This is a genomic window from Variovorax sp. GW821-FHT09A10 (assembly GCF_059418385.1).
This window is the reverse complement of the sequence record NZ_JBWKPT010000009.1, coordinates 114,807-170,295: the sequence shown is the minus strand read 5'-3', so window position 1 is coordinate 170,295 and position 55,489 is coordinate 114,807. Positions and strand designations below refer to the sequence as shown.

Here is a 55,489-nt window from a genome sequence, read left to right as displayed (position 1 = left end):
CTGCCCGTGGCCGACGGCAGCGACATGATGGGATCGCTGCGCAACCCCGCCGCCTTCAACAACGTGATCGGCCTGCGCCCCTCGCGCGGCCGCGTGCCCGGCGACCCGGAGCAGGAACTCTTCTTCCAGCAGCTGGGCTGCGAAGGCCCGATGGGCCGCACCGTGGAAGACACGGCCCGGCTGCTGGCCGTGCAGGCGGGTTTCGACACGCGCGTGCCGCTGTCGTCGCCGCACGCCCTGCCCTCGCCCGACGACCTGCAGCTGGACGGCGACGGCCGCGGCCTGCGCATCGGCTGGCTCGGCAGCCTCTGGCCCGAGCTGCCGCTGGCGCCGGGCGTGCGCGAACTCGGCGAGCAGGCGCTCGACACCTTCCGCACCATCGGCTGCGAGGTCGAGCCCTGCACGCTCGACGTGCCGCGCGAGCACAACTGGAGCGCCTGGCTGCGCCTGCGCCAGTTGCTGGTGGGCGGCAAGCTTGGCGCCTACCTGAGCGACCCGAAGCTGTTCGCGCAGCTCAAGCCCGAGGCGCAATGGGAGATCGAGCAGAGCCGGCACCTGGACGCCGCCTCGCTGTACCAGGCCTCGCACTACCGCTCGAACGTGTACCGCGCGTTCCTGAAGCTCTTCGAGCGCTTCGACTTCGTGGTCGCGCCGACGGCGCAGGTGTTCCCGTTCGACGCCGAGCTGCACTGGCCGGCCGAGGTGAACGGCGTGAAGAGCGACACCTACCACCGCTGGATGGAGATCGTCACGCCCTTCACGCTGGCGGGCCTGCCCACGCTCAACGTGCGCGCGGGCTTCGGCGACGGCGGGCTGCCGATGGGCCTGCAGCTGGCCGGGCCGATCCATGCGGACCTCGACGTGCTGCGGCTGGGGCATGCCTACGATCAGGCTTGCGGCTGGGCGGCGCACCGCCCCTCTGCATTGGCTTGACTCCCTCCCCTTCCGGGGGAGGGCGGGGGTGGGGGCACGCGGCGCATCCATCGGGCGCCCTGCCCGCCCCCATCCCAACCTTCCCCCAGAGGGGGAAGGAGCAAGACACTCAGATCGGCGTCACGACGCCGCGCCCCGCGAAGTGCCCTTGGGCGTTCGCGAGGAAGTGGTCCACCGACTTCTGCGTGGCCTCGGGCGACCAGCCCGCCATGTGCGGCGTGAGCAGCACGTTGTCCAGGCCGATGAGCGGCTCGGGGCGCTTGGGCTCGCTCTCGTACACGTCCAGGCCCGCGCCCGCGATGCGGTGTTCGCGCAGCGCCTTCGCCAGCGCCTCGGTGTCGACCACGCTGCCGCGGCCGATGCTCACGAGATAACCCTGCGGCCCCAGCGCGTCGAGCACCTCGGCGTTGACCAGGTGCTTCGTGGCCGGCCCGCCCGGCGCGGCCAGCACCAGGAAGTCGGCCCAGGTGGCGAGCGACTTCAGGTCGTCGAAATAGCGGTGCGTGGCACCTTCGCGCGGCTTGCGGTTGTGATAGCCGATGGCCATGTCGAAGGCGGCGGCGCGCTTGGCGATCTTCTGGCCGATGGTGCCCAGCCCCAGGATGCCGAGCTTCTTGCCCGACACGTTCGGCGGCTGCGGAATGGCTTCGCGCCACACGCCTTCGCGGCACAGCCGGTCGAGCGTGCGGAACTCGCGCACGATGCTGATGAGCAGGCCGAAAGCGTGGTCGGCCACGCAGTCGTCGTTGGTGCCCGCGCCGTTGGCGGTGGCGATGCCGCGTGCGCGCGTGACCTCGAGCGGCACGCCTTCATAGCCCGCGCCCATGCAGCAGACCAGCTCGAGCGCCGGCATGGCGTCGATCTCGGCGGGCGTGAGGCCGATGACGCCGATGGTCAGCACCGCGCGGAACTTGGCGCCGTGCTCGGCGATGGCGGCGGCGCGCTGCGCGTCGCCGAAGGCGTAGGTCATGTCGTAGACCTCGGCAATCTGGGCCTGGTGGGCGCTCGAGAGGCTGTTGAGCACCAGCAGGGGAATCTTGGTCGACACGTCTGAACTCCTGGGGTCGGTGAAAAGAAAGAAGGGGTGAATGATCGGGCTAGAGCATCGGCACTGCTTCGCTCTTCTGCAAAGCCCACATCTGCGCGTAGCGGCCCTGCTGCGCGAGCAGATCGGCATGCGTGCCGCGCTCGACGATCACGCCCGATTCGAGCACCAGGATCTCGTGCGCTTCGACCACGGTCGAGAGGCGGTGCGCAATGACCAGCGTGGTCTTGCCCTGCGCGGCGCTGCGCAGCTCGGACTGGATCGCGCGTTCGTTGGCCGAGTCGAGCGCCGAGGTGGCCTCGTCGAAGATCACGATCGGCGGGTTCTTCAACAGCGTGCGCGCGATGGCCACGCGCTGCTTCTCGCCGCCCGAGAGCTTCAGGCCGCGCTCGCCCACCGTCGTCTCGTAGCCCTTGGGCGTGGCCGAGATGAAGTCGTGGATGCGCGCAGCGCGTGCGGCGCCCTCGACCTCGTCGCGCGTGGCGCCGGGGCGCCCGTAGGCGATGTTGTATTCGACCGTGTCGTTGAACAGCACCGTGTCCTGCGGCACGATGCCGATGGCGCGGCGCACGCTGGACTGCTGCACGGCGCGGATGTCTTCGCCGCCGATGGTGATGCGGCCTTGCTGCACGTCGTAGAAGCGGTACAAGAGGCGCGCCAGCGTCGACTTGCCCGAGCCCGAGGGACCGACCACGGCCACCGTCTTGCCGGAAGGAATCTCGAAGCTCACGTGCTTGAGGATCGGGCGATCGGGCTCGTAGGCGAAGCTCACGTCCTCGAAGCGGATGGTCGAGTCGACGCCCGCCAGCGGCTGCGCACCGGGCGCGTCGCGCACCTCGCGCTCCTTCTCCATCAGCACGAACATCTTGTCCAGGTCGGTCAGGCTCTGCTTGATCTCGCGGTAGATCACGCCCAAAAAGTTGAGCGGAATATAGAGCTGGATCATGAAGGCGTTGACCATCACCAGGTCGCCCAGCGTCATGCGCCCTTCGACCACGCCCGAGGTGGCGCGCCACAGCATCAGCACCAGGCTCACGGCGATCAGCAGCTGCTGGCCGGTGTTGAGCATGCTCAGCGTGCGCTGGCTCTTGATGGCGGCCTTGCGGTAGCGGTCGAGGCTGGCGTCGTAGCGCTTCGCCTCGAAGTCTTCGTTGTTGAAGTACTTGACCGTTTCGTAGTTCAGCAGCGAATCGACCGCGCGGCTTTGCGCCATCGAGTCGAGCTCGTTCATGGTCTTGCGGAACTGTGTGCGCCACTCGGTCACCGTCACGGTGAAGGTGATGTACAGCACCAGCGCCACGCCCGTGATCCACACGAACAGCGCGTCGAACTTCACGCCCAATATGGTGAGCACCAGCGCCAGCTCGATGATGGTCGGCACGATGCTGTACAGCGACATCGAGATGAGCGAATGCACGCCGCGCGTGCCGCGCTCGATGTCGCGCGTCATGCCGCCGGTCTGGCGCTCCAGGTGAAAGCGCAGGCTCAGCGAGTGCAGGTGGCCGAACACCTCCAGCGCGATCTGCCGCGCCGTGCCTTCAGTGGCCTTGGCGAAGATCAGCTCGCGCAGCTCGCCGAAGAGCGCCGTGGAAAAGCGCAGCAGTCCGTAGGCCAGCAGCAGCCCGATCGGCACGATGAGCAGCGCCTGCGCCATGTCGGGCTTGGGCGTCATCGTGTCGATGAGGTTCTTCAGAAGCACCGGCACGCCCACGTTGGCCACCTTGGCGCCCACCATGAAAGCCAGCGCGGCCATCACGCGCCATTTGTACTGCCAGAGATAGGGAAAGAGGCGGCGCAGGGTCGCCCAGTCGGAACGGTCGGAGCGCGCGGGCGGGTGGCCGCCAGGCGCATGGGGAGAGGAGGAAAGGGCTTCGCCGCTTCGGCGCATGGGGGACAATCGTGGGTGTTGTTGTTGCTTCAGATTGTGCCCATGTCCACCCCTTCCAGTGCCGCTTCCGCCGCAGCGGCCGCCGCCGCCACCCTCAAGAGCCTGCCCACCGACATGGAGCTGGTGCTCAAGGTCATCCCGATGCCGGCCGACTGCAACGCCAACGGCGACATCTTCGGCGGCTGGGTCATGGCGCAGTGCGACCTGGCCGGCTCGGTGATCCCGGCGCGCTACGCCAAGGGCCGCCAGGCCACGGTGGCGGTCAACGAGTTCATCTTCAAGCAGCCGGTGCGGCTGGGCGACATCCTCTCGTTCTATTCGAAGCTGGTGCGCGTGGGCCGCACCTCCATCACGGTGACGGTCGAGGTGTTCGCCGAGCGCTTCCGCGCCCAGGGTGAGTACATCAAGGTGACGCAGGCCACCTTCACCTACGTGGCGATAGACGACAACGGCCGCCCCCGTCCCATCGAACAGCCGGCGGCCTGAGCCGCCTTCAGGCGACGCCCATGCCGGCGTCGCGCACGCGCTCGAAGCATTCGAACTCGCGGTTGATCCAGCGCGCGTCGCGCCGCTCCACACGGCGGATGTAGACCGACTGCACCACGTCGCGCGTGTGGGCGTCGATCTCGACCGGCCCGCGCGGGCTGTCCAGTTGCAGGCCGCGGAACGCATCCACCAGCCGCTCGGCGCCCGCCTTGCCGCCGCGCGCGCCCGGTGCGCTCAGCGCCGCATCGATGGCCGCGAGCCCGTCGTGTGCCGCCACGGCGAAGTAGCCCGGGCGCAGGTGGCTGCCGTACTCGGCCTCGAAGGCGCCCGCGAAGCGCCGGTTGGCCGGCGACTCGTGGGCGAAGGAATAGTGGTGGCTGGTGATGAGCCCCTCGGCCAGTTCGCCGATGCCGTCCAGGTAGTGGTCGTCGGTGGCGTCGCCCGTCGCGAGCAGGCGGATGCCGGTGTCGGCCATGCCGCGGTCGCGCCAGAACTTCAGGAAGATGGCCGGCATCTGGCCCGAGGGCAGGAAGAAGAACACGGCCTGCGGCTTGAGCTCGCGCAGGCGCAGCATGTAGGCCGAATAGTCGAGCGTGTTCAGCGGCACGCGCAGCATCGCGCCCACGCGCCCTCCGCCCGCGGTGATGCCGGAGACGAAGGCGCTCTCGGCGTCCACGCCCGAGGCGTAGTCGGCCACCACGGTGCACACGTCGCGCAGCCCCTGCTGCAACGCCCAGCGCGCCAGCGGCGCCGTGACCTGCGCGATGGTGAACGACACCCGCACCATGAACGGCGAGCGCCCGGGGATGCCCGAGGAGGCGGCGTTCATGATCACGGTCGGCACGCGGGCCTGCGTGGCGACGGTGCCGACGGCGTAGGCGTTGGAGCTGAAGTCCAGCCCCGTGAGCAGGTCGACGCGCTCGCTCTCGATGAGGTCCTGCGCCTGGCGCCGCGCCTGTTCGGGCGCGCTGCCGGGCACGTCGCGGCGCAGCAGTTCGACCGGCCGGCCCGCGATCTGCTGCTTGTGATCGGCCAGCCAGACCGCCATGCCGGCGTCGAACTGGCGCCCACCGCCCGCATAGGGCCCTGACCACGAGCCGATGACCCCGATGCGCAACGGCCGCACGCGCGCCAACACCAGCGAGGGCGCCGCGAGCGTGCCCGCGAGTAAGCCCAAAGCATGCCGGCGCGTCGGCCCGAATGCTACTTTTTCAGTAGCACGCATCGCCCGCGTGGCGGGCGTTGTGGGCAGGTTGATGTCTGGAGCAGGCACGAGGAACAGTGTACGCAGACACCGTCCGCAGGCAAGTCCACGGAAGGCTTAGACCTTCGAGAAATCGGGCTTGCGCTTCTCCATGAACGCACCGAACGCTTCCTTGGCCGCCGGCTCGCGCAGCATGCGGCCGAAGCTCGCACCTTCCTCGCCCATGCGCTCGAGCACGGCGGGCATCTGCGCCTTCTTCAGCAGGCGCTTGGTTTCGATCAGCGCGCTCAGCGGCTTGGCCGCGAGCTTGCGCGCCTGCGTCTGGGCGATGCCGTTGGCTTCGGTCGGCGGCACCACGCGGTTGACCAGGCCCACTTCGAGCGCGGCCTCGGCCATGAAGGGCTCGCCCAGCAGCAGGGCTTCGGCGGCGCGGTGGTAGCCCAGCATCTGCGGCACCAGCAGGCTCGACGCGGCCTCGGGGCACAGGCCCAGGTTGACGAAGGGCATCGAGAAGGCCGCGTTGTCGCCTGCATAGACGAGGTCGCAGTGGAACAGCATCGTGGTGCCGATGCCCACGGCCGGGCCGCACACGGCGGCGACGATGGGCTTGGGGAAGGTGGCGATGCCGCGCAGGAAGCGGAACACCGGCGATTCGGTGTTGGCGGGCGGCGCGTTGAGGAAGTCGCCGATGTCGTTGCCGGCGCTGAAGATCGTCGGGTCGCCCTGGATCAGCACGCAGCGCACGGCCGCTTCGCTCTCGGCCGTGGCGAGCGCATCGGCCAGCGCGGCGTACATGCTGCTGGTGATCGAGTTCTTCTTGTCGACGCGGTTGAAGGTGATGGTCATCACGCCGGCTTCGGTGTGGACGAGGATGTCGCTCATGGAAAGATCCTTGGGTAGGTAAAACGGGGGGCGACGCGCTCAGAAGGTGTGAATGAATCCGGCGTGGCCGAGCAGCCCGCCCAGGCGCGCCCCATCAAGGCGCAAAGCGCAGCCATAGCTCGGGCTATGGCGAGCATTTGCAACGCCGAGGGGGCGTGTCTGGGCGGGATGAGCGGACATGGCGGGTTCGTTCACACCTTCTCAAGCGTCGATGGCTTCGCGGACGAAATCGAGGCGGTCCTGGCCCCAGAACATCTGGTCGCCGACGAACATGGTGGGGGCGCCGAACACGCCGCGCTCCACCGCCTCCTGCGTGACCGCCTTGAGGCGGTCTTTCACTTCCTGCGCGCCGGCCAGCGCAAGCAGGCCCGCCGCGTCGAAGCCCGCATTTTGCAAGACGGCGCCGACGGTCGCGGGGTCGTTGAGGTTCTTCGGCTCGACCCACATCGCATGGAACACCGCGTCGATGTAGGCGCCGAAGCGCTCGGGCATCTGCATCTGCACGCCGGTGGCGCCGCGCATCAGCAGCAGCGTGTTGATCGGGAAGTGCGGGTTGTGCACGAAGGGCACGCCGTAGCGCCTGGCAAAGCGCTGCAGGTCGGTCGTGAGGTACGGGCCCTTGGCCTTGATCTCGGCGGGCGAATGGTTGCCCGTGGCCTGGAACACGCCGCCCAGCAGCATGGGCTTCCAGACCAGCTCGGCGCCGGTGTCGGCGCACACGTGCGGCAGCTGCGTGGCGGCCAGGTAGGCGGCGGGGCTGCCGACGTCGAAATAGAACGCGACGGATTTCGTCATGGGTGTCGTCTCCTTGGGGCTGTGCGTCGCGCCGCGATGCGTAGCGCGGCGCCGGTCAGAACTTCTCGGACCAGGGGCGCAGGTCCAGCTCGTGCGTCCACGCATCGCGCGGCTGCGCATGCAGCATCCAGTAGCTGTCGGCGATGTGGTCCGGGTTCAGGATGCCGTCGCTGTCCTTCAGCGCATAGCGCTCGGGGAAGTTGCTGCGGATGAACTCGGTGTCGATGGCGCCGTCGACCACGACGTGCGCGACGTGGATGCCCTGCGGCCCCAGCTCGCGTGCCATCGATTGGGCCAACGCGCGCAGCGCCATCTTGGCGCCCGAGAAGGCGCCGAAGTTGGCGGCGCCGCGCAGCGAGGCCGTCGCGCCGGTGAAGATGATCGTGCCGCGATGGCCACCGGCCGGCATCTCGCGCGCCACCATGCGCTTCGCTACTTCGCGGCCGTTGAGGAAGCCCGAGAAGCAGGCCATCTCCCATACCTTGAAGTACTTGCGCGCGGACTCGGTGAGGATGCTCTCCGGCACGTTCGCGCCGATGTTGAACACCATCACCTCGATCGGCCCGACGGTCGATTCGATCTGCTCGATGAGCACCACCACTTCTTCTTCCTTGCGTGCGTCGCAGGCGAAGGCGTAGGCCCGGCCGCCGTCGGCCTCGATCTGCGCCACCAGCGGCTGCAGCTTGTCGAGGCTGCGCCGCGTGACGCAGGTGGCGTAGCCCTCGCGCGCGAAGCGGCGGGCGATGGCGCCGCCGGTGGCGTCGCCCGCACCGACGATCAATGCAGCCTTGGTGAGCGTCATCGCGTCATTCCTTGTAGTAGACGATCTGGTTCGAGGTGGCCAGCAACGCGCCCTTCTCGCTCCACAGCTGCGCCTTCTGGTCGAAGAAGCCGTTGAAGAACTGCTGCCCCGCCGCGCAGCCCAGCAGGTAGCCCGTGCCGACCTCGGCCAGCTCGGCGGCGCCGACGTGGAAGTAGGTGGTGATCGACACCGTGCCCGCAGGCACGTGCGTGGCGCGACGCAGCCACACGCGCGGGTAGAACACGTCGCTCAACGCGGCGAGCGAGGCGAAGTCGAGCGGGCGGGCCTGCGCGTCGCGCACCCACAGGCGCGTTTCGCTGTGCTGCAGGCTGCCGTCCCATTTGGCGGGAATGCCGCCGCTGAAGGGACGCATCTCGTACTGCTCGAGCCAGGCCACGCCCGACGGGCCGATGCGGATGCGATCGACCGCCTCGGGCTTCGGCGCCTCGGGCATGGTGAGGTCGGCCTGGCTCCAGGTGTCGCGGCGCGCGGCCGTGACCACGGTGGCGGTGGTCGTCATGTTCGCGGTGCCGTCGGCGCCGGGCTGCGTGATCGTCACCGTCCAGTGCTGCGTCGAGCGGTTGGTGCGCACGGCGGTGGCCTGGATGTCGAACGCGCCTTCGCCGAGCGCGGCCGCGTAGTTGACGGTCAGCGCGATGGGCGTGCCGAGCAGGTCGGGGTGCTGGAGCACCGCCTGCAGCGCGAGCGCCGCGGTGGTGCCGCCGAACGGGCCGACCATGTTCCAGTAGTCGGGACTCGTGGTGCCCGTGAAGTGCCCCACGCGGATGTCGCTGTGGTGCAGGGCCAGGGCTTTGTCGAGGGGGTGTGGGGTCGTGCTGCTCATGGTGATCGCCAGTGTGCCTGCGGAGGATGACGTCACGCAGTCGTGTGCGGGACGTTGGCGTGCTGCACTGCGGCAGGCGCGGTCAGCGCGGCGAGCCGGTGCAGCTTGTCGAGCGTGCTCGGCCACAGGCTCTGGCTGAACTGCTCGCGGAAGAAGCCGAAGTGGCCGATGCGCCGCGCCTGCACGTCGGCCGGCGCGATGCGCTCGACCGCACTCGGCGCGCCTGCATAAAAACTCACGAGGCTGCGCGTGCCGGCGTGCGTCATGAGCTCGTCGTCGGCCATCGAGAGTGCGAGCACCGGGAAACGCACGCGCGCATAGCTTTGCAGCGCGGGCTCGCCCTCGGCGCCCACGCTGTAGCGCGGGTTCAGGCACCAGCGGCGCCATTGCAGGATCACGCCGCGCGGCAGGTCGCCGACCTTCTTCAGCTTGCGGCCCGGAAAGTAGCCCCACAGGCGTGTCGCCAGCGGCACCAGCACGAACCAGAAATACAGGATGCTGCGCCGCAGCTTCGGCGCGTTCTCGCGCCAGTAGCCGCTGCCGGCCGCGATGCTCACGAGGCCGTCGACCTGCCCGGGCCGTTGCAGGAAGCCCGGCAGCTGCGCGCCGAGGCTGTGGCCCAGCAGGTACAGCGGTGAGTCGGGCAGCGCGGCCTTGGCGGCGTCGATCACCGCCTCGTAGTCGCGCGCCCAGTCGAACAGGTCGGCCTGGAAACCACGCAGCGGCGCATCGCCGAGCGAGTCGCCGCTGCCGCGGTAGTCGAAGGTCCAGACCCGCAGGCCCTGCCCCGCGAGCCAGTGCGCGAAGGGCTCGTAGAACGACTGGCGCACGCCCATCGCACCGCCGATGACGATGCTGGCGCGCGGGGCGCCGGCGGGGTCGTAGCGGCGCACCGCCACGTGGGCGCCGGCGTCGACCGGCAGTTGCAGGGCTTGCATTCCGTGGTCTCCTTCGTTCTGCGGCCCCTTGCTAGGGCGTCCCGGGGTCGGACGGATCAGACGCGTTCAAAAATGCCCGCTGCGCCCTGCCCCATCCCGACGCACATCGTGACCATGCCGTACTTCAGCTTCTCGCGGCGCAGCGCGTGCACCACGGTGGCCGCACGGATCGCGCCTGTTGCGCCCAGCGGGTGGCCGAGTGCAATGGCGCCGCCCATCGGGTTGACCTTCGACGGATCGAGCCCCAGCGTGTTCATCACCGCGAGCGATTGCGCGGCGAAGGCTTCGTTGAGTTCGAACCAGTCGATGTCTTCGTGCTTCAGGCCCGCATAGCGCAGCGCGGCCGGAATCGCCTCGATCGGGCCAATGCCCATGATGTGCGGCGGCACGCCCTTGCTGGCGAAGCTCACGAAGCGCGCGAGCGGCGTGAGGCCGTACTGCTTCACGGCCTTTTCGCTCGCCAGGATCAGCGCGCCCGCGCCGTCCGAGGTCTGCGAGCTGTTGCCGGCCGTCACGGTGCCGCGCGCGGCGAACACGGTGCGCAGCTTGGCCAGGCCCTCGATGCTGGTGTCGGGGCGTGCGCCTTCGTCCAGGCTCACCGTGCGGGTCTTGGCGATGGCCTCGCCGGTTTCCAGGTTCGGCGTGCGGTCGGTCACTTGGATCGGCGTGATCTCGTCGGCGAACTTGCCGGCGGCCTGCGCGGCCAGTGCCTTCTGGTGCGAGGCGAGCGCGAACGCGTCCTGCGCCTCGCGGCTCACCTTCCACTGCTGCGCGACCTTCTCGGCCGTGAGGCCCATGCCGTAGGCAATGCCCACGTCGCCTTCGCGTTCGAAGATCGAGGGCGACAGCGAGGGCGAGTTGCCCATCATCGGCACCATGCTCATGCTCTCGACGCCGGCCGCGATCATCACGTCGGCCTCGCCGACGCGGATGCGGTCCGCCGCCATCTGCACGGCCGACAGGCCCGAGGCGCAGAAGCGGTTCACGGTGATGCCGCCGATGCTGGTCGGCAGACCGGCCAGCACCGCGCCGATGCGCGCGACGTTCAGGCCCTGCTGCGATTCGGGGATCGCGCAGCCGCAGATGATGTCTTCGATGGCCTTGGGGTCGAGGCCGGGAACTGCCGCGAGTGCCGCCTTCAGCGTGGTCGCGAGCAGGTCATCGGGACGGTAGTTGCGGAAGTAGCCGCGGTGCGACTTGCCGATGGGCGTGCGGGTGGCGGAGACGATGTAGGCGTCTTGGACTTGTTTGCTGCTCATGAAGAAGCTCCTGGATTTTCTTGCTCCTTCCCCCTCCGGGGGAAGGCTGGGATGGGGGCTAGCGGCGTCAACTCGACCAGCCGGTTGGCGATGGCCTGACGGACCCCATCAAGATTGGTGAACGGATCGTTCGATGCGAAGCGCAGCACGTCGAACCCCTGTGCGCGGAAGAACTCGTCACGTCGCGCGTCGTAACCTTGCTGAGCTTGATGCTGCGATCCGTCGAGTTCGACGATCAGTTTCGGCGCCAAGCATGCGAAGTCCCCGATGTAGTTGCCCAGCGGGTGCTGGCGACGGAACTTCACACCCAACTGCTCCGCGCGCAGTCCGCTCCAGAGCTTGCGCTCCGAGTCGGTCATCTCGCGGCGAAGCACTTGTGCATTCGCGCGGGCGTTGGGCGTGGACTGGTTTCGCATCGTGCTTGAGTGGAGAGCCCCCATCCCAACCTTCCCCCGGAAGGGGAAGGAGGAAGAGGGAGTCAGGTCAGTTACGCACCGGCTTCCCCGTGCTCAACATCCCCATGATCCGCTCCTGCGTCTTCGAATGCACGATGAGCGAGCAGAACGCCTTGCGTTCCAGCGTCATCAGGTATTCCTCGGTCACGAGCGAGCCCGCGTCCACGTCGCCGCCGGTGACCACGTTGGCGATCAGGCTGGCAATGTGGAAGTCGTGCGCGCTGATGAAGCCGCCGTCGCGCATGTTCACGAGCTGGCCCTTGATCGTCGCGGCGCCGCTGCGGCCCGCGACGCGGAAGGAGCGGCGCAGCGGCGGGCGGTAGCCGGCGTCGGCCATGGCCTTGGCCTGCTGCAGTGCCACGTAGAGCAGCTCGTCCTTGTTCGGCACGATCACGTCGCTGTCGAGCAGGTAGCCCAGCTTCTTCGAGTCGAGCGCGCCCGTGCCCACCTTCGCCATCGCCGCGGCGGTGAAGCCTTCGGTGAGGAACGGCAGCAGGTCGGTGCCCGTGGAAGCCGAGGCGTTCTCCGCCGCACGGCGTGCGATGTAGGTCAGGCCGCCCGCGCCGGGGATGAGGCCCACGCCGACTTCGACCAGGCCGATGTAGCTTTCCATCGCGACGACGCGCTTGGCCGAGTGGATGGCCAGCTCGCAGCCGCCGCCCAGTGCCATGCCGCGCACGGCGGAGATCACCGGCACGTTGGCATAGCGGATCTTGAGCATGACGTTCTGCAGCTCTTCTTCCGCGCCTTCGACCGCACCGATGCCCGCGACCACGAAGGCCGGCAGCATCGCCTGCAGGTCGGCGCCGACCGAGAACACCTCGTCGGGCGACCAGATCACCAGGCCCTTGTATTCGGCTTCGGCCAGGTCGACCGCGGCGCCGAGCGCCTCGGCCACGTCGGGGCTGATGGCGTGCATCTTCGACTGGATGCTCGCGATGAGCACTTCGCCGTCGAGCGTCCACACGCGCACATCGCCTTCGTCGCTGATCGTCGTGCCGGCCGTGTTGGCATCGGCCGCGTTCGCGCCGAGCACGCTCTCGGGGAACAGCTGGCGGTCATGCACCGGCAGCTTGCGCTGCGGCACGAATTTGTTCTGCGAGGCGCTCCACGAGCCTTCAGGCGTGTGCACGCCGCCGGCCTGCGCGACCGGGCCTTCGAAGACCCACTTGGGCAGCGGTGCAGTGCTCAGTGCCTTGCCGGCGTCGATGTCTTCCTGCACCCACTTGGCGACCTGCGCCCAGCCGGCTTCCTGCCACAGCTCGAACGGGCCCTGCTTCATGCCGAAGCCCCAGCGCATCGCGAAGTCGATGTCGCGCGCGCTCTCGGCGATGTCGGCCAGGTGCACGGCGGCGTAGTGGAAACCGTCGCGCAGGATGGCCCAGAGGAACTGGCCCTGCGGTCCTTCGCTCTCGCGCAGCAGCTTCAGGCGCTCGCCCGCGGGCTTCTTGAGCATGCGGCCGTACACCTCGTCGGCCTTGGCGCCGGCGGGCACGTACTCGCCGCTCTTCAGGTCGAAGCGCAGGATGTCGCGGCCGGCCTTCTTGAAGAAACCGGCCTTGGCCTTCTGGCCCAGGTTGCCCAGCTCCAGCAGCTTGGCGAGCACGGGCGGCGTCGCGAAGTTGGCGTAGAACGGATCGGTCTGCGCATTCAGGTTGTCCTGCAGCGTCTTCACGACGTGGGCCATGGTGTCCAGGCCCACCACGTCGGCGGTGCGGAAAGTGCCCGAGCTCGCGCGGCCCAGCTTCTTGCCGGTGAGGTCGTCCACCACGTCGGGCGTGAGGCCGAACTTCTCGACTTCCTTCAGCGTGGCCAGCATGCCGGCGATGCCGACGCGGTTGGCGATGAAGTTGGGCGTGTCGTGCGCGCGCACCACGCCCTTGCCGAGCGTGCTGGTGACGAAGGCCTCGAGGTCGTCGAGCACCTGGGGTTGCGTGGTGGGCGTGTTGATCAGCTCCACCAGGAACATGTAGCGCGGCGGGTTGAAGAAGTGAATGCCGCAGAAACGCGGCTTCAGGGCTTCAGGCAGCGCTTCGCTGAGCTTGGTGATCGACAGGCCCGAGGTGTTCGAAGCGAGGATCGAATGCTTGGCGACGTGCGGCGCGATCTTCTTGTACAGATCGAGCTTCCAGTCCATGCGCTCGGCAATGGCTTCGATGATGAGGTCGCACTCGCCGAGCTTGGCCAGGTCGTCGTCGTAGTTGGCCTGCTCGATCAGGCCCGCGTCGGCCACGTCGCCCAGGGGCGCGGGCTTGAGCTTCTTGAGGTTGTCGATGGCGCGCGTGACGATGCCGTTCTTCGCTGCACCTTGAGCGACCGCACCGGTCGCGTCCTTGGCGGCCAGGTCGAACAGCACGACAGGCACGCGCACATTGACGAGGTGGGCGGCAATCTGCGCGCCCATCACGCCGGCGCCGAGCACGGCGACCTTCTTCACTTGAAATCGGGACATGTTGCTTGGTATTTCTTGGATGGGTTGCGTGCAGCAGGCTTACTGCACGCGGTTCCAGGTTTGGGTACGCCAGAAGGGGCCGAGGTAGCCGCGGACTTCGAGCTTCTTGCCGCCGTCGATGGGCGTGAAGCTCGCGCGGTATTCCTTGCCGTTCTCGGGGTCGAGGATCTTCCCGCCTTCCCAGACGTCCTTGCCCTCGGCCTTCTTGCCGCCACGGATGATCTCCAGGCCCGCGATGGGCTTGCCCTTGCGGTCGTCGGCGCATTCGTCGCAGGTGGCGTCGGGCTTGGTGTCTTTCTTCAACGACTTCTCGATGCGCCCGAGCAGCGCGCCGTTGGCGTCGGCGATGCGGATCTCGGCCTTGGCCTCGCCGGTCTTGTCGTCGACGTTGCGCCACAGGCCCACCGGCGTGCTCTGGGCCATGGCCGAGACGGCGGTGACGGTGAACAAGACGGCTGCAAGCGTTGCTTTCATGAGCGGGCTCCCGGTGGGTCGATGAAGAAAGGCTGTGTGTCGCTTAAGCGAGTGCGGCGTCGGTGTCCATCAACACCTTGCTGCCGGCGCGCGCGGTGCGCATCAGCATCACGGTCTCGGGGAACAGCTTGGCGAAGTAGAAGCGTGCGGTCTGCAGCTTGGCGACGTAGAACGGATCGTTGTTGCCGGCGGCGATTTCGCGCAGCGCCACTTGCGCCATGCGGGCGAACAGGTAGCCGAACACGAAGTGACCGGCCACGCGCAGGTAGTCGACGGCGGCGGCGCCCACTTCGTCGGGGTTCTGGAAGCCCTTGAAGCCGATCTCGGTGGTGAACTTGGTGAGCTGGTCGCCCAGCATCGCGATCGGGTTGATGAACTCGGCCATCTTCTCGTTCACGCCTTCTTCTTCCACCAGCTTGGCCACGAGCTTGCCGAACTTCTTCAGCGACGCGCCGTTGTTGCCCAGGATCTTGCGGCCCAAGAGGTCCAGCGACTGGATGGTGTTGGTGCCTTCATAGATCATGTTGATGCGGTTGTCGCGCACGAACTGCTCCATGCCCCATTCCTTGATGAAGCCGTGGCCGCCGAAGACCTGCATGCACGAATTGGTTGCGATGTGGCCGTTGTCGGTGATGAAGGCCTTGACGATGGGCGTGAGCAGCGCGACCAGCTCGCCGCTGTCCTTGCGCACCTTCTCTTCGGGGTGGTTGTGTTCCTTGTCGAGCAGCAGCGTGCAGAAGATCTGCAGCGCGCGGCCGCCTTCGGCGTACGCCTTGGCCGTGAGCAGCATCTTGCGCACGTCGGGGTGCACGATGATGGGGTCGGCTTCCTTGTCCTTGGCCTTCACGCCCGACAGCGAACGCATCTGGATGCGGTCCTTGGCGTAGGCCAGTGCATTTTGATAAGCCACTTCGGTCAGGCCCAGCGACTGGTTGCCCACGCCCAGGCGAGCGGCGTTCATCATCACGAACATCGCGGCCAGGCCCTTGTTGGGCTCGCCCACCAGCGTGCCGGTGGCGCCTTCGATCACGATCTGCGCGGTGGCGTTGCCGTGGATGCCCATCTTGTGCTCCAGGCCGGCGCAGAAGATCGGGTTGCGGCCGCCGAGCGAACCGTCGGCCTTCACGTGGAACTTCGGCACCACGAACAGGCTGATGCCCTTGCTGCCCTTGGGCGCGTCCGGCAGGCGGGCCAGCACCAGGTGAATGATGTTGTCCGTCATGTCGTGCTCGCCGGCCGAGATGAAGATCTTGCTGCCGGTGATGCGGTAGGTGCCGTCCGCCTGCGGCTCGGCCTTGGTGCGCAAGAGGCCCAGGTCGGTGCCGCAATGGGGTTCGGTCAGGCACATGGTGCCGGTCCACTCGCCGCTCGTGAGCTTGGGCAGGTAGGTCTTCTTCTGGTCGTCGGTGCCGTGCGCGGCCAGTGCCTCGTAGGCGCCGTGCGACAGGCCCGGGTACATGGTCCAGGCCTGGTTGGCGCTGTTGAGCATTTCGAACAGGCACTGGTTCACCACGAACGGCAGGCCCTGGCCGCCGAAGGCCGGGTCGCACGACAGCGCGGGCCAGCCGCCTTCGACGTACTTGGCGTAGGCGTCCTTGAAGCCGGTGGGCGTCTTGACTTCGTGCGTGGCCTTGTCGAGCACGCAGCCTTCTTCATCGCCGCTGATGTTCAGCGGGAAGGTGACCTCGGCCGCGAACTTGCCGGCCTCTTCGATCACGGCGTTGATGGTGTCGGCGTCGGTCTCGGCGTGGGCCGGCAGTGCCTTGAGTTCCTCGGCGACGTTGAGCACTTCGTGCAGCACGAACTGCATGTCACGCACGGGGGGGTTGTAGGTAGGCATCCGGGACTCTCCTGGTCGAAGCTAGATAGATTGGAAAAAACGAAAACGGAAAAACGAAACGGGCGGCCGTGGCGCTCAGCGCACGGTCTTGAGCCGGCGCGTGCCGCGCGCGGCGGGCGCGGACTCGGCGGCATTGGAAGCAGGCGGCGCGTCCGGCGTGGCGGCGCGCGCGAGGATGTTGTCGAAGCCGACGTTGGCGCGACCGATGGAGCCGGGCACCTGCAGGAAGCGAGCTTCGTAGTGCAGCGCGAGGATCAGGCCGTGGATCTCGAACCCGACCTGGCGCTCGTCGGCGTCGGCGCGCAGGTGGCCTTCGGTCTTCGATTGCACGATGGCGCGCAGCACGGCGGCCTGCCAGATGCTGACCGACTCGACCAGCGCGTCGCGCACCGGGCCCGGGCGGTCGTCGAATTCGGAGGCGCCGCTGATGTAGATGCAGCCCGAGTCGATCTCGGTGGAGGTGCGCTTCATCCAGTTGGCGAACATGGCGCGCAGGCGCGGCAGGCCGCGCGGGGCCTGGAGCGCGGGGAAGAACACCTCTTGCTCGAAGCGCGCGTGGTATTCGCGCACCACGGAAATCTGCAGCTCTTCACGCGAGCCGAAGTGGGCGAAGACGCCCGACTTGCTCATCTTGGTGATCTCGGCCACGGCGCCGATCGACAGGCCCTCGAGCCCGATCTGCGCGGCCAGCGCCAATGCGGCGTCGACGATGATGGCCTTGGTCTGCTGGCCTTTGGGGGCGGCGCGGGCCGGCTTGGCGGGAACGGCGGTGGCAGACATCGTGAAAGCTCCGAATAAAACGAACGGTCGTTCTATTTTGCAGGGGCTTTGCACTTTTGACCGCAAATGACCTTGGTCCGCGGTAGGTTAATAAAGGTTAGCCAAAGCAAGGGGCGACCGCCAGGGGGCCGCACCCTTGCCCCGCGGGATCAGAACTCCTGCGACACGGGCCGCAGCACGACCTCGTTGATGTCCACGTTGGCCGGCTGCTCCACCGCGTAGACGATGGCGCGCGCCACCGAGTCAGCGGGGATCTGGTTGGCGTCGTAGAAGGCCTTCACGCCGGCGGCGCTCTCGGCGTCGCTGCTGCCGAACTTCAGCTCCGAGTCCACCGCGCCGGGCGACACGATGGTCACGCGCACACCACTGTTGCCCACCTCCACGCGCAGGCCTTCGGAGATGGCGCGCACCGCGTGCTTGGTCGCGCTGTAGACCGTGCCGATGGGCGTGAACACCTTCAGCCCGGCGATCGACGCGACGTTGACGATGTGGCCGCTGCCCTGCGCCTGCATGCGCGGCAGCACGGCGGCGATGCCGTAGAGCACGCCCTTGATGTTGACGTCGATGGTGCGGTCCCATTCGTCGACCTTGAGTTTGTCGAGCGGCGACAGCGGCATCACGCCCGCGTTGTTGACCAGCACGTCGATGCGGCCGAAGGCCTCGACCGTCGCGGCGGCGAGCTTTTCCAGGTCGGCGCGCTTGGCCACGTCGGTGGCGACGGCGATGGCGTCGCCGCCGGCCTCGCGGATCTCGGCGACGACCTGGTCGAGCCGGTCGGTGCGTCGGGCCGCGAGCACCACCTTGGCGCCGCGCGCGGCCAGGTGGCGCGCCGTCGATTCGCCCAAGCCGCTGCTGGCGCCGGTGACGATGGCGACCTTGCCCTGGATGTTGTCTTGAATGGAGGTCATGGGAATTTCCTTGGGGTGTGTTGAAGAAGTGCATGCAGTGTGGAAAATCCACGCGTTCCAGTAAATGAAACTCTGGCGACTTCAGAATTCCCAAAAAAGGAACACCCCATGTCCAACCGCCTCGAAGCCCTGCGCGTGTTCTTCACCGCCGCCGATGCCGCCAACTTCCGCGAGGCGGCCGTGCGGCTGTCGGTGTCGCCGCAGGTGGTGACGCGCGCGGTGCGCGAACTTGAAGAGGAGCTGGGCGAGCCGCTCTTTCACCGCAGCACGCGCGGCGTGCAGCTCACCGATTTCGGGCGCCAGCTCGCCGAGCGCGCCCGCGTGGCCGTGGGCGGCGTGGACGAACTTTTCCACCGCATCGACCGGCGCGCGCTGTCGCAGCACACGGGCACGGTGCGGGTCACGGCGCCGCATGTGTACGCCCGGCTGATTCCGCAGGCGCTGGCGCCGCTGCTGGCGCGGCACCCCGGGCTGGTGCTCGACCTGCGGCTGTCGGAGCAGCATGCCGACGTGGTCGACCAGCAGATCGACCTCGGCGTGCGCGTCGGCCCGATGCGCGACGCGCGCTTCGTGGCCCGGGGCGTGGGAAAGATGTCGCTGTGCGTGGTGGCATCACCCGCGCTCATCGAGCGGGTCGGTGCGCCGCGCACCGTCGATGCGCTGTCCGCGCTGCCGGTGACGGCGCTGATCGACCACAGCTCGGGCCGGCCCTGGCCGTGGGCCTTCAGCAAGAAACGGGTGTTCACCGTGTCGTCGCCCGCGTTCGTGGCGGACAACATCGACGCCGAATGCGCCGCGGTGCTCGCGGGCATCGGCTTCGGCCAACTCATCGGGCCGCTGGCGCAGCCGTGGCTGCAGTCGGGTGCGCTGGTGGAGGTGCTGGCGGCCGAGGCGCCCGAGCCCTGGCCGATCCACGTCTACCGCCCGCAGCGCGCGCCGGTGCCGGCGCGCGTGCGGCTGGTGTACGACGAGCTGGTGCGCGTGCTCAGAGCTTGAAGGGCACGACTTCCTGGCGCTGCTCGCCCAGGCCTTCGATGCCCAGCGTCATCACGTCGCCCTTCTTCAGGAACAGCGGCGGCTTCATGCCCATGCCGACGCCGGGCGGCGTGCCGGTGGTGATCACGTCGCCGGGCATCAGCGTCATGAACTGGCTCACGTAGCTCACGAGCTTGGCCACGCTGAAGATCATGGTCTTGGTGCTGCCGGTCTGCACGCGCTGGCCGTTGAGGTCGAGCCACATCGCGAGCTTCTGCGGGTTCTCGATCTCGTCGCGCGTGACGAGCCAGGGGCCGATGGGGCCGAAGGTGTCGCAGCCCTTGCCCTTGTCCCAGGTGCCGCCGCGCTCGATCTGGTATTCACGCTCGCTCACGTCGTTGATGGTGCAGTAGCCGGCCACGTAGTCCAGTGCGCTCTTCTGCGAGACGTAGCGCGCCTTCGTGCCGATGACCACGCCGAGCTCGACCTCCCAGTCGGACTTGACCGAGCCCTTGGGCAGCATCACCGGGTCGTTCGGGCCCTGGATGCAGCTGGAGGCCTTCATGAAGACGATGGGTTCCTTGGGCACCGGCAGGCCCGATTCGGCCGCGTGGTCGGCGTAGTTCAGGCCGATGGCGATGAACTTGCCGACGTTGGCCACGGGGCTGCCCAGGCGCGGCTTGCCCTTGACCAGCGGCAGCTTGTCGACCTTGGTCTTGCGCAGCTTGGCCAGGGCGGCATCGCCGAGCTGGTCGGGACCGATGTCCTTGACGACGGCGCTCAGGTCGCGCAGCTTGCCTTCGTTGTCGATGAGACCGGGCTTCTCTTTACCGGGGTTGCCGTAGCGGACGAGTTTCATGCGTTCCTTTCAGTGCATTGAAAAATCAATAGGTGGAGCGGCCACCGGACAGGTCGAAGACCGCGCCGGTGGAGAACGAACAATCTTCGGTGCAAAGCCAGCCGACCAGCGCAGCCACTTCTTCCACCGTGCCGAAACGGCCCATCGGAATTTTCGACAGCATGAACGCGATGTGGTCGGGCGTCATCTGCTCGAAGATGGCGGTCTTCACTGCCGCCGGCGTCACGCAGTTCACGCGGATGCCGGTGTCGGCCAGCTCCTTGCCGAGCGACTTGGTGAGCCCGATGACGGCGGCCTTGCTCGCGCTGTAGGCGCTGGCGTTGGGGTTGCCTTCCTTGCCGGCGACCGAGGCGATGTTGACGATGCGGCCCTCGCCCTTCGTTCCCTGCCTGCGCATCTGCGCCACCACCTCGCGGCAGCACAGGAACACGCCGTTGACGTTGACCTCCATCACCTGGCGCCACTCGTCCACCGGGTAGTCCCACAGCTTGACGTTGGGCCCGGTGATGCCGGCGCTGTTGACCAGCGCATCGATGCGCGGCGCGTGCGCGAGCGTGGCGGCCACGGCTTTTGCCACCGAGGGCTGCTGCGCCACGTCGACCTTCAATGCGAAGGCCTTGGCCCCCAGCGCTTCGGCCGCGCGCCCGGCGGCGGCCTCGTCGCGGTCCCACAGCGTGACGCTGCCGCCCGAGGCGACGAGCCGCTGCGCGATGCCGAAGCCCAGCCCCGTGGCACCGCCGGTGACCACCGCGTGGCGGCCTTCGAAATCGAGCCGGTTCATATCGTGATGCCGCCGTCGACCGTGAAGTACTGGCCGGTGGCGAAGATGGATTCGTCGCTCGCCAGGAACACCACCACCGGCGCGATCTCCTCGGCCTGCGCGAGCCGGCCCATGGGCTGGCGCGCCACGAAGGCCTTGCGCGCGGCCTCGGGGTCGGCGTTGGCGTTGATGCGATCGCCCAGCGAAGGCGTGTCGACTGTGCCCGGGCACACGGCATTGCAGCGGATGCCGTGGGCCACGTAGTCGGCCGCCACGCTCTTGGTGAGGCCGAGCACGGCCGCCTTGGTGGTGCCGTAGACAAAGCGGTTGGGCAGGCCCTTGATGCTGGAGCACACGCTGGCCATGTTGATGATGCTGCCGCGCCCGGCCGCGAGCATGCCGGGCAGCACGGCCTGGATGGTCCACATCTGGGCGCGCACGTTGAGGCGGAAGGCAAAGTCGAGGTCGTCGTCGCCGGCCTGCTCGACGGTGCCGTTGTGCACCACGCCCGCGCAGTTGAACAGCACGTCGAGCGCGGGCAGCTGCGCCACGACCGCGCCGATGGCGGCCTTGTCGAGCACATCGAGCTTCAGGGCCGTGACGTTCGCCACGCCGTCGTAGGCCGCCAGCAGCTGCTCGTTGACGTCGGTGGCCCACACGCGGGCGCCCTCGGCCGCGAGCGCCAGCACGCTGGCGCGGCCGATGCCCTGGCCGGCGGCGGTGACGAGCACGGTCTTTCCCTTCAATCTCATGGTCGGTGTCTCCTGGGGTGTTCTGCGGGTGCGGGGTGGATTCGGGTTAGGCCCGATGGGTGGCATCGGCGAAGCGCCGTATTCTGAATTGGCCTTACCACTTGTCCAATTCAGGACAACCCTTAACCCCCTTCGATCCCGTGCCGCTCCAGACCGTAGAACCCCAGCGCCTGTACCGCCAGATTGCCGACCAGCTGCGCGGGCTCATCGGCAAGGGCGAGTTCGATGTCGGCGCGCGCATTCCCGCCGAGCGCGACCTCGCCAAGCAGCTGGGCGTGAGCCGGCCGTCGGTGCGCGAGGCGCTGATCGCGCTGGAGGTGGAAGGCTGGGTCGAGATCCGCACCGGCTCGGGCGTGTACGTGCTCGACCGCTCGCACCGCAGTAGCGCGCCCGCGGGCGGCACCGGCGCCGAGTGGGGCCCGCTCGAGATCATCCGGGCGCGCCGCCTGGTGGAAGGCGAAACCGCCGCCACCGCCGCGCAGCACGGCAAGCGCAAGGACATCGACGCCATGCGTCGGGCGATCCAGAGGATGCGCGAGATGGCCGCGCGCAACGAGGTGCCGCACGAGGGCGACCGCGCCTTCCACCTGGCCATCGTCAACGCCTGCAGCAACGTGGTGCTGACCGAGACGGTGCAGGGCTTCTGGGAGTCGCGGCAGGGCCCGATCTTCGCGCGGATGATCGATTACTTCGAGACCATGGCGTCGTGGCAGGCCGCCATCGGCGAGCACCAGACCATCCTGGACGCCATCGCCGCGCGCGACCCCGCCGCGGCGCGCGAGGCCATGCACCAGCACATGGACAAGTTCCACCAGCGATTCAGCGCCAGCTGGCGCCGCACGAAGGCCTCCTGACATGCACGCCAGCCCCTCCCACAGCCAGCAGACGCACCCATGACTCCCTACATCAGGCTCCACGCCGCCGACGACGTCGTCATCGCGCGCGCCCAGCTGCTCGGCGGCACCGCCGTCGAGCACGTGACCGTGCGCGGCCTCATTCCGCCGGGCCACAAGATCGCCATGCGCGACATCGCGCCGGGCGAACCGGTGCGCCGCTACAACCAGATCATCGGCTTCGCGAGCCGGCCCATCGCGGCCGGCGAGCATGTGCACACGCAGAACCTGGACATGGGCCCCGACAAGGGTGACTTCGAACGCGACTACGCCTTCGGCGCCGATGTGAAGCCCGCGCCCGCGAAACGCGAGGCCACCTTCATGGGCATCAAGCGCGCCGACGGCCGCGTGGCCACGCGCAACTACATCGGCGTGCTGACCAGCGTGAACTGCTCGGCCACGGCCGCGCGCGCCATTGCCGACCACTTCTCGCGCAAGACGAATCCGCAGGCGCTGGCGGCATTCCCGAATGTCGATGGCGTGGTCGCGCTGACGCACGGCACGGGCTGCGGCATGGACACGCAGGGCATGGGCATGCAGATCCTGGAGCGCACGCTCACGGGCTATGCCACGCACCCGAACTTCGCGGGCGTGCTGGTGGTGGGGCTGGGCTGCGAGGCCAACCAAATCAACGCATGGCTCGCGACCGGCCACCTGGCCGAGGGCGAGAACTTCCGCACCTTCAACATCCAGGACACGGGCGGCACGCGCAAGACGGTCGAGAAGGGCGTGGCGCTCATCAACGAGATGCTGCCGCGCGCCAACGCGGTGAAGCGCGAGCCGTGCAGCGCGGCGCACATCACCATTGGGCTGCAGTGCGGCGGCTCGGACGGCTACTCGGGCATCAGCGCCAACCCGGCGCTGGGCGCGGCGGTCGACCTGCTGGTGGCGCACGGCGGCACGGCCATCCTCAGCGAAACGCCCGAGGTCTACGGCGCCGAGCACCTGCTCACGCGCCGCGCGGTGAAGCGCGAGGTGGGCCAGAAGCTGGTGGACCGCATCAAGTGGTGGGAGCACTACACCGAAATCAACGAGGGCGAGATGAACAACAACCCCTCGCCCGGCAACAAGGCGGGCGGGCTCACCACCATCCTCGAGAAGTCGCTGGGCGCGGTCGCCAAGGGCGGCACCAGCAACCTCGAGGCGGTGTACGAATACGCCGAGCCCGTCACCGCGCACGGCTTCGTCTACATGGACACGCCGGGCTACGACCCGGTGAGCGCCACGGGCCAGGTGGCCGGCGGCGCGAACCTGATCTGCTTCACGACCGGTCGCGGCTCGGCGTATGGCTGTGCGCCCTCGCCTTCTCTCAAGCTGGCGACCAACTCGGCGCTGTGGCAGCGGCAGGAAGAAGACATGGACATCAACTGCGGCGAGATCGTCGACGGCACGGCGTCGATTGCGGAAATGGGCCAGCGCATCTTCGAGCTGGTGCTGGCCACCGCATCCGGTGCGCAGTCGAAGAGCGAGCAGCATGGCTACGGGCAGAACGAGTTCGTGCCGTGGCAGGTCGGTGCGGTGATGTGAGCGCCGGCATGAGCACCCTCCCTTTCGGCTTCCTGGAAGGCACCGGCTTCGAACGGTTGGACCCACGCTTCAACACCTGCATCCCCGGCCCCGAGCGCGTCGAGCGGCTGTGGACCGGCGCGCGCTGGTGCGAGGGCCCGGTGTGGTTCGGTGCGCACCGCACGCTCCTGTGGTCGGACATTCCGAACAACCGCATGCTGCGCTACGACGAGGTGAACGGCACGGTCGGCATCTTTCGCGAACCGTCGAACAACACGAACGGGCACACGGTCGACCGCGAAGGCCGGCTCGTGAGCTGCGAGCACCTCACGCGCCGCGTGACGCGCACCGAGCACGACGGATCGATCACCGTGCTGGCCTCGCACTGGCAGGGCAAGCGCCTGAACTCACCCAACGACGTGGTGGTGCATCCGGACGGCGGCGTGTGGTTCACCGACCCGAGCTACGGCATCCTCTCGGACTACGAAGGCCTGCGCGCGGACAGCGAGATCGGCGCGTGCCATGTCTACCGCATCGACCCCGCGAGCGGTGACGTCGAGCGCATGGCGGACGACTTCGTGAAGCCCAACGGCCTCGCGTTCTCGCCCGACGCATCGTTGCTCTACATCGCCGACACCGGCGCGAGCCACATGAAGGACGGGCCGCGCCACATCCGCCGCTTCAAGGTCGGCGCCGACGGCCGCAGCCTGAGCGGCGGCGAGGTGTTCGCCGAATGCACGAGCGGCATGTTCGACGGCTTTCGCCTCGACACTGAAGGCCGCATCTGGACCAGCGCGCTCGACGGCGTGCACGCCTACCACCCCGACGGCACGCTGCTCGGGAAGATCCTGCTGCCCGAGCGCGTGGCGAACGTCTGCTTCGGCGGGCCCAAGCGCAACCGGCTTTTCATCTGCGCGACCACGTCGCTCTATGCCATCACACTGAACGCGAAGGGAGCCTGAACCATGTCCCACACCCTGCCGGCGGATGCGCTGCAAGCGACCGTCACCCGCATCCTCGAAGCGGCGGGCAGCCAGCCTGCCGAAGCACAACAGGTGGCGGCCAACCTGGTGCTGGCCAACCTCAGCGGCCACGACTCGCACGGCGTGGGCATGCTGCCGCGCTATGTCGACGCCGTGGCCGAGGGCGGCCTCGTGCCGAACGCGGCCGTGAAGGTCAACCTCGACATCGGCACGCTGATGGGCCTGGACGGCCAGCACGGCTACGGGCAGATCGTCGGCGTGCAGGCGATGGAGCTCGGCATCGCACGCGCGAAGCAGCACGGCAGCTGCATCTTCACGCTCGCGAACGCGCACCACCTGGGGCGCATCGGCCATTTCTCGGAAATGGCGACGGCGCAGGGGCTGGTGGCGATGCACTTCGTCAACGTGCTCTCGCGGCCCGTGGTGGCGCCCTGGGGCGGCGGCGACGGGCGCTTCGGCACCAACCCGTGCTGCATCGGCATTCCGCTGGCGGGCGCCGAGCCTTTCGTGCTCGACTACGCGACCAGCCGCGTGGCGCAGGGCAAGATGCGCGTGGCCCACAACAAGGGCGAGCAGGTGCCCGACGGCTACCTCATCGACGAGCGCGGCGCGCCCACCAACGACCCGGGCGTGGTCGTGGTGCCGCAGGGCAACGGCCTGTTCGGCGCGCTCATGACCTTCGGCGAGCACAAGGGCTACGGCATGGCGGTCGCCTGCGAGCTGCTGGGCGGCGCGCTCACGGGCGGCGGCACCTGGCACCGGCCGGCGGACACGGCGCGCACGGTGCTCAACGGCATGCTGACGGTGCTGATCGACCCCGCGAAGCTCGGCACGCAGAAGGCCTTCGACGAGGAGGCGCGCGAGTTCATCGGCTGGCTGCGGCAAAGCCCGCCGGGCCAGGGCTTCGAGGCCGTGCAGATCGCGGGCGAGCCGGAGCGCCGGGCGCGCGCGGCACGCCGGCGCGACGGCGTGTGGGTCGATGACGCGACCTGGGGCGAGATCGTCGCCGCCGGCGCGAAGGTGGGCGTGGCCGTCGCCTAGCGTCGCGCCGCCTGGCGCGACTTCTGGCTCAGCACGAGCGCGATGCCGCCGAGGATCGCCACCGAGGCGAGCGCCAGCCGCGGCGTGATCGCTTCCGACAGGAACAGCACGCCGCCGAACGCCGCCAGCAGCGGCACCGACAGCTGCACGGTCGCCGCCCGCAAGGCCGACAGCCGACCCAGCGCCGCGTACCAGACGACATAGCCGAGCCCCGAGGTCAGCGCACCGGAGGCCACGGCCAGCGCGACGCCGCGCGCATCGGCGTGCGCGCGCGTGGCGAACACCAGGCTCAGCGCCAGGGCCAATGGCACGGCGCGCAGGAAGTTGCGCGCGGTCGCGGCCAGCGGGTCGGCCACGCCCCGGCCGCGCAGCGAATACACGCCCCACGCGACGCCCGCCACCGCCATCAGCACGGCGCCCAGCAGCGGCGGCGCGGCAACGCCCGGCGACACGAGGTAGACGAGGCCGGCCGCCGCAAGGACAAAGCCGCACCACGCCAGCACCCCGAAGCGCTCGCCGCCGCCCAGGCCCGCGCCCAGCATCGTGAGCTGCACCGCGCCGAAGAGGATCAGCGCGCCCGTGCCCGCCGGGAGGCTGAGGTAGGCGAAGGAGAAGAACGCGACGTACGCGAACAGCATGACGGCCGGGAGCCAGCCGGTGCGCCCGAGCGCCGACGGCTGCGCCCGGAAGCGCACGACAAGCGCCAGCGTGATCGCGCCGGACGCGAGCCGGATGCTGCCGAAGCTGGCCGGGTCGATGCCGCCGTGCTGCAGCGCGAGCCGGCAGAGCAGCGAGTTGGCCGCGAACGCGACCATGGCGACGGCGGTGAGCGCGGCGACGTGCAGGAGAGGGGCTGGGCGGGCGGCGGCGACGTCAGGCATGGCATGCCCCGGAAGGCCAGCGGCTGTGGGAAGGACAAGCACTCATGCGAGCCTCCGATCCAGAGGTCATGCGAAACGGGCTTGTCACCGCGGCACCGCGTGGCGGCAAGGGAGGAAATTGATCGTACGCGCCGCAAGGGGCCGCGTCGAGTTGAGCGGTGTGGCGCCGGACCTGCCGGCCTGCCCTTCAGACGATCAGGGCGATCGTGGCTTCCAGGTGTTCCGACGGTGCCCGGCGGAAACCCGAGCGCGCAAAGCGCTGCAGCTGCCCCACCACGAAGGCCGTGAGCGCTGCGGCGCGCACCTGGGCGTCGACGCTGGGCGTGGCCGAGCCGTCGGCGGCGGCCGCGCCACGCAGCACCTGGCGCAGCGTGGCCTCGATCTTGTCGAAGAACTGGTTCATGCGCTGCTGCAGGCGCTCGTTCTCGTACACCAGCGCATCGCCGACCATGACGCGCGTCATGCCGGGGTTGCGCTCGGCGAACTGCACGAGCAGCGTGAGAATGCGGGCGGCCTGCTGGCTGCCGGTGGCACCTTCGCGCTCAAGGATCTGGTTGACCAGCGTGAAGACGCTCTGCTCGATGAAATCGATGAGGCCCTCGAACATCTGGGCCTTGCTCGCGAAGTGGCGGTACAGGGCCGCCTCGCTCACCTCGAGCCGCGCAGCGAGTGCCGCGGTGGTGACCCGCTCGGCACCGGGCTGCTCCAGCATGGCGGCCAGCGCCTGCAGGATCTGCACGCGCCGTTCGCCCGGCTTGGGGCGCTTGCGCGTCGGTGCGGCGGCGGGCGTGTCGGCCGGGGTCTCTACGCCGGGGGCAGCTGTCTCTTCGTTCTGCATGGGAGCGCGTGCAAAGATGTAATCAATTGATTCTCGCACAGCGCAGTGAGCGCGCGCCTTCCGCCGACGGAAGGCACGCGAGGGCCTTCAGCGCGCCCGGATCATCGTGCCGTAGGCCTGGTCGGTCAGGATCTCGAGCAGCATCGCGTGCGGCACGCGGCCGTCGATGATGTGCACCGCATTCACGCCGCTCTTGGCCGCGTCGAGCGCACCTTCGATCTTGGGCAGCATGCCGCCCGAGATGGTGCCGTCGGCGAACAGCTCGTCGATTTCGCGCGCGCTCAGGTTCGTGAGCAGGTTGCCGTTCTTGTCGAGCACGCCGGGCGTGTTGGTCAAGAGCATGAGCTTCTCGGCCTTGAGCACGGTGGCGAGCTTGCCGGCGACGACGTCGGCGTTGATGTTGTAGCTCTCGTTTTCTTCACCGAAGCCGATCGGGCTGACGACGGGAATGAAGGCGTCGTCCTGCAGCGCCTTGACCACGCTGGGGTCGATGGAGACGATGTCGCCGACCTGGCCCACGTCGTGGTGCACGTTGGGGTCGGTGCGGTCGGCCAGCTTGAGCTTCTGTGCGCGAATGAGGCCGCCGTCGCGCCCCGTGAGGCCCACGGCCTTGCCGCCGGCCTGGTTGATCAGGCCCACGATGTCCTGCTGCACCTCGCCGGCCAGCACCCATTCGACGACTTCCATGGTCTCGGCGTCGGTCACGCGCATGCCCTGCACGAAGCTGCCCTTCTTGCCCAGCTTGTTCAGCGCGGCCTCGATCTGCGGGCCGCCGCCGTGCACCACCACCGGGTTCATGCCGACCAGCTTGAGCAGCACCACGTCTTCGGCGAAGTCGGCCTGCAGCGCCGGGTCGGTCATGGCGTTGCCGCCGTACTTGATGACGATGGTCTTGCCGTGGAACTTGCGGATGTACGGCAGCGCCTGGGCCAGGATCTCGGCCTTGTCGCGCGGAGGGATGTTGAGGACGGGATCGGTCATGGACAGTCAGGCTCCAAAGCGGTGGACGATGGGAAGAATTCTCGCAACAAGGCGGCGGTGGCGGTCAGGGCCGCAGCCAGCGCGGGACCTTGAAGCGCACGATCATCAGGTACGCCCCGACGTAGGTCGTGACGAACAGAAGGCAGAACAGCATCAGCACGAAGGTGTTGTTCCAGAACAGCACCGCGGGCACCACCGACAGCGCGGCGAACATCCACAGGTAGGGCGAGGTGCGGTTGTTGCGCGCCAGCAGCTGGCGCGCCTCGTCGTCCGCGAAGGCCACGCGCACGATGCGCCGGAAGATCAGCTGATGGAAGTGCAGCGCGTCGGCCGTGCCCGGCGACTGGCCCCGGGCCAGCTTGCGGTAGATGGAGAACAGCGTCTCCCACACCGGGTAGATCAGGAGCAGCATCGGGAACCACGGCGACACCACGCGGTGGCGCTGCACCAGCGTCACGCAGGCCACGGCGATCACCATGCCCCAGACGTAGGCGCCGCCGTCGCCGGCGAAGATCTTGCCGCGCGGGTAGTTCCAGACCAGGAAGCCGAAGGTGGCGCCAACCAGGCAGATCACCATCGCGGCCAGTTGCCGGTCGCCCAGCTGCAGCGCGACGTGCGAGATGGCCAGGCACACGAGCACGGCCACGGTGCCGGCCAGCCCGTTGTAGCCGTCGATGATGTTGAAGGCGTGCGGCAGGCCGCCGATGGCCAGGGCCGCGAAGACCAGCGAGGCGTAAGGCAGCACCGCGAGCCAGCCGTCGAGCGTCTCGAAGCCGGTGCGCGCCACGCCCAGCCCCTGCACCCAGCACACCAGCAGCGCCGAGCCGATGGTCAGGCCCAGCCGGTAGCGCACCTTGACCTGCTGGGTCACGTCTTCGACGATGCCGCCGAGCACGGCGGGCAGGATGCACACCAGCGTGAGCATCGAGGTCTTGAGCGGCCAGGCGATGTTCAGCGGCTCGATCAGGCCGGCGCCAAGCCAGGCCGCGCTCATGCCGAGCATGATGCCGGCCCCGCCCAGGCGCGGCACGTGGCCCTTGTGGAAACGCTGGGGCATGTCGGCGCCGTAGCGGCGCGCGTGTCTGCGCGCGCGGCGCATGAACAGCTGCACCGCGATGGCGGAGACGAAGAAACTGAGGATGATCAGGGCAATCATGAGTGGGATTGGGGGAACCCTAGAATTCCCGAGCGAAATTAGACCATGCCCACGCCCCCTTCTTCACCCCAAGCCCCGGTCACCCTGTCGATCGTGAGCCACGGCCAGCTCGCGCTGGTGCTGCCGCTGCTCGAGCAGCTCGACCGCCACAGCCGGGACGCGATCGCCAAGGTCGTGCTCACGCTGAACATTCCCGAGGCCGACCTGCTCGCAGGACGCCCCTGGGGTCTCGCCATCGAACGGATCGAGAACCCGGCGCCCCTGGGCTTCGGCGCCAACCACAACCAGGCCTTCGCGCGCTGCGACACGCCCTGGTTCCTGGTGCTCAACCCCGACATCCGCTTCGACGCCGACGTGCTCGCCCCGATGCTCGCCCAGGCCGCGCCCGACGCCGGCCTGATGACGCCGCGCATCCTGGAGTCGGGCCGGCCCGAGCCCGAGCCGCACCGCGCGCTGCTGACCCCCTTCGAGATCCTGGGCCGCAAGAAGCCCGGCTACCAGCCGCCGGCCGTGCCGGCCTGGATTCCCGGCCTGTTCATGCTGTTCCGCAGCGAGGCCTACCGCAAGATCGGCGGCTTCGACGAGCGCTTCTTCATGTACGGGGAAGACTTCGACATCTGCGCCCGCACCCGGCTGGCCGGCTGGAAGCTCCAGGTGACCGAAGACCTGCGCGCGCGCCACGACGCCCAGCGCGCCAGCCACCGCAGCAAGAAGTACCTGTACTGGCACGTGACCAGCCTGCTCAAGGTGTGGCTGTCGGGGGCGTTCTGGCGCTACTGGCGGCTGCAGCGCACCGCCGCCTGAAAAAGGCGCGGCGGCGTTTGCGAGGACAATCGGGGCCGAAAAGCCCCGCACGAAAAGCCCGCAAGCGCCGCTTTCAGCACCGACGATGACGACCACGAGCAGCCCGACCTCCCTCCCCGAACACGCCCACCTGGTTCACCCGAAATACCGCCCGGACATCGACGGGCTGCGCGCCGTCGCGGTGCTCTCGGTGCTCGGCTACCACGCGTTCCCGCAGTGGATCAAGGGCGGCTTCATCGGCGTCGACATCTTCTTCGTCATCTCGGGCTTCCTGATCACCACCATCATCCTGGGCAGCTTCCAGGGCGACGGCTTCAGCTACCGCGAGTTCTATGCGCGGCGCGTGAAGCGCATCTTTCCGGCGCTGGCGCTGGTGCTGCTGGCCACCATGGCCTTCGGCTGGTTCGCCCTGCTGCCGCACGAGTGGGAGCAGCTGGGCAAGCACGTGGCGGCGGGCGCGGGCTTCGTCTCGAACTTCGCCTTCTGGAGCGAGGCCGGCTACTTCGACAACGCCGCCGAGACCAAGCCGCTGCTGCACCTGTGGTCGCTGGCGATTGAAGAGCAGTTCTACATCTTCTGGCCCGTGCTGCTGGGCCTGGCCTGGAAGCGCAAGTGGCGCATGCTCACGGTGCTCGGCACGGTGGCGGCGATGTCGTTCCTGCTCAACGTGACGACCATCCACAGCCACCGCACGGCCGCGTTCTATTCGCCGCTGTCGCGCTTCTGGGAACTGATGATCGGCGGCATGCTGGCCTATGCGCGGCTGCACCGCCCGCCGCCGCAGCCGGGCTGGAGCCGCCACGCGCAGTCGATCGCCGGCCTCGTGCTGATCGTGCTGGGCCTGTGCTACATCCGCGGCGGCAAGGCCTTCCCGGGGTTCTGGGCCATCCTGCCGTCGGTGGGCGCCTTCTTCTGCATCGCCGCCGGACCGAGCGGCGTGCTCAACCGCTATGTGCTGGCCTCCAAGCCGATGGTGTGGGTCGGCCTGATCAGTTACCCACTCTACCTCTGGCACTGGCCGCTGCTGGCCTATGCGCGCATCCTCGAGGGCAAGCTGCCGTCAGACGGCATCCGGGCGCTGATGCTGGTGGCGTCGTTCGTGCTCGCCTGGCTGACCTACCGGTTCGTCGAGCGCTACACGCGCCGCAGCGAGAACCCGACGGTGACGGCGGGGCTGGTGGCCGTGATGATCGGCTTCGTCGTGCTCGGCCTGCTGGCGACCACGCGCTACTACGTGGGCCGCCACAGCGATCCGTACTTCAACAAGACCGCCGCCGCCGCCAAGGACTGGGCCTACCCGGACGGCCTGAGCCCGATCAAGGTCGACGGCGAAGTGCTGCAGCAGATCGGGCAGGGCAAGCGACGGGTGCTGTTCTTCGGGGACAGCCATATCGAGCAGTACGGGCCGCGCGCGGTGGAGCTGAGCAAGATCGCGCCGGACAGGCTGGACTCGCTGTCATTCACGACCTGGGGCGCCTGCCCGCCAGTTCCCGGCGTCGTCGACGAGCAGAACAACCTGTGCGCGGAGCGCCGCGACGGTGGCATGCGTCTGGCGATGAGCGACAAGTTCGATGCAGTCGTCTTCGGCGGCTGCTGGAACTGCTACTTCTCGGTGACCCGCAAGCCCACCGCCGAAGATGCCGCGGCGGACCGCTATTACTATTTCGACGGCAAGAACAAGCACCGCTTCATGGGCGGTAACGGCGCGGAACTAGCCCTCAGCACACTCGAGACCGTGATGACGACGCTTTCCAAGCACAAGCAGGTCTACCTGCTGCTGGACAACCCGGTCGGCGCAGGCTTCGGCCCCGAAGAATTTGTGAAGGGGGGCCGCCTGGGCAGCATGACCGTCGGTCGCATGTCCTCGACCGCGCCCTGGGCTTCCGAGCAGAAAGCGCTGCACGAGCGCATGCGCCAGATGGCGCAGCGCAGCGGCGCCATCGTGATCGACCCGATCCCGACGCTGTGCGAGAAAGACCAGTGCAGCCGGGCGGATGCGGATGCCACGCCGATCTACAAGGACGCCGGCCACCTGCGCGCCGAGTACGTGCGCAAGCACGCCACCTACATGGACCCGGCGATGACGACACCGGCGCCGGCACGCTGAGAACGGGGCTGCGGCGGCCTCCGGGCCACCGCGGCGCGCGTCAGGCCTTGTAGAGCTTGCGCAGGCTGCGAATGCCCGGCAGCTTCGTCACCGTGCCGACCAGGCGCACCACGCCTGGCGGGCAGTGGTTGAGCAGGAACAGCGTGATCCGCAGGCGCAGCTTCTTCTTGCGTCCCACATAGGGGTTGGCCAACACCATCGCGCCGTACTCATTGAGGATCGCGCTCATCTCTGCGCGGTACTGGTCGTCGTTCTTGATCGACTCGATCGCGTGGTTGACGAAGTACGGCTGGAAGCGGGGCACCAGGAAGTCGCGCAAGTAGTAGCGCCCGCGCAGGTGCTCGTCGGGGAACATCTCGGTGAGCTTCTTGAAGTACTTGAAGCGGCTGCGGATCATCCGGATGCCGAACGAAGTGCTCGCCGTGTGGATGCACCAGACGGTGACGGCCTTGTCCACAAAGTAGTTGCTGAACCCCTTGCGGAAGATGCGCAGGAACAAGTCGTCGTCCTCGAAGCCCATAAACTGCGAATCGAAACCCTCGACGGCCTCGAAGGCCTTGCGACTCACCAGCGCAGCCGACGGCAGCACGAACATGTCGTTGCGCAGCAGGTCGTGGATGTGGCGCTTGGGGTGCGTGGCGTGGTCCTTGATGACGCCGGTGCGAATCACGTTGCCGTCGCCGTCCGCCTCGTACAGGTCGGCGTAGATGTAGCCGAACAGGCGGTCGTCTGCCGGGATCGACGACACCAGAGTCTCGATGTGGTTCGGCAGGTAGAAGTCGTCCTGATCCAGGAAGCAGATGTATTCGGAGGTCGACGCCGCCACGCCCGCATTGCGCGCCGAGCCCTGGCCGCCGTTCTCCTTGTCGAGGATGCGAAACGGATAGCGGGCCGCCAGCCCGTCGAGCGCGGCGCGCTCTTCCGGGCGCGAGCCGTCGTTGACCACGATCACCTCGTGCGCGGGCACCGACTGCTCGAACACGCTCTTCACCGAGCGCTCGATGAAATCGGCGCCGTTGTAGAACGGAATGATGACCACGACGTTCGGCCAGGCCGTCGGCTCGCCGGGTCGGGAAGGGTTCGCGGGGACGTTGGTTGGGTTCATTGTTGTTGTGTCAGACGGATTCGAAAAGATCGCGGACCACGCCGCGCACCCCGCGGCCGAACTTGTCGTAGCGACCGGTCATGGCCTCGCGCAGGATCGGCACGCAACGGGCCAGGCGCGAGGCGGGCAAAGCGGCGCGGAAGCGCTGGTGCACGATCTTGCTGCGCACCTTGTCGAAGATCTCGGGGGGCACGCGATCGCCCAGTTGCAGCAGGCGCTCCAGCAACAGCTCGGCCTTGATCGCGCGCTCGACGTGCGTGTTGCCGCGCGAGGCGAGCGCCTTGCGCACCTTTTCCTTGTAGGTGTCACGGCGGGCGCCGATCTGGTTGGATTCGTGCTGGCGGTATTCGATGAGGGACTCTTCCAGCAGGTCGACCCGCGACGTCGTCGACGCGATGATGGCCAGCCATTCGTCGTGCACCCACTCGACGGGCAGCGGCAGCGCATCGGCGAGCAGCGCACGACGGAAAACCGTGGTGGCGCCGGTCACGAGGTTGCGGCGCAGGAACACGTCGAACGCCCGGCCCGTGTGGATCCGCTCGATCTCGGACGGTGTGACCTCGAGCGCATGGAACAGCGTGTTGCCCAGATCGTGGCCCTGCGAATCCACGAGGCGCGCGTCGGTGTGCAGCAGCCAGAGGTTGTCGTCCTGCACGAAGGGCGCCACCATCCGCTCGAGCCGGTCGGGCACCCACACGTCGTCTTGGTCGCTCAGCGCGATCAGGTCGCCGGTGCAGGCGGAGATGGCCTGCTCGAAGTTCTTGACGACCCGCAGGGCCACCGGGTTCTCGAAGACCCGCAGGGCGATGGCCAGCCCGGGGCGCTCCGCCGCGCATTCGGCCACCGTGGCGCGCACGACATCGACCGAGCCGTCGCGCGAAGCGTCGTCGGACAGCACGATTTCGATCGGCGGGCGGGTTTGCAGGCAGATGCTGCGCACCTGTTCGCGCAGGAAGCGGGCGCCGTTGTAGGTGCACAGGGCGACGGAGACTTCGAGGGGACGGGACATACGCATGGGTTGATCGATTTTCTGTCGGGCATGCTGCCGATGGCAGCCGCAGCCCGTCCGATCGGGGAGCGGGGGGCTCTTCGATGGTTACGAATTGCAGCGGAACCGGAGCCGGTAAAATTATCTCTCAGTTGATACTCTGAATAAAATGCGCGGGCTCGCACGAGCACCGTCCCGGCCCCTGCGGCCATAGCCCTCCAAGAAATCCCGCTTGACCCCCTCGGCCACGAAGCGCTTTTGCTCATCGCCGTTTCATGCGGCGGTGGGACCCTGACCCTGCACATCACCGTCCGCATGGCAGACAAAGACACTGACGCACACGCATGAGCCAAGTTCATTCCAATCTACATCGAAGCCCCCTGGCCGACTGGTGGGAAGGCACCCGCCGCACCGACATCTGGTGGACGCTGGCCTGGTTCGATATCGTGCTGCGCTATCGCCGCTCCATGCTGGGGCCGCTGTGGCTCACCCTGAGCATGGGCGTCATGATCGGCGGCATGGGGCCGCTGTATGCCTCGCTCTTCGGCACCCACCTGGACAAGTTCTTCCCGCACCTGGCACTGGGCGTGATCTTCTGGGGCACGTTCTCCGCGGTGGTCACCGACGCCTGCAATGCCTTCGTCGGCTCGTCCAACTACCTGAAGCAGGGCTACTTTCCCATCAGCCTGTTCGTCTGGCGAGGCCTGGCGCGCAACCTGATCCAGTTCCTCCACCAGATCGTGCTGTACATCCCCGTGGCCATCTGGGCGGGTGTCACGCTGTCGTGGTCGGTGCTCCTGATCATTCCCGCCTTCGCGATCCTCATCATCAACGCGCACGCCCTGGGCCTGTTGCTGGGCCTCATCTGCACGCGCTACCGCGACGTGACCCAGATCATCACCAGCCTCATGCAGATGCTGATGTTCCTCACGCCCGTGTTCTGGCTCCCCGAGAACCTTCCAAGCCGCGCCAAGTACGTGCTGTGGAACCCCTTCGCACAGATGCTCGACCTGCTGCGCACGCCGCTCATGGGCGGCGTGGCGCACCTGCACAGCTGGATCGGCATCGCCGTGTGGACTGTGCTGTGCGTGTCCATCGCGAGCGTGCTGTTCGTCAAATACCGCCGCCGCGTCGTCTACTGGCTCTGATCCATGGCATCCATTTCACTCAAAAACGTTTCGGTCAGCTTCCCCATCTACGGGGCGGGCTCGGCATCGCTCAAGAAAACGCTGGCGGCTTCGGTCACCGGCGGGCGCTTCGGCAAGGAAACCGGGGTCACCGTGGTGCAGGCACTCAGCGGCCTCAACCTCGAGCTCAAGAGCGGAGACCGGCTAGGACTGGTCGGCCACAACGGCGCGGGCAAGTCCACGCTGCTGCGCACGCTGGCGGGGGTCTACGAACCTTCGGCGGGTGAATTCACGCGCCAGGGCTCCGTGGCCAGCCTGATCGACCCCGCACTGGGCATCGAGATGGACGCCACCGGCATCGAGAACATCATGCTGCGCGGCCTCGTGATGGGCATGAGCATGAAGGAAATCGAACGGCTCACGCCCGAGATCTGCGAGTTCAGCGGCTTGGGCGAGTACGTCAACATGCCCGTTCGCACCTACTCGACCGGCATGATGATGCGGCTGGCGTTCTCCATCTCCACCAGCGTCGAAGCCGACATCCTGCTGATGGACGAATGGCTGTCGGTGGGCGATGCCGCGTTCACCGAGAAGGCCGAGAAACGGATGCGCGACGTGGTGTCGAAGTCGGGCATCCTGGTGCTGGCCTCGCACTCGCCCGAGCTGATTGCCAAGGAGTGCAATCGCGTGATCCACATGGAGCACGGGCGGATCGTCGAAAGTTGAGGTGCAGCGTGGAGGGCCGGGCTAGTGGCTCGGAACTCCATCGCCGCACTTCGTGGCCGGGGCCTTAGCGCCCCACCCGCCTTATCGACGCTGGAAAACGACGAGGAAGCAATCGCCTTCCTTTTCCTGGTAGCTGTGCGCCGGGCGATAGTAGACGCTGGAGTTGCCATTGCCCCGCGCAAAGTCCAGCGGCAGGAACGCGTCGGAATCCAGCACGTCAAAGCCGTGTTTCGCCGCCCGCTCTTGCCACCAGGGCAGTGGTTCCAGGGTTTGGTGCAACGGCGTGCCGTCTTCCGTGAAGCCACCATCCACCCGGGAGATCGAGCAGGCGAAGATGCTTCCCGGACGGGTATGACGCGCCAGATTGGCAAACAGGCCCTCGACCCCCTCGGTCGTCAGATGCTCGAGCACCTCCCAGGCCGAGATCACGTCGAACTTGAACGTTTCGATCTCGCCGCGGCCCAGCGCAAAGGGGCGAGTCACATCACACGTGAAGAGCGTATCGCGCAGGAGCCGCCATTCCGCACGTTGCTGCAGCCTGGAGATGTCGCTTCCCTCCAGGCCAACGCCCACATGACCCCGCAGGACTGCGTCGAGCACCATCCCGCCCGCCGAGCAGCCGAGGTCCAGGAAAGACAACGGCTTGCCAGAAGCAGCAAAGAAGTCCTCGCACGCGCGGATGAAGCGCGGATGCCGCGTGTGATCGAGAACGGTTCCTACCGGATGAATGTGATCCGGGCTGTCATAGGCCACCGGATAGTCCGTGACGCACTTGAAACCCTGCAGGCTCTTGAGATCGATGTTCGACATCAGCGCAATCAAGATATCTCGCTGCACCCAATCCAGATGCCCGTGCAGCTCCGCGACAGAGGTCTGCACATCACTCACACGGGCGACCGCGTTCGTCGAGTTCTGAGAGAGCGCCGCTATCTGAACCTGGAGCGCAGCAATTTGCGCGGCGGTATCCCGCGACCCTTGAGCCAGGCCTGACACCTGCGCGCGGACATCGACAAAGAAGCTCGGCAAGCCATCGACCAAGCCATTGACCGAGCCTCGCAGATGGCCGACATCACCATCGAGCTTGACGGTCCTTTCCGCCAGATGCCCGACCCGCTGTTCGATGCCGGCCAGCTTGTCGACCACCCTCGCTTTGAATGGCAGGTAGAGCGGCCACAACATCCGCTTGATCACAGCGCGAATGGACAGCCCCCCCGCAGGCGGTGGTCCCGCTTGTGCCTGAGATTCCAGCGCGTCCGATGGCCTTTGCGTGGCTTCCGGGCCACCCTCGCCCACCGGCTCTTGCAATGCCGCAGGGAGGGCAATCCAGTCGAGTGGGTACTTCAACTCTTCCAACAGCGTTCGCGTCAGCGTGAGGTCTTCATTCGCAAAGTTGCGCGATGAAAACACCTTGCGCTTCAGGAACGGCGAACCCTTCTGAAGAAGCGTGTTCTGATAGGTCGAAATATCTGCACCGAACGGAATGTCAAGAACAGACCGGTCAATCAGTGGTGCAAAGGAAAATCCATTCGCGGCCAGCAACCTGCTGAGTCCGATTTCGTATTTTTCACATATCTTCTGCTTCGATTCTTCGACCGCGATGGATTCGAAGAAATCACGGAAAACTGCACTCCCCACCACAGGCCGGTTCAGTGTCAGGAAATAGCTCTGGAGATGCCGCGTGTTGCCATAGTTCTCAGTGATGCCCCAGGCATCCAGGCCGGCCGCATCCATGCGGTCGAAGACTACCGCCAGTTCCCGTACGGGCCCGTAATTGCTGTCATTCGCCAAGATGACGGTGTCGTACTTCTCGACTTCTTGCCACCCCAGCCGAAAAATCAGTTTCTGCCAAGACCCGAAGTCATACTTCTCGTGCGCTTCCGCCCATCGCCCCCGAGTGACCGCCTCCAACTTTTGGAGCTCGTCCTCGCTGGCGTCATTTGCCGCCTGGTAATAGACGTCGGCAAACTTGGAAAGCTCAGTCAGGTAATGAACCACATAGTCATCGACCCGATTTTCGAGGCTATAACCGGCGAAAAGGCACAAACGCTTCATTCAATATCCTCTTTAACCATCTTCCAAACTGGAAGTACGCCGAACGCGCGATATACGTGATGCCGAGCGTCCGTGGTCTTGCTCATCAACGGTAATTTTCCGAAGACATAAAGCGTGGTGCAGATGCTTTCACCGGGAATGGTCTGCAAGTTGAGCAACGGCCAGCGCCCATTGAGAAAGTATCCTCGCAGTTCGCCCACCCGACGACGTCGAAAGGTATCGCTGAAACTGCCCTGCAGCGCGGCTTGCGCATCCAATGCGGCCTGATCGACATTCGCGTCCGGCGCCACACCCGTACCGTATTTCTTGTGAAGTTGCTCGGCACTCATCGTGCCGTTCCAGTTGCTACTTCCCTGATCGAGGCTGCGATAGAAAATCTCTTCGTCTGTCAGTTTTTTCAGATCCCGGTACCACGGCAAATGCCTTGCCTCATAGGGATAGCCCATTCGGAAAGCTGAGAAGAAATCGGACGTACGCCATTCTTCTCGCGGACGATACAGCGCAAATGTCGTGTCCACCGGTGCATCGTAAATCGTCAGCGCGCCGTGCTCCTTCACCTTTTCGTAGAAGCGGCCTTCCCATTTGAGAACATTTTCCTTCAGCTCGTAGTGATCGGGCAGATCGTCCAATTTGAGGGAAAAACCGATCTTGTTCTTGGCTGGATGACTCAGCAAGACATCAAGGAAGACATACAAGAAGTCAAACGGACATTCATCGACGGGCAGGACATCCGGGTCGGTCAACACGAAATAGTTCGAATCGACGATCTCCTTGAATTTCAACGAGTCGAACAATACCGTGTGTTTGTAATTGACACCCATGTAGTGCACTCTGTGGGGAGAGGCACCCAGGTACTCGACAAGCGGCGGATAGGACGACGCGTTGTCGATGATGTGGATGTTTTTGAATCCTGCCTTTTCGAAGTACGCAATGCTTGCCTGCAGGTACGTCAGGTGGTTGAACGAAATGACGAAGATCGGAATCTCGCGGATGACGTCTTTGCACAGGCGAACGAAATCGGCCTTGGGCAGTGGCTTGATCTGGTGGAACACGGAGGCCAGTTCAAGCGGTGAGCAAAGGTCGGGGCGTTTGATGGAAGCCATCAATTTCGACAGCATGTCGAGCTTGGCCGACTCATTGCCGGACTCGCCTTTCAGCATCGCCGTGACCTGCATCACATCGGCTGGCGACAGGTCGCCCACCAGGTACCCGATCATCCGGAGCTTGACACCGACATCCAGCCGATGCATTTCGTCCATGTGAGCAATCGACGCACTTTCATTGTGTCGGCGATAGCGAAGCAGGATCTCCTGGACATTTCCCAGCTTCGTGACGCGAATGGCACGCGTCCACAAATCGTAATCCTCACTGAAACGCATCGATTCATCATAGAAAAGATTGTTTTCAGCGAACAATTGGCGTCGCAACATGGCCGTGGGATGCGCGATATAGCAGCCCATGAGCATGTCGGCATAGCGGACGTTCTCCATGTGATGGTGAATGGCGTCACCGTCCATGAACTGCTGGAACTTCGTGCCGCACACCCCCACGTCGAGATGCTCATCGAGAAACGCCACCTGCTTTCCGAGTCTCGTCGCTTCCGCAATGTCATCCGCATCCATGCGCGCAATGAATTCACCCCGCGCTTCGCGGAAAGCGAAATTCAATGCAGCAGCCAGACCTTTGCCAGGCCCTTTCAACACTGTGATGCGAGCGTCCTCATAGCCACGAATGAGGCCCAGAGTACCGTCTGTCGAGTTGTCATCAACAATCAACAGTTCGAAATCCGTGAATGTCTGCCCCAGGATGCTGTCCAACGCCTCCTTCAGATACTTCTCGGAATTTCGCGTTGGAATGACGACTGATACGCGTGGTGGATACATGAGCAGTTTTATTTTTTAATTCAAAGTGGCAATTTGCGCAAAGTAGGTGCAAGCGCGGAGCAGATGCTCATTCAAACTACAGATCAGTCGGGTTATAGAAAATGATTCGGCTTCCCAAAGGCTCGAATCCGAAATGTATCCGGCGCAGGCCCAGCGCCTTCTCAATGGCATCGTGGCGTTCAGACGGCGCATAGAACATCAGGAATCCGCCTGCGCCGGCACCCAACAGCTTGCCGCCGAGCGCGCCATGGGCCTTGGCCTTTGCATACCAGTCGTCGATTGCATCGCTGGTGATGCCCGAGGCCAGCTGCTTTTTCAGCCGCCAGTTTTCATCGAGAATTTCACCCATCGAGTCCAGGTGGCCGTTCTGCAACTCGTCGCGCAACTCATAGACCAGTTCAACCATGCGGTTCAGCATTTTTTGCTTGCCCGCACTGTCTGCCACGTTCGACGACTGCTCTTTCAGGATGCCCGAAGCGCTGCGCGTGATACCCGTGTAGAAAACAAGAATATTGCTTTCGACAGCCTCTCGGATCTTTCGCTGCAACACGAGCGGCGTCACCAGGACGCTGTCATCCGGCTTGAATTCAATGAGGCTCAACCCGCCGTACGCCGACGCGTACTGATCCTGTTTTCCGATCGGCTCACCGCAACGATCTATTTCAATCTCGCAACTCAATCGCCCCAGCTGTTCCGCCGAGACATGCCGACCCAGATAGGCCGAGAGGACATTGATCAAGCCGACGGTGAAGGCACTGGACGACCCCAGCCCGGTGCCGCGCGACGGAATGTCGGCGGTGCTCGTGACTTCAATCCCTCCCGGGATTTCCAGCATTTGAAGCGTCGCACGAACCAGGCGATGCTCGATCTTCTCGATGTGGTCGACCTCTTCGGTCTTGGAATACGCGATGCGGATCCCGCCGTCGAACTTCTTGTTGACGCTCACATAGACATATTTGTCTACGGCGGTCGAAAGCACCGCCCCGCCATGTTGTCGGTAATAGCTCGGCAGATCACTTCCGCCGCCGACAAAGCTCATCCGCAACGGTGTCCGGCTAATGATCATGGGGTGTCATCCATGGAAAAAATGGAATCGAAGTCGAGCACGCCGTCAGCCGTGGCCCGCGCAGCGGCCGCCAAGGGCGTTTCGTCTTGCTGTCGCTGCTCGTAGGCTTGGGCCGCCCCTTGTGCATCCGCCAGACCGCGTGCGATGAGGTCGGCTTCGACGCGAACGCGCCGCGATGCTTCGTCCGCTTCGATGTGAATACGCCAGGTCCGCCGCTCGCTCCGCCAATCGGCGAGCAGCGCGGGGACACCCTCCAGAATCAGGACCGCGTCCTGCGCCAGCACCGTGCGCTCGGGCAGGCCCCGATCACGAACCTTCCGGTCGTAGGACGGCAATTCAGCGTCGACCGCGCCGCCGTCGAGCCAGCCCTTGAGATCTTCTTGCGCTTCTTCCAACGCATAGCGCCCCAGCACGCCCGCACCTCGTTCGGCGACGGGACGCAACCAGCGATCGAGCGACAGCACGTGGGCGTCCAGTTTGCGCGCCACGAGTTCGGACTTCAACACGCTGGCCATCGTCGACTTTCCACTGCGCGCCAAGCCGCCGACCAGCACCAAGTCGCCCGGCTGGACTTTGCGCATCCATTCGTTGATGGCGGCAACCAGCAGTGGATACGTGTGAACGATGAAATGCGCTGCAGCGCCGATGTGTGCGAAACGAAAATCCGGCGCCGCTGCGAATTTGCCATCGCGCCCGGCTTCTCCGGTTTCCAGCAGAACCGAACGCAGGCCGGCTCGCCGCGCCGCCAGCACGTCGGCGGTGCTGTCACCGACCATCCAGGAGTCGGCGGCCTGGACGTTCATCGCCGCCATGGCTTCGCGCATCATGCCGGGCTGAGGCTTGCGGCAATTGCACGCGACTTTCAGTGCCGGTACTTCACCGGCAAAACCGGCGTCGGGATGGTGCGGACAGAAGTAGATCGCATCGACATAGGCACCAGCATCGCCCAGCCGGCTTTCCAACCGGTTGTGGATGCGCCGCAAGTCGTCGAAGCTGGCCTCCCCACGCGCAAGCACCGGCTGGTTCGTCACCACGACCACGCGGTACTCCGCGTTGTTGAACGCACGCACCGCTTCGGCGGCGTGCGGCAGAAGTTCAAAATCCGCAGGCCGGCGTACATAGTCGCGCAGCACATTGAGGGTTCCGTCCCGGTCCAGGAACACCGCTTTTTGCAGGTGCTGCCGGCTGGCCCGCTGGACAACGCCTGAACGCAGGTGCTTTTCCACCTTGTCGAGTCGCTTGGGCGTGCCCAGGTCTTTGATGTACTCGAAGCTGACATAGCCCGCGATGTGCGCACCGGCGCGCACCATCGCCGGAAAGAGGTCTTTGGCGAAGTCGCAGGGCACAGGAAAGTCGCGCCATGCCAGGAGCGCCTTCTTTTCGACGATGTAGAAGGCCGCATTGACGAGGTTGCGCAACTCGGCGCCGTCCGGGTGCGGGTACCCGTGAAACGCCTGCACCCGGCCGGATGCATCGATCTCCACGAGGTCCGAGTCCGCCGGATGATCATTCGGATGCAGAAGCAGGGTGGCATCCGCACCCGAAGCCTCGTGTGCTGCCAGCATGTGCCCGATGTCGATGTCGAACAGCGTATCGCCATAGACGACGATGAATCGATCATCCAGGTCGTCCAGGCATGCCAACAAGGCACCCGCCGTCCCGCGCGGCTCGCCATCGTCGAAGAGGCGCACCCGGCTGGGAAACTGGCGCTGTTCGAAGAAGGCCTGGATCTGGTCTGCCGCGTGGTTGACCAGAACGACGACGTCATCGATCCCGTGATGCGCGAGCGTGCGGACCTGAAGCTCCAGCAATGGCGTGCCATTGACATCCACGAGCGGCTTGGGACGCCCGTTCAGGCGCTCTGCCAGCCGGGTGCCCTTGCCGCCCGCAAGAATGACCGCCTGCGTCACTCCGCCAGCTCCTCGCGCGCGATCTCGTCGACCGCGCGCACCATGGCCTGCGTCGAATCAAGCTGAGGGCTCCAGCCGCTGGCGGCCAGGCGCTGGGTCGAATAGCGGAAGCGCGGCACATCGCCCACCCAGCCGCGGTTGCCCTCGCCAAAGACGATGTCGGCTTTCGGAGACACCCGGTCGCGCACCGTCTGCGCAATCATGCGCACCGTGACGCCATCGTCCTTCGGCCCGATGTTGAACACCTTGTAGCGCCCCTCGAGCCGGCTCACGTGCAGCATGGCGTCGATCAGGTCGTTGACATGCAGATACGCCTTCTGCTGCGTGCCGTCCCCGAGAACCTGCAGTTGCTCGGGGGTTGCCTTCAGCTTGCGGATGAAATCGAAGATCACACCGTGCGTCGCCGGCACGCCGATGACGTTCGGGAATCGGAAGATGTCTGCGCGCGGGAGGAAAGACTCGACGGCCGCCCGGATCTGCGCTTCCGATGCCAGCTTCATGGCCCCGTAGTTGGAGATCGGTTGCAGCGGGCCGATGTCTTCATGAATTTCACGTTCGCCGAGATCGCCGTAGATGGCCGAGCTCGACGCGAAGTGCAGTTCGGGAATGTCATGCCGGCGCATCGCTTCGAGCACGGAAAACGTGGTCAGGAACGTGCGATCGCGGTCAATGCGCGGATCAGCCACCCCTGCCGGGATGTCCGAATTGGCGGCCAGGTGCCAGACATGGGCCACGGGCGTGCCGGCCTCCTGGATCGCCGCCGACAAGGCCTCCAGATCGGAGCAGTCCACCTGCCGAAAACTGAAATGAGGATGGCTGTCGAATTCCGCCACCAGTTCACGCCGTCCACGTGACAAGTCATCCAGGGCCAGAACGGCGCCACCCTCTCCAAGCAGACGGCGCGTCAGGTTGACAGCGACAAAACCAGCGCCACCAGTGATCAGGTGCAATTTCATGGGAATCTCACAATAGGAAGGCTTTGGGTGGCAGCAGACCTAAAGAGCTGGAAGTTGCTTGCCCAGGCCTGCGTGTCGGATGCTAGAACTTGAGCGTTCCCAGCAGGGACGGATCTGTCAGGTGGCTCTGGCGAAGGTACTGCGCCAGGATGTGCATGAGCGACTGGTGAACATCCTCGACGACACCGTAGTTCTGCGCATCCACGTGAAGACTGACGTCGGCGAGGCGAGCCGCATCGCCACCCGCAAACCCGGTCATGGCAATCGTGGTCATCTTCATCTCACGCGCTGTATTGAGCGCCTTGATGATGTTGGGCGAAGCGCCAGACGAGCTGATCGCGATGAGGACGTCGCCTTCGGACGCCATGGACGTCAGCTGGAACGAGAACATCTCTTCGGGTCCGATGTCATTGACGATCGCGGTGATCAGTTCGACGGCGGACGAGAGGCTGTTCACCTTCGGCTTCAGCCAGCCATTGCTGCGAACACCTTTCATGCAGTCGCAGACCAGGTGGTTGGAGATGGCCGCCGACCCCCCATTGCCACACGAAAAAATCATCTTTCCCTGGGCCGCACGCTCCGCAAGAAGGCGCCCGGCGGCTGCAAGCGCGCCACGGTCCACGGTCTTGGCTGCGGCCGTGATTCTTTCGAAATACGCGTCCGCGTACAGCCCAGCATCTGCTATCTGGTGATCTGGAAAGAATGAAGGCATAAAAATTTCAAGTGGGAGTTATAGAAATAGGGGGTGGCAGACAGTTCCAACGGCTTTGACTACCCCTTTTGAAATAGCAGCGGCAAACCAGGCCGCCACGCTCATCTCTTATTCGAAGAATTCCGCCTGCTTCATCGTCTGCCCGGCGCTGTCCTTGGCCGAAAGTGCAGGCGCCTGTCCCACATCCGGCCACGCAATATCGAGAGAGGCATCGTTCCATACGATGCATCGCTCATGCGCAGGCGCGTAGTAGTCGGTGGTCTTGTAGAGGAAATCGGCGCTGTCGCTGAGCACGAGAAAACCGTGCGCGAAACCGGGGGGAACCCACAACTGCCTGTGGTTGCCTTCACTGAGTTCCACGCCGACCCATTTCCCGAAAGTCGCCGACGACTTGCGGATGTCCACGGCCACATCGAACACCGCGCCACGCACAGCGCGCACCAGTTTTCCTTGCGCTTGCTGGACCTGATAGTGCAACCCCCGAAGCACGCCTTTGGACGACCTCGAATGGTTGTCCTGCACGAAGTCGACCTTCGACCCGACCGCGTCTTCAAAAGCACGCTGGTTGAAGCTCTCGTAGAAAAACCCCCTGGCATCGCCGAACACCTTCGGCTCGATGATCAAAACGTCAGGGATCTCGGTTCGGATGACATTCACGAGCGCACCTCTTCGGCCAGCAAGTGGTTCAGGTACTTGCCGTAACCGTTCTTCTGCAGCGGTGCAGCCAGCTTTTCGAGCTGCGCGCGGTCGATGAAGCCATTGCGCCACGCGATCTCTTCAGGACACGCGATCTTCAGCCCCTGTCGATGCTCCAGGGTCGCGATGAACTGACCCGCTTCGAGCAGGCTTTCATGCGTGCCCGTATCCAGCCATGCATAGCCCCGCTGCATGATCTGCACGTTCAGCTGATCAAGGTCCAAATACGCCTGGTTGACCGCCGTGATCTCCAGCTCGCCGCGCGCGCTGGGCTTCACGGCCTTGGCGATGTCGACCACCTGGTTGTCGTAGAAATACAGGCCGGTCACGGCGTAGCTGCTCTTGGGCTTGACGGGCTTCTCTTCGATGCTGCTGGCCTTGCCGTTGGCATCGAAGGCAACCACGCCGTAGCGCTCGGGGTCGTTCACGTGGTACGCGAACACGGTCGCACCGCGCTGCTTGGTGTCGGCATCCGACAGCAGATGCACGAAGTCGTGCCCATAGAAGATGTTGTCCCCCAGCACCAGCGCGCTCGGCGAATTGCCCACGAACTTCTCGCCGATGATGAAGGCCTGCGCCAGGCCATCGGGACTCGGCTGCACCGCGTACTGCAGGTTGAGGCCCCACTGGCTGCCGTCGCCCAGCAGTTGTTGGAAGCGCGGCGTGTCCTGCGGCGTGCTGATGATCAGGATGTCGCGCATGCCGCCGAGCATCAGCGTGCTCAACGGGTAATAGATCATGGGCTTGTCGTACACCGGCAGCAGTTGCTTGCTCATGGCGAGCGTGGCCGGGTGCAGGCGGGTGCCGGAGCCACCGGCAAGGATGATGCCTTTGCGTTGCGTCATGGGGTCTTCTAGTGTGGGAGGCCGGGAAAAATCAGTCGGTCAGAGCGTCTCGCGCAACATGCGTGCCACGCCTTCCTGCCAGGGCGGCAGTCGCAGGCCGAAGGTGGTCTGCAGCTTGGTGGTGTCGAGCCGCGAGTTGTGCGGGCGCTTCGCGGGCGTCGGAAAGGCGCTGGTGGGCACGGCCTCCACGGCCTGCGGGCCGGCCTTGAGTTCGACGCCAGCCTGCTGCGCCATCTCGAGCACGAAGCGCGCGTAGCCGTGCCACGTGGTCTCGCCGCCGGCGATGGCGTGGTACAGCCCGGCCTTGGTCGGGTCTTGCAAGGTGGCGCGGATGGCGTGTGCAGTGATATCGGCCAGCAACTCGGCCCCGGTGGGGGCGCCGAACTGGTCGTCGATGACCGTGAGCTTGTCGCGCTCCTTGGCCAGGCGCAGCATGGTCTTGGCGAAGTTGCCGCCGCGTGCGGCGTACACCCAGCTGGTGCGAAAGATCAGGTGCTTCGCGCAATGCTGCGCCACCAACTGCTCGCCTTCGAGCTTGGTCTGGCCGTACACGCTGAGCGGGCCGGTCGCGTCGTCTTCTTTCCAGGGGCGGGTGCCGCTGCCGTCGAAGACGTAGTCGGTGGAGTAATGCACCATCAGCGCGCCGATCTGCTGCGCGGCCTCGGCCACCACGCCGGGCGAGGTGGCGTTGAGCTTGCGCGCAAAGTCGGGCTCGCTCTCGGCCTTGTCGACGGCGGTGTGGGCGGCGGCATTGACGATGACGTCAGGGCGCACGGCCAGCACCGTGGCGGCCAGCTGCTCGGGACTGCTGAAGTCGGCGTGGAAGTCGGTGCTATCGAAGTCCAGCGCGACCAGTTCGCCGAGCGGCGCGAGGCTGCGCTGCAACTCCCAGCCGACTTGTCCACCTTTGCCGAGCAGCAGCAACTTCATGCGGAAGCCTTTGCAGGCGCAGCGTCGTACTGCTTCTCGACCCATTCGCGGTACGCGCCGCTTTGCACGTTGCGCACCCAGTCACCGTGGGCGAGGTACCACTCGACGGTCTTGCGGATGCCGGTGTCAAAGGTCTCGGCGGGCTTCCAGCCAAGCTCGGCCTCGAGCTTGCGCGCATCGATGGCATAGCGGCGGTCATGGCCCGGGCGGTCCGTGACGTAGGTGATCTGTTCCTTGTACGGCTTGCCGTCGGCGCGAGGGCTCAGTTCGTCGAGCAGCGCACACACGGTGTTGACGATCTCGATGTTGGGTTTCTCGTTCCAGCCGCCGACGTTGTAGGTCTCGCCGAGCTTGCCGGCCTCGAGCACGCGGCGGATGGCGCTGCAGTGGTCCTTCACGTAGAGCCAGTCGCGCACCTGCATGCCGTCGCCGTAGACGGGCAGGTTCTTGCCGGCCAGCGCGTTGACGATCATCAGCGGGATCAGCTTCTCGGGGAAGTGGAACGGGCCGTAGTTGTTCGAGCAGTTGGTGGTGACCACCGGCAGGCCGTAGGTGTGGTGCCAGGCGCGCACGAGGTGGTCGCTGGCGGCCTTGCTGGCCGAGTACGGGCTGTTGGGCTCGTACTTGTTCTCTTCGGTGAAGGCCGGGTCGGTCTTGGAGAGCGAGCCGTAGACCTCGTCGGTCGACACATGCAGGAAGCGGAAGGCGGCCTTCTGGTCGGCCGGCAGTGCGTTCCAGTAACCGCGCACCGATTCGAGCAGGCGGAAGGTGCCGAGCACGTTGGTCTGCACGAAGTCTTCGGGGCCGTGGATCGAACGATCCACATGCGATTCCGCGGCAAAGTTCACGACGGCACGCGGTTTGTGCTCGGCCAGCAGGCGATCGAGCAGCGCGCTGTCGCCGATGTCGCCCTGCACGAAGACATGGTTCGCGTTGCCCTTGAGCGATGCGAGGGTCTCAAGGTTGCCTGCGTAGGTCAGCTTGTCGAGGTTCACCACGGGCTCGTTGCCCTGCGCGATCCAGTCGAGTACGAAATTGGCGCCAATGAAGCCTGCGCCGCCGGTAACCAGGATCATGGAGTCCCCACCTGTAGAAAAAAGTTTGCTTTACCGAAAATCAACATTCAATTATCCCATCGGTGTGAAGTGCCGATGTACAGGGCTTGGCCGGCTTGCGGGGCCCGCCTACAATCGCCAACAATTGCAGGAGAGCGGGCCTCCACGGAGGCCCTACCGAAGGCGCAAACTCCCATAAACGCTCAGGTCGGCCCGACGACATTCCAGGCAACGCCACGGAATTTCGGCAAGGGGTCAGTACTGCACTCATCGATACAGCCGTCTGGAGAGCCGTCACGCCATGTGGCGCACCGAAGGAGCAAACCCGCTGCGGGTGCAGCAGGGTGAATCTCTCAGGTACCGAGGACAGGGGGAGCGGCAACTTGGACAGCGGTCGTCCGGTTGCTTGCTATTTTTTCAATAGCACTCCACGCCCGCCGTTCAAGCGCTGCAAACTCAAAGGTACTTGCAATGCGTGTGATCGTTCTTGGCGCCGGCCTGCTCGGCGTGACGTCGGCCTACTACCTCCAGCAACTCGGCCACGAGGTGACCGTGATCGACCGGCAGGCCACCCCGGCCGCCGAAACCAGCTTCGCCAACGGCGGCCAGATCTCGGTCAGCCATGCCGAACCCTGGGCCAATCCGAGCGCGCCGCTGAAGGTGCTGCAATGGCTCGGCAAGGAGGATGCGCCGCTGCTCTTTCGCATCCGCGCCGACATGCGCCAGTGGCTCTGGGGTCTGCAGTTCCTGCGCGAATGCACCCCCGCGCGCACCCGCCACAACATCGAACAGATCGTTCGTCTCGGTACATACAGCCGGGAAATGTTGCAGCAATTGCGTCGAGACACCGGCCTGAACTATGACCAGCGCACGCAAGGCATCCTGCACTTCTACACGACGCAAAAAGAATTCGACGGCGCCCTCGCGCCCGCCGAGCAGATGCGCGCCCTGGGCTGCGAACGCCTGGTCATCTCGGCCGACGAGGCCATCAAGATCGAACCCGCCCTCGCCCACATCCGCCCCCAACTCGCCGGCGCCACCTACACCGCCGAAGACGAATCGGGCGACGCCAACCGCTTCGCGCGCGAGCTGGTGAAGCTGGCCGAGGCGGCCGGCGTGAAGTTCCTCATGAGCCACACGGTGACCGCGCTGCGCGAAGCCGGCGGCAGCATCGACCACGTCGAGGCGACCGACAACGAAGGCCGCTTCCAGCGCATCCGCGGCGACGCCTTCGTGCTTGCGATGGGTTCGTTGAGCCCGCTGTACGCCGCGCCGCTGGGCATCCGCCTGCCGATCTACCCGGCCAAGGGCTACTCGGTGACGCTGCCCGTGAAGGACGCATCGAAAGCGCACCAGGTCTCGCTCACCGACGACGAATACAAGCTGGTGTTCTCGCGCTACACCTCCGAATCGGGCGACCGCCTGCGCATCGCCGGCACGGCCGAGCTCAACGGCTACGACCGCGACCTGAACCGCGTGCGCTGCGAAGCCATCGTGCGGCGCGTCGAAGAGCTCTTCCCTGGCGCCGGTGACACCGAGCGCGCGCAGTTCTGGACCGGCCTGCGCCCGGCCACGCCGAGCAACGTGCCGCTGATCGGCAAGACCAAGCTGCCGAACCTGTTCCTCAACACCGGCCACGGCACGCTCGGCTGGACGCACGCCTGCGGCTCGGGCAAGTCGATTGCGCGCATCGTGAGCGGACTGGCGCCCGAGGTCGATTTCGCGTTCGCCGGCATGCCGGCGCCCGCGCCGCGCGCACTGCAACCGGCCTGAACGCGACCGGCGCCGGACCTCAGTCCGGTGCGGTGAACACCGTCAGCACGCCGGTGTAGCCGTACAGGTGATGGCGCGCGATCTCGCCCGCGGCGAAGAAGCCGACCAGCGGCACGTCGCCCAGCGCATGCCGCACGATCTGCAGCTCGGCGCCCGGCGCACCGAAGTGCGGGCCGCCGCGCCCCGAGCAGCTCACGTACACCGCGCCCGCGATGCGCCGCGCGGGATGCGGCGCGGCCTCGGCCTCGCCGGCCGCCACGGCGCGCGCGGTGGCCAGCGTCTGTTCTTCGGGCTCGAGCTCTTCGCGGATCTCGGCGCAGATGCGCATCAGGTCGGCGCGCGCCGCCTGCGCGTTGCGGCGGCAGAAACTCAGCCGCATGCCGGCCTCGGCGTTGTCGGCAATGGCGATGCCGCGCCGCGTCGGGTCGAGGCCGATGATGTGGCGCACCAGCACGTCGGCGCCCAGGTCGCCGGTGCGGCGAATGCCGTCGCTGCCCGCGTCGGCCAGGCCGACCAGCGTGTTGCGCACGGCGTCGATGGCCTCCTGCGGCCGGTCGAGCGACACCTGCAGGTCGGCCAGCAGCACGTCGAGCGCCGGTTCGCCGTCGAGCGCCAGCAGCAGGTTGCCGTCGGCCTCGGTGATCTCGCGCTCGCGCGCGCCGCCCGTGCGCAGCGGCTGGCAGCCCTGCGTGACGCGCGACACCAGCCGCACGCCCTCGCCGAACACCACGCCCGACAAGCCGCCCGAGAACACACCGCCCGCCGCGCCGTGGCCGCGGATGTTGCCGTTGCCGCCGACCGCGAACTGCAGCGCCCCGCCGCGGCCGGACGAGAGCCCGCCGAACAGGTAGCCGGTGTCGGTGCGGCCCGCCATCTCGCCGATGAGCTCGCCCAGGTCGGGCGTGGCGGGGTCGGCGTGCACGAGCGCGGTGTGCGCCTCGAAGCCGCTCATTTCGGAGCTGCCCAGCGGCGCCACGCCCGAGAACACGCGGTACTGGTCGCTGGGCAGCGCGCACAGCATCAGGCTCAGGCCGGGCTCGTCGAAGTACTCGGCGTTGTTGGCCGACACGCCGATGCCGACCGTGCCCGACCAGTCGGTGACCTCGGGCAGCTCGGCGCTCAGGTGATCGAGGATCTCCTGCGCCTCGCTCGCGTAGTGGTCGGTGATGTAGAGCAGCCCGAGCGTCGGGTTCGACGCGTAGTCGGGCAGCGCCATCTGTGCGCGCAACTGGGCCAGCACGAGGCCGGCGGCCATGCGCCATTGCGGGTGGGTGGCATGGCCGGTGGGAAACAGTTTCATGGTGCGTACCGACCCGTGCGTCGTCGTCTGGAAAGGTGTCTGTAAGACGTCAGCGCCGGCCGGAGGTTCGCTTGCGCGCGGCGGTGGACGTGGTTTTCTTGCGCGCGGCGGGTGCCGGCGCGGCTTTCTTGGCGGCGGCCTTCTTCGCCGCGGTCTTGGCGGCCGGCTTGCGCGCCGCCGTCGCCTTGCCGATGACCTGCCCCACGGCGTCGGCCAGCGGCTGCGCCATGGCCGGCACCTTGAGCTGCGCCGCGTCCTGCAGCGCCGTGCTCGCGATCTGCTGGAACTGCTCGGTGAGCGAGCCCCACCATTGCATCGGGTCGACGACGCCGGCGGCGCCGTTGGACGCTGCGGGCTTGGCGCGCGATGTCTTCTTCGGCGCCGGGGCTTCCTCTTCCGCTTCTTCCTCGGCCTCGTCGAACTCTTCTTCCTCTTCCTCGACGGCTTCCGGTTCGGGCCGCGGTGCGGGGGCAGGGGCAGGGGCAGGGGCAGGGGCAGGGGCAGGGGCCGGTGCAGGCGCCGGCGCCGGCGCCATGGCCGCTGCCTGCTTGGTGAACGCGCTGGCGATGTCTTCCATCCGCACGTTCATGCCGCGCAGGGTCGACAGCGTCATCTTCTGCACCTCGAGCGCCTGGATGGTCGCCTTGAGCGCATGGCCGTTCTGTTCGAGCCAGTACTGGACGGTCTTGAGTTCCTGGATGCGCTTGTCGACCTCTTCGACGCTCATGGTGGGCGCGACCCAACTCGCCAGGCTGGGGATGCCGGGCACCGAGCCGGAGCCCGCGGCGGCACCGCCGGCGAGGTTCTTCAGGAAGTCGAATCCGGGGACGAACTGGCTGAAGTCGAAGGGTTTGCTGGCGTTGCTCATGCGGGAGGTCTCCTGGCTGGGTTTTCTTGTGCTGCCAGCTTACTCCAAGCCCTTTGCAAGCGAATCAGAGCTCGTCCCTGACCCGGCTGAAAACCTTCCAGAAATTCGCGTCCTGCGAGGTCGCGAAGTTGATCCGCATCATCGTGCTCGGCGGCCTGCGCGCATGGAACAGCGAGCCCGGCGCCAGCAGGTAGCCCTGGTCGAGCATGCGTTGCGTGAGCGCGTCGGTGTCCACGCCCGTGTCGACCCAGCCGAACAGCCCGGCCGGCTCCGAGGCGAAGGTGCAGCCGTGCGACATGGCCAGCTTCACCGCGCGGCCACGCGCGCCGTCCAGGCGGATGCGCACGCGCTCCGAATGGCGGCGCAGCTGGCCCTGGTCGATGCACCACGACAGCGCCCGCTCGAACAGCGTGGGCGAGGTCAGCGTGGCCAGCAGCTTGGTCTCCAGCAGCCGCTCTTTCAGCGCGGGCGAGGCGGCCAGGAAGCCGATGCGCCAGTTGGGTGCCAGGATCTTCGCGAAGCCGCTGACGTAGATGGTGCGCTGCAGCCCGTCGAGCGCACTCAGGCGCGTGGCGTGCTCCGGCGCGAGGTGGCTGTAGGTGTCGTCCTCGACGATGTGGAAGTCGTGTTCGTTGGCCAGCTTGAGCACGCGGTGCGCGCTGCCCGGCGTGAGGCTGTAGCCGGTCGGGTTGTGCAGCACGCTCACGCTGACGAAGAGCTTGGGGCTGTGCAGCTTGCAGTACTGCGCCATCACGTCGAGGTCGGGCCCGTCGGCGCGGCGCGGCACCGGCAGGATGCGCATGCCCAGCGCTTCGAGCCGGGCGAACTCCAGCGCCCAGCCGGGCTCCTCGACCATCACCGGATCGCCCGCGCGCAGCAGCGTGCGGCTCACGATGTCCAGCGCGTGCGTGGCGCCGATGGTGGTGACGATCTGGTCGGGCCCGGCCGGCACGTTGATGCGCACCAGCTTCTGCGACAGGCTGCGGCGCAGCGCGAGGTCGCCCGAGGGCTCGCCGTATTGCAGCGACAGTTCCTGCAGCGCCGACGTGGTCGTCACGCGGCGCACCGCGGTCGCCAGGAAGGTCGAGGCCATCCAGTCGGGCGGGAACACGCCCATGCCCGGCTGCGGCTTGTCGCTCGGGCGGTGGAACATGCTGCGGATCAGCGAGCTGGCATCGGCCGGCACGCGCGAGGCCATCATCGGCGGGACCTCGGGCGCGGCATGCGCCGGGTTGCGCGAACTCTCGGGCACGGGTGCCGCGTCGCGCACATAGAAGCCGCGCTGGCGGCGCGCCTCGACCAGGCCCTGCGCGAGCAACTGGTCGTACGCGGCGACCACGGTGTACGGGCTCACGCCCTGCTGGCGTGCGCACTCGCGCACCGAGGGCAGGCGTGCGCCGGGGGCCAGCAGCCGGTTGCGGATGCGCTCGGCGAGGCGATCGGCCAGCTGCCCGGTCAGGGACTGGGTGGAGGTTCGGGTCAGCATCGGATCGGGCTGCATCGCACAGAGAGCGAGAAAAGGGCGGCGTGTGTCGAAGGAATGACCAATACAGATTTCAGATTTGTTCGATCATCTGTACTGGAACTGTAATGGTCTCAAGTTTAGAGTCTGTGACATGAACTGGCAAGAATTCACCGCGCTGCTGGTGCTGGCCACGGCGATGAGCTTCTCGCCCGGACCCAACACCACGCTCTCCACCGCCCTGGCGGCCAACGGCGGCCTGCCGCGTGCGATGCGCTTCGTGGTCGCGGTGCCGGTGGGCTGGACCTTGCTGCTCGCCATCTGCGCGGCCGGCCTCGGCGCGCTGGTGGTGGCGATGCCGCCGCTGCGCCTGGCGATCAAGGGCCTGGGCATCGCCTACCTGCTGTGGCTGGCCTACAAGCTCAGCGGCAGCGCCCAGCTCGGCAAGGCCGACAACGCCAGCCTCTCGGTCGGGTTCACGCAGGGCGTGATGCTGCAGTTCGTGAACATCAAGGCCTGGCTGCTGGCGCTCACGCTGGTGGCGGGCTGGATCGCCGGCCAGCCCGACGCGCTCGCGCGCTTCGCCATCGTCGCGCCCGTGATGCTGACCTATGCCTTCACGAGCAACTTCGCCTATGCGCTGGTCGGCGCGCTGCTGCGCGAGTGGCTGGCCAAGGGCACGCGCCTGCTGTGGTTCAACCGCGCGATGGGCCTCGTCCTCGTGCTCACGGCCTGGTGGATGGTGGGCGTATGAAGCTCGCCCTCAAGGACGAAACGCTGGGCATGTGGCTCGGCATGGTCGGCGTCGCGCTGTTCGCCATCACGCTGCCAATGACGCGGCTGGCCACGGGCACGCAAGACGCGCCGCAGCTGTCGCCGTGGTTCGTCACGGTCGGGCGCGCGGCACTGGCGGGCGTGCTGTCGGCCATCTTCCTGCTGGTCACGCGCTCGCCGCGTCCGGCGGCGCACCAGTGGAAGCCGCTGGGCATGGCGGTGCTGGGCAACGCGATCGGCTTTCCGCTCTTGCTGGCCTTTGCGCTGCGCGTGGTCACGGCCAGCCATGCGGCGGTGGTGACGGCGCTGCTGCCGCTGGTCACGGCCGCGGTCGCGGCCTGGGTGCTGCACCAGCGCGCGCGCCTCGGCTTCTGGCTCTGCGCCGTCGCGGGCAGCCTGCTGGTGGTGGTGTTCTCGGTGCTGCGCGCACAGCAGAGCGGGCACGGCTTCGGTTTCGAATGGGCCGACCTGCTGCTGGTCGGCGCGGTCATCGCGGCCTCGGTCGGCTACATCTACGGCGCGCAGGTCACGCCGTCGCTGGGCGCCGAGCGCGTGATCTGCTGGGTCTGCGTGATGGCACTGCCCGTGACGCTGCCCGCCACGATCGCCCTGTGGCCGCAGCAGCCCGTGGCCGCCTCGGCCTGGGTCGGCTTCACCTACGTGGGCATGTTCTCGATGTGGATCGGCTTCTTCGCCTGGTACCGCGGCCTGGCCCTGGGCGGCGCGCTGCGCGTGAGCCA

At 66.6% G+C, this 55,489-nt stretch carries 51 protein-coding genes and 2 riboswitches (2 of these 53 only partly in view); of the genes, 14 read left to right on the top strand and 37 right to left on the bottom strand.

Annotated elements, in window-relative coordinates; genetic code table 11:
- On the top strand, positions 1–933 hold the 3' portion of the coding sequence (locus AC07Q9_RS26585) for an amidase (RefSeq protein ID WP_495312362.1). The gene continues 510 nt to the left of window position 1, outside the view; the window shows 933 of its 1,443 coding nt (coding positions 511–1,443); its start codon lies off the left edge, out of view; it ends in the stop codon at positions 931–933.
- A gap of 109 nt (positions 934–1,042) precedes the next feature.
- Here the strand turns inward: AC07Q9_RS26585 and AC07Q9_RS26580 are convergent, their stop codons facing one another.
- Both AC07Q9_RS26580 and AC07Q9_RS26575 read right to left on the bottom strand, forming a co-directional pair.
- Positions 1,043–1,981, bottom strand: coding sequence for a 2-hydroxyacid dehydrogenase (locus AC07Q9_RS26580; protein ID WP_495312361.1), 939 nt, complete (start codon positions 1,979–1,981; stop codon positions 1,043–1,045).
- A 49-nt stretch (positions 1,982–2,030) separates the two neighbouring features.
- Positions 2,031–3,866: an ABCB family ABC transporter ATP-binding protein/permease gene (locus tag AC07Q9_RS26575; RefSeq protein WP_495312360.1), complete on the bottom strand. Its 1,836-nt coding sequence runs from the start codon at positions 3,864–3,866 to the stop codon at positions 2,031–2,033.
- 42 nt (positions 3,867–3,908) lie between these two features.
- Between AC07Q9_RS26575 and AC07Q9_RS26570 the strand changes: the two genes are divergently transcribed.
- On the top strand, positions 3,909–4,352 hold the full coding sequence (locus AC07Q9_RS26570) for an acyl-CoA thioesterase (protein WP_139701454.1): 444 nt from the start codon (positions 3,909–3,911) through the stop codon (positions 4,350–4,352).
- Positions 4,353–4,359: 7 nt separating this feature from the next.
- On the opposite strand, the gene AC07Q9_RS26565 is transcribed toward AC07Q9_RS26570, so the two are convergent.
- From AC07Q9_RS26565 to AC07Q9_RS26505, 13 genes are all read right to left on the bottom strand, one after another.
- Positions 4,360–5,478: an ABC transporter substrate-binding protein gene (locus AC07Q9_RS26565; protein ID WP_495312399.1), complete on the bottom strand. Its 1,119-nt coding sequence runs from the start codon at positions 5,476–5,478 to the stop codon at positions 4,360–4,362.
- A 195-nt stretch (positions 5,479–5,673) separates the two neighbouring features.
- Positions 5,674–6,438 carry an enoyl-CoA hydratase gene (locus tag AC07Q9_RS26560; RefSeq protein ID WP_307582871.1) on the bottom strand — a complete coding sequence of 255 codons (765 nt, stop codon included), beginning with the start codon at positions 6,436–6,438 and terminating at the stop codon, positions 5,674–5,676.
- A gap of 201 nt (positions 6,439–6,639) precedes the next feature.
- The gene (locus tag AC07Q9_RS26555; RefSeq protein ID WP_495312359.1) at positions 6,640–7,233 is read right to left on the bottom strand and encodes a 2-hydroxychromene-2-carboxylate isomerase; all 594 of its coding nucleotides are present in this window, start codon (positions 7,231–7,233) and stop codon (positions 6,640–6,642) included.
- Positions 7,234–7,288: 55 nt separating this feature from the next.
- Positions 7,289–8,035: an SDR family oxidoreductase gene (locus AC07Q9_RS26550; RefSeq protein ID WP_495312358.1), complete on the bottom strand. Its 747-nt coding sequence runs from the start codon at positions 8,033–8,035 to the stop codon at positions 7,289–7,291.
- Positions 8,036–8,039: 4 nt separating this feature from the next.
- Positions 8,040–8,879 (bottom strand): acyl-CoA thioesterase, encoded by an 840-nt coding sequence (locus AC07Q9_RS26545; RefSeq protein ID WP_062471080.1) that lies wholly within the window; start codon positions 8,877–8,879, stop codon positions 8,040–8,042.
- A gap of 32 nt (positions 8,880–8,911) precedes the next feature.
- Complete coding sequence (locus AC07Q9_RS26540) at positions 8,912–9,817, bottom strand: alpha/beta hydrolase family protein (protein ID WP_495312357.1); 906 nt, start codon at positions 9,815–9,817, stop codon at positions 8,912–8,914.
- A gap of 56 nt (positions 9,818–9,873) precedes the next feature.
- Entirely contained in the window at positions 9,874–11,076 is a 1,203-nt protein-coding gene (locus tag AC07Q9_RS26535; RefSeq protein WP_495312356.1) for an acetyl-CoA C-acyltransferase, read from the bottom strand.
- Positions 11,073–11,492: an endonuclease domain-containing protein gene (locus tag AC07Q9_RS26530; RefSeq protein WP_495312355.1), complete on the bottom strand. Its 420-nt coding sequence runs from the start codon at positions 11,490–11,492 to the stop codon at positions 11,073–11,075. The genes AC07Q9_RS26535 and AC07Q9_RS26530 overlap by 4 nt, the downstream gene beginning before the upstream one ends.
- 67 nt (positions 11,493–11,559) lie before the next feature.
- Positions 11,560–13,983, bottom strand: a complete 2,424-nt coding sequence (locus tag AC07Q9_RS26525) for a 3-hydroxyacyl-CoA dehydrogenase/enoyl-CoA hydratase family protein (protein WP_495312354.1) — start codon at positions 13,981–13,983, stop codon at positions 11,560–11,562.
- 39 nt (positions 13,984–14,022) lie between these two features.
- Positions 14,023–14,457: a DUF2147 domain-containing protein gene (locus tag AC07Q9_RS26520; protein WP_062471092.1), complete on the bottom strand. Its 435-nt coding sequence runs from the start codon at positions 14,455–14,457 to the stop codon at positions 14,023–14,025.
- A 43-nt stretch (positions 14,458–14,500) separates the two neighbouring features.
- Positions 14,501–16,297, bottom strand: a complete 1,797-nt coding sequence (locus AC07Q9_RS26515; RefSeq protein WP_495312353.1) for an acyl-CoA dehydrogenase C-terminal domain-containing protein — start codon at positions 16,295–16,297, stop codon at positions 14,501–14,503.
- Between the two features lie 75 nt (positions 16,298–16,372).
- The gene (locus tag AC07Q9_RS26510; protein ID WP_070060219.1) at positions 16,373–17,077 is read right to left on the bottom strand and encodes a TetR/AcrR family transcriptional regulator; all 705 of its coding nucleotides are present in this window, start codon (positions 17,075–17,077) and stop codon (positions 16,373–16,375) included.
- A gap of 149 nt (positions 17,078–17,226) precedes the next feature.
- A complete protein-coding gene (locus tag AC07Q9_RS26505; protein WP_070060220.1) occupies positions 17,227–17,985 on the bottom strand; it encodes an SDR family oxidoreductase in 759 nt (252 codons plus the stop codon).
- Positions 17,986–18,093: 108 nt separating this feature from the next.
- Here AC07Q9_RS26505 and AC07Q9_RS26500 point away from each other — a divergent pair, with 108 nt between their 5' ends.
- The gene (locus AC07Q9_RS26500) at positions 18,094–18,981 is read left to right on the top strand and encodes a LysR family transcriptional regulator (RefSeq protein WP_495312352.1); all 888 of its coding nucleotides are present in this window, start codon (positions 18,094–18,096) and stop codon (positions 18,979–18,981) included.
- On the opposite strand, the gene AC07Q9_RS26495 is transcribed toward AC07Q9_RS26500, so the two are convergent.
- From AC07Q9_RS26495 to AC07Q9_RS26485, 3 genes are read right to left on the bottom strand one after another with little or no spacing between them, the layout of a single operon-like run.
- The gene (locus tag AC07Q9_RS26495; RefSeq protein WP_495312351.1) at positions 18,971–19,819 is read right to left on the bottom strand and encodes a fumarylacetoacetate hydrolase family protein; all 849 of its coding nucleotides are present in this window, start codon (positions 19,817–19,819) and stop codon (positions 18,971–18,973) included. The two genes, AC07Q9_RS26500 and AC07Q9_RS26495, sit on opposite strands and share 11 nt — an antisense overlap.
- A gap of 25 nt (positions 19,820–19,844) precedes the next feature.
- Positions 19,845–20,600 carry an SDR family NAD(P)-dependent oxidoreductase gene (locus tag AC07Q9_RS26490; protein WP_495312350.1) on the bottom strand — a complete coding sequence of 252 codons (756 nt, stop codon included), beginning with the start codon at positions 20,598–20,600 and terminating at the stop codon, positions 19,845–19,847.
- Complete coding sequence (locus tag AC07Q9_RS26485; protein ID WP_495312349.1) at positions 20,597–21,331, bottom strand: SDR family oxidoreductase; 735 nt, start codon at positions 21,329–21,331, stop codon at positions 20,597–20,599. Before AC07Q9_RS26485 ends, AC07Q9_RS26490 begins: the two co-directional genes overlap by 4 nt.
- Positions 21,332–21,471: 140 nt before the next feature.
- Between AC07Q9_RS26485 and AC07Q9_RS26480 the strand changes: the two genes are divergently transcribed.
- Genes AC07Q9_RS26480 through AC07Q9_RS26465 form a run of 4 tightly spaced genes read left to right on the top strand, consistent with a single transcriptional unit; the run spans position 21,472 to position 25,754 of the window.
- Positions 21,472–22,185 (top strand): FadR/GntR family transcriptional regulator, encoded by a 714-nt coding sequence (locus tag AC07Q9_RS26480; RefSeq protein WP_495312348.1) that lies wholly within the window; start codon positions 21,472–21,474, stop codon positions 22,183–22,185.
- Between the two features lie 39 nt (positions 22,186–22,224).
- Positions 22,225–23,751, top strand: coding sequence for a UxaA family hydrolase (locus tag AC07Q9_RS26475; RefSeq protein ID WP_492679072.1), 1,527 nt, complete (start codon positions 22,225–22,227; stop codon positions 23,749–23,751).
- An 8-nt stretch (positions 23,752–23,759) separates the two neighbouring features.
- Positions 23,760–24,692 (top strand): SMP-30/gluconolactonase/LRE family protein, encoded by a 933-nt coding sequence (locus tag AC07Q9_RS26470; protein WP_495312347.1) that lies wholly within the window; start codon positions 23,760–23,762, stop codon positions 24,690–24,692.
- Positions 24,693–24,695: 3 nt separating this feature from the next.
- Positions 24,696–25,754: a malate/lactate/ureidoglycolate dehydrogenase gene (locus AC07Q9_RS26465; protein WP_495312346.1), complete on the top strand. Its 1,059-nt coding sequence runs from the start codon at positions 24,696–24,698 to the stop codon at positions 25,752–25,754.
- On the opposite strand, the gene AC07Q9_RS26460 is transcribed toward AC07Q9_RS26465, so the two are convergent.
- The 4 genes from AC07Q9_RS26460 to AC07Q9_RS26445 all read right to left on the bottom strand — a co-directional run bounded on the left by AC07Q9_RS26460 (position 25,751) and on the right by AC07Q9_RS26445 (position 29,610).
- Positions 25,751–26,635, bottom strand: coding sequence for a DMT family transporter (locus AC07Q9_RS26460; protein WP_495312345.1), 885 nt, complete (start codon positions 26,633–26,635; stop codon positions 25,751–25,753). The two genes, AC07Q9_RS26465 and AC07Q9_RS26460, sit on opposite strands and share 4 nt — an antisense overlap.
- 187 nt (positions 26,636–26,822) lie before the next feature.
- Entirely contained in the window at positions 26,823–27,473 is a 651-nt protein-coding gene (gene slmA / locus AC07Q9_RS26455) for a nucleoid occlusion factor SlmA (protein ID WP_099794951.1), read from the bottom strand.
- Between the two features lie 87 nt (positions 27,474–27,560).
- Positions 27,561–28,454 carry an acetylglutamate kinase gene (gene argB, locus AC07Q9_RS26450; protein WP_489060993.1) on the bottom strand — a complete coding sequence of 298 codons (894 nt, stop codon included), beginning with the start codon at positions 28,452–28,454 and terminating at the stop codon, positions 27,561–27,563.
- A 64-nt stretch (positions 28,455–28,518) separates the two neighbouring features.
- Positions 28,519–29,610 carry a glycosyltransferase family 4 protein gene (locus tag AC07Q9_RS26445; protein ID WP_099794949.1) on the bottom strand — a complete coding sequence of 364 codons (1,092 nt, stop codon included), beginning with the start codon at positions 29,608–29,610 and terminating at the stop codon, positions 28,519–28,521.
- Positions 29,611–29,655: 45 nt separating this feature from the next.
- Between AC07Q9_RS26445 and AC07Q9_RS26440 the strand changes: the two genes are divergently transcribed.
- Positions 29,656–30,414 carry a glycosyltransferase family 2 protein gene (locus AC07Q9_RS26440; RefSeq protein ID WP_495312344.1) on the top strand — a complete coding sequence of 253 codons (759 nt, stop codon included), beginning with the start codon at positions 29,656–29,658 and terminating at the stop codon, positions 30,412–30,414.
- A gap of 85 nt (positions 30,415–30,499) precedes the next feature.
- Positions 30,500–32,521, top strand: a complete 2,022-nt coding sequence (locus AC07Q9_RS26435; RefSeq protein WP_495312343.1) for an acyltransferase family protein — start codon at positions 30,500–30,502, stop codon at positions 32,519–32,521.
- A gap of 40 nt (positions 32,522–32,561) precedes the next feature.
- Here the strand turns inward: AC07Q9_RS26435 and AC07Q9_RS26430 are convergent, their stop codons facing one another.
- Both AC07Q9_RS26430 and AC07Q9_RS26425 read right to left on the bottom strand, forming a co-directional pair.
- Positions 32,562–33,626 (bottom strand): glycosyltransferase family 2 protein, encoded by a 1,065-nt coding sequence (locus tag AC07Q9_RS26430; RefSeq protein ID WP_495312342.1) that lies wholly within the window; start codon positions 33,624–33,626, stop codon positions 32,562–32,564.
- A 10-nt stretch (positions 33,627–33,636) separates the two neighbouring features.
- Positions 33,637–34,635 (bottom strand): glycosyltransferase family 2 protein, encoded by a 999-nt coding sequence (locus AC07Q9_RS26425; protein ID WP_495312341.1) that lies wholly within the window; start codon positions 34,633–34,635, stop codon positions 33,637–33,639.
- Between the two features lie 323 nt (positions 34,636–34,958).
- Between AC07Q9_RS26425 and AC07Q9_RS26420 the strand changes: the two genes are divergently transcribed.
- Positions 34,959–35,762, top strand: coding sequence for an ABC transporter permease (locus AC07Q9_RS26420; RefSeq protein WP_307582828.1), 804 nt, complete (start codon positions 34,959–34,961; stop codon positions 35,760–35,762).
- Positions 35,763–35,765: 3 nt separating this feature from the next.
- Positions 35,766–36,467 (top strand): ABC transporter ATP-binding protein, encoded by a 702-nt coding sequence (locus AC07Q9_RS26415; RefSeq protein WP_056575985.1) that lies wholly within the window; start codon positions 35,766–35,768, stop codon positions 36,465–36,467.
- 81 nt (positions 36,468–36,548) lie between these two features.
- Here AC07Q9_RS26415 and AC07Q9_RS26410 read toward each other — a convergent pair whose 3' ends face one another.
- The 10 genes from AC07Q9_RS26410 to rfbB all read right to left on the bottom strand — a co-directional run bounded on the left by AC07Q9_RS26410 (position 36,549) and on the right by rfbB (position 48,593).
- Positions 36,549–38,519: a rhamnan synthesis F family protein gene (locus tag AC07Q9_RS26410; RefSeq protein ID WP_495312340.1), complete on the bottom strand. Its 1,971-nt coding sequence runs from the start codon at positions 38,517–38,519 to the stop codon at positions 36,549–36,551.
- Positions 38,516–40,402, bottom strand: coding sequence for a glycosyltransferase family 2 protein (locus tag AC07Q9_RS26405; RefSeq protein WP_495312339.1), 1,887 nt, complete (start codon positions 40,400–40,402; stop codon positions 38,516–38,518). The genes AC07Q9_RS26410 and AC07Q9_RS26405 overlap by 4 nt, the downstream gene beginning before the upstream one ends.
- Positions 40,403–40,478: 76 nt before the next feature.
- A complete protein-coding gene (locus AC07Q9_RS26400) occupies positions 40,479–41,468 on the bottom strand; it encodes a GHMP family kinase ATP-binding protein (RefSeq protein WP_489060979.1) in 990 nt (329 codons plus the stop codon).
- Positions 41,465–43,378 carry an HAD-IIIA family hydrolase gene (locus tag AC07Q9_RS26395; RefSeq protein WP_495312338.1) on the bottom strand — a complete coding sequence of 638 codons (1,914 nt, stop codon included), beginning with the start codon at positions 43,376–43,378 and terminating at the stop codon, positions 41,465–41,467. Before AC07Q9_RS26395 ends, AC07Q9_RS26400 begins: the two co-directional genes overlap by 4 nt.
- Positions 43,375–44,334 (bottom strand): NAD-dependent epimerase/dehydratase family protein, encoded by a 960-nt coding sequence (locus AC07Q9_RS26390; RefSeq protein ID WP_495312337.1) that lies wholly within the window; start codon positions 44,332–44,334, stop codon positions 43,375–43,377. Before AC07Q9_RS26390 ends, AC07Q9_RS26395 begins: the two co-directional genes overlap by 4 nt.
- 82 nt (positions 44,335–44,416) lie before the next feature.
- On the bottom strand, positions 44,417–45,046 hold the full coding sequence (locus AC07Q9_RS26385) for a D-sedoheptulose-7-phosphate isomerase (RefSeq protein WP_489060975.1): 630 nt from the start codon (positions 45,044–45,046) through the stop codon (positions 44,417–44,419).
- 108 nt (positions 45,047–45,154) lie between these two features.
- Positions 45,155–45,703, bottom strand: a complete 549-nt coding sequence (rfbC, locus tag AC07Q9_RS26380) for a dTDP-4-dehydrorhamnose 3,5-epimerase (protein WP_495312336.1) — start codon at positions 45,701–45,703, stop codon at positions 45,155–45,157.
- Entirely contained in the window at positions 45,700–46,587 is an 888-nt protein-coding gene (gene rfbA / locus AC07Q9_RS26375) for a glucose-1-phosphate thymidylyltransferase RfbA (protein WP_495312335.1), read from the bottom strand. The genes rfbC and rfbA overlap by 4 nt, the downstream gene beginning before the upstream one ends.
- Positions 46,588–46,626: 39 nt before the next feature.
- Positions 46,627–47,517: a dTDP-4-dehydrorhamnose reductase gene (rfbD, locus tag AC07Q9_RS26370; protein WP_495312334.1), complete on the bottom strand. Its 891-nt coding sequence runs from the start codon at positions 47,515–47,517 to the stop codon at positions 46,627–46,629.
- Positions 47,514–48,593, bottom strand: coding sequence for a dTDP-glucose 4,6-dehydratase (gene rfbB, locus AC07Q9_RS26365; RefSeq protein ID WP_495312333.1), 1,080 nt, complete (start codon positions 48,591–48,593; stop codon positions 47,514–47,516). Before rfbB ends, rfbD begins: the two co-directional genes overlap by 4 nt.
- 117 nt (positions 48,594–48,710) lie before the next feature.
- Positions 48,711–48,801: riboswitch (glycine riboswitch) on the top strand.
- Between the two features lie 44 nt (positions 48,802–48,845).
- Positions 48,846–48,952, top strand: a riboswitch (glycine riboswitch).
- Between the two features lie 91 nt (positions 48,953–49,043).
- Between rfbB and AC07Q9_RS26360 the strand changes: the two genes are divergently transcribed.
- Positions 49,044–50,345 carry a D-amino acid dehydrogenase gene (locus AC07Q9_RS26360; RefSeq protein WP_495301476.1) on the top strand — a complete coding sequence of 434 codons (1,302 nt, stop codon included), beginning with the start codon at positions 49,044–49,046 and terminating at the stop codon, positions 50,343–50,345.
- Positions 50,346–50,364: 19 nt separating this feature from the next.
- Here AC07Q9_RS26360 and AC07Q9_RS26355 read toward each other — a convergent pair whose 3' ends face one another.
- The 3 genes from AC07Q9_RS26355 to AC07Q9_RS26345 all read right to left on the bottom strand — a co-directional run bounded on the left by AC07Q9_RS26355 (position 50,365) and on the right by AC07Q9_RS26345 (position 53,999).
- Positions 50,365–51,645 (bottom strand): FIST signal transduction protein, encoded by a 1,281-nt coding sequence (locus AC07Q9_RS26355; RefSeq protein WP_495312332.1) that lies wholly within the window; start codon positions 51,643–51,645, stop codon positions 50,365–50,367.
- Positions 51,646–51,694: 49 nt separating this feature from the next.
- Entirely contained in the window at positions 51,695–52,513 is an 819-nt protein-coding gene (locus tag AC07Q9_RS26350) for a PhaM family polyhydroxyalkanoate granule multifunctional regulatory protein (RefSeq protein ID WP_495312331.1), read from the bottom strand.
- A 64-nt stretch (positions 52,514–52,577) separates the two neighbouring features.
- On the bottom strand, positions 52,578–53,999 hold the full coding sequence (locus tag AC07Q9_RS26345) for an aminotransferase-like domain-containing protein (protein ID WP_489060962.1): 1,422 nt from the start codon (positions 53,997–53,999) through the stop codon (positions 52,578–52,580).
- 130 nt (positions 54,000–54,129) lie between these two features.
- On the opposite strand from AC07Q9_RS26345, the gene AC07Q9_RS26340 reads away from it, so the two are divergent.
- Complete coding sequence (locus tag AC07Q9_RS26340; RefSeq protein WP_495312330.1) at positions 54,130–54,729, top strand: LysE family translocator; 600 nt, start codon at positions 54,130–54,132, stop codon at positions 54,727–54,729.
- Positions 54,726–55,489 carry the 5' portion of a DMT family transporter gene (locus AC07Q9_RS26335; protein WP_495312329.1) on the top strand. It continues 187 nt past the right edge of the window, so only the first 764 of its 951 coding nucleotides appear in the window; it begins with the start codon at positions 54,726–54,728; its stop codon lies beyond the right edge, outside the window. The genes AC07Q9_RS26340 and AC07Q9_RS26335 overlap by 4 nt, the downstream gene beginning before the upstream one ends.

What these genes read in the sequence shown, in the direction of transcription:
- AC07Q9_RS26575 (WP_495312360.1), bottom strand. Translation starts at nt 3,866, where the DNA reads ATGCGCCGAAGCGGCGAAGCCCTTTCCTCCTCTCCCCATGCGCCTGGC.
- AC07Q9_RS26570 (WP_139701454.1), top strand. Translation starts at nt 3,909, where the DNA reads ATGTCCACCCCTTCCAGTGCCGCTTCCGCCGCAGCGGCCGCCGCCGCC.
- AC07Q9_RS26560 (WP_307582871.1), bottom strand. Translation starts at nt 6,438, where the DNA reads ATGAGCGACATCCTCGTCCACACCGAAGCCGGCGTGATGACCATCACC.
- AC07Q9_RS26555 (WP_495312359.1), bottom strand. Translation starts at nt 7,233, where the DNA reads ATGACGAAATCCGTCGCGTTCTATTTCGACGTCGGCAGCCCCGCCGCC.
- AC07Q9_RS26550 (WP_495312358.1), bottom strand. Translation starts at nt 8,035, where the DNA reads ATGACGCTCACCAAGGCTGCATTGATCGTCGGTGCGGGCGACGCCACC.
- AC07Q9_RS26545 (WP_062471080.1), bottom strand. Translation starts at nt 8,879, where the DNA reads ATGAGCAGCACGACCCCACACCCCCTCGACAAAGCCCTGGCCCTGCAC.
- AC07Q9_RS26540 (WP_495312357.1), bottom strand. Translation starts at nt 9,817, where the DNA reads ATGCAAGCCCTGCAACTGCCGGTCGACGCCGGCGCCCACGTGGCGGTG.
- AC07Q9_RS26535 (WP_495312356.1), bottom strand. Translation starts at nt 11,076, where the DNA reads ATGAGCAGCAAACAAGTCCAAGACGCCTACATCGTCTCCGCCACCCGC.
- AC07Q9_RS26530 (WP_495312355.1), bottom strand. Translation starts at nt 11,492, where the DNA reads ATGCGAAACCAGTCCACGCCCAACGCCCGCGCGAATGCACAAGTGCTT.
- AC07Q9_RS26525 (WP_495312354.1), bottom strand. Translation starts at nt 13,983, where the DNA reads ATGTCCCGATTTCAAGTGAAGAAGGTCGCCGTGCTCGGCGCCGGCGTG.
- AC07Q9_RS26520 (WP_062471092.1), bottom strand. Translation starts at nt 14,457, where the DNA reads ATGAAAGCAACGCTTGCAGCCGTCTTGTTCACCGTCACCGCCGTCTCG.
- AC07Q9_RS26515 (WP_495312353.1), bottom strand. Translation starts at nt 16,297, where the DNA reads ATGCCTACCTACAACCCCCCCGTGCGTGACATGCAGTTCGTGCTGCAC.
- AC07Q9_RS26510 (WP_070060219.1), bottom strand. Translation starts at nt 17,077, where the DNA reads ATGTCTGCCACCGCCGTTCCCGCCAAGCCGGCCCGCGCCGCCCCCAAA.
- AC07Q9_RS26505 (WP_070060220.1), bottom strand. Translation starts at nt 17,985, where the DNA reads ATGACCTCCATTCAAGACAACATCCAGGGCAAGGTCGCCATCGTCACC.
- AC07Q9_RS26500 (WP_495312352.1), top strand. Translation starts at nt 18,094, where the DNA reads ATGTCCAACCGCCTCGAAGCCCTGCGCGTGTTCTTCACCGCCGCCGAT.
- AC07Q9_RS26495 (WP_495312351.1), bottom strand. Translation starts at nt 19,819, where the DNA reads ATGAAACTCGTCCGCTACGGCAACCCCGGTAAAGAGAAGCCCGGTCTC.
- AC07Q9_RS26490 (WP_495312350.1), bottom strand. Translation starts at nt 20,600, where the DNA reads ATGAACCGGCTCGATTTCGAAGGCCGCCACGCGGTGGTCACCGGCGGT.
- AC07Q9_RS26485 (WP_495312349.1), bottom strand. Translation starts at nt 21,331, where the DNA reads ATGAGATTGAAGGGAAAGACCGTGCTCGTCACCGCCGCCGGCCAGGGC.
- AC07Q9_RS26475 (WP_492679072.1), top strand. Translation starts at nt 22,225, where the DNA reads ATGACTCCCTACATCAGGCTCCACGCCGCCGACGACGTCGTCATCGCG.
- AC07Q9_RS26470 (WP_495312347.1), top strand. Translation starts at nt 23,760, where the DNA reads ATGAGCACCCTCCCTTTCGGCTTCCTGGAAGGCACCGGCTTCGAACGG.
- AC07Q9_RS26465 (WP_495312346.1), top strand. Translation starts at nt 24,696, where the DNA reads ATGTCCCACACCCTGCCGGCGGATGCGCTGCAAGCGACCGTCACCCGC.
- AC07Q9_RS26460 (WP_495312345.1), bottom strand. Translation starts at nt 26,635, where the DNA reads ATGCCTGACGTCGCCGCCGCCCGCCCAGCCCCTCTCCTGCACGTCGCC.
- slmA (WP_099794951.1), bottom strand. Translation starts at nt 27,473, where the DNA reads ATGCAGAACGAAGAGACAGCTGCCCCCGGCGTAGAGACCCCGGCCGAC.
- argB (WP_489060993.1), bottom strand. Translation starts at nt 28,454, where the DNA reads ATGACCGATCCCGTCCTCAACATCCCTCCGCGCGACAAGGCCGAGATC.
- AC07Q9_RS26445 (WP_099794949.1), bottom strand. Translation starts at nt 29,610, where the DNA reads ATGATTGCCCTGATCATCCTCAGTTTCTTCGTCTCCGCCATCGCGGTG.
- AC07Q9_RS26440 (WP_495312344.1), top strand. Translation starts at nt 29,656, where the DNA reads ATGCCCACGCCCCCTTCTTCACCCCAAGCCCCGGTCACCCTGTCGATC.
- AC07Q9_RS26435 (WP_495312343.1), top strand. Translation starts at nt 30,500, where the DNA reads ATGACGACCACGAGCAGCCCGACCTCCCTCCCCGAACACGCCCACCTG.
- AC07Q9_RS26430 (WP_495312342.1), bottom strand. Translation starts at nt 33,626, where the DNA reads ATGAACCCAACCAACGTCCCCGCGAACCCTTCCCGACCCGGCGAGCCG.
- AC07Q9_RS26425 (WP_495312341.1), bottom strand. Translation starts at nt 34,635, where the DNA reads ATGTCCCGTCCCCTCGAAGTCTCCGTCGCCCTGTGCACCTACAACGGC.
- AC07Q9_RS26420 (WP_307582828.1), top strand. Translation starts at nt 34,959, where the DNA reads ATGAGCCAAGTTCATTCCAATCTACATCGAAGCCCCCTGGCCGACTGG.
- AC07Q9_RS26415 (WP_056575985.1), top strand. Translation starts at nt 35,766, where the DNA reads ATGGCATCCATTTCACTCAAAAACGTTTCGGTCAGCTTCCCCATCTAC.
- AC07Q9_RS26410 (WP_495312340.1), bottom strand. Translation starts at nt 38,519, where the DNA reads ATGAAGCGTTTGTGCCTTTTCGCCGGTTATAGCCTCGAAAATCGGGTC.
- AC07Q9_RS26405 (WP_495312339.1), bottom strand. Translation starts at nt 40,402, where the DNA reads ATGTATCCACCACGCGTATCAGTCGTCATTCCAACGCGAAATTCCGAG.
- AC07Q9_RS26400 (WP_489060979.1), bottom strand. Translation starts at nt 41,468, where the DNA reads ATGATCATTAGCCGGACACCGTTGCGGATGAGCTTTGTCGGCGGCGGA.
- AC07Q9_RS26390 (WP_495312337.1), bottom strand. Translation starts at nt 44,334, where the DNA reads ATGAAATTGCACCTGATCACTGGTGGCGCTGGTTTTGTCGCTGTCAAC.
- AC07Q9_RS26385 (WP_489060975.1), bottom strand. Translation starts at nt 45,046, where the DNA reads ATGCCTTCATTCTTTCCAGATCACCAGATAGCAGATGCTGGGCTGTAC.
- rfbA (WP_495312335.1), bottom strand. Translation starts at nt 46,587, where the DNA reads ATGACGCAACGCAAAGGCATCATCCTTGCCGGTGGCTCCGGCACCCGC.
- rfbD (WP_495312334.1), bottom strand. Translation starts at nt 47,517, where the DNA reads ATGAAGTTGCTGCTGCTCGGCAAAGGTGGACAAGTCGGCTGGGAGTTG.
- rfbB (WP_495312333.1), bottom strand. Translation starts at nt 48,593, where the DNA reads ATGATCCTGGTTACCGGCGGCGCAGGCTTCATTGGCGCCAATTTCGTA.
- AC07Q9_RS26360 (WP_495301476.1), top strand. Translation starts at nt 49,044, where the DNA reads ATGCGTGTGATCGTTCTTGGCGCCGGCCTGCTCGGCGTGACGTCGGCC.
- AC07Q9_RS26355 (WP_495312332.1), bottom strand. Translation starts at nt 51,645, where the DNA reads ATGAAACTGTTTCCCACCGGCCATGCCACCCACCCGCAATGGCGCATG.
- AC07Q9_RS26350 (WP_495312331.1), bottom strand. Translation starts at nt 52,513, where the DNA reads ATGAGCAACGCCAGCAAACCCTTCGACTTCAGCCAGTTCGTCCCCGGA.
- AC07Q9_RS26345 (WP_489060962.1), bottom strand. Translation starts at nt 53,999, where the DNA reads ATGCTGACCCGAACCTCCACCCAGTCCCTGACCGGGCAGCTGGCCGAT.
- AC07Q9_RS26340 (WP_495312330.1), top strand. Translation starts at nt 54,130, where the DNA reads ATGAACTGGCAAGAATTCACCGCGCTGCTGGTGCTGGCCACGGCGATG.